Annotated in this window: 48 protein-coding genes, 1 rRNA gene, 1 other RNA gene, 2 pseudogenes and 1 riboswitch (1 of these 53 running past the window's edge); of the genes and pseudogenes, 41 read left to right on the top strand and 11 right to left on the bottom strand. The window is 51.4% G+C overall.

The annotated features are described in order from the left end of the window. From BMX91_RS00235 to BMX91_RS00215, 5 genes are all read left to right on the top strand, one after another. A protein-coding gene (locus tag BMX91_RS00235) for a DEAD/DEAH box helicase (RefSeq protein ID WP_092048619.1) crosses the window boundary here: on the top strand, positions 1–960 show its 3' portion. 1,308 nt of this gene lie to the left of the window's left edge; the window shows 960 of its 2,268 coding nt (coding positions 1,309–2,268); its start codon lies off the left edge, out of view; the stop codon is at positions 958–960. A 6-nt stretch (positions 961–966) separates the two neighbouring features. Next, positions 967–2,214, top strand: coding sequence for a ribonuclease H-like domain-containing protein (locus BMX91_RS00230; RefSeq protein ID WP_092048616.1), 1,248 nt, complete (start codon positions 967–969; stop codon positions 2,212–2,214). Between the two features lie 160 nt (positions 2,215–2,374). Next, on the top strand, positions 2,375–2,674 hold the full coding sequence (gene gpsB, locus BMX91_RS00225) for a cell division regulator GpsB (protein WP_092048614.1): 300 nt from the start codon (positions 2,375–2,377) through the stop codon (positions 2,672–2,674). 92 nt (positions 2,675–2,766) lie between these two features. Further along, positions 2,767–3,147: RNase P RNA component class B (rnpB, locus tag BMX91_RS00220), an RNA gene on the top strand. A gap of 122 nt (positions 3,148–3,269) precedes the next feature. Then, positions 3,270–4,403 carry a THUMP domain-containing class I SAM-dependent RNA methyltransferase gene (locus tag BMX91_RS00215; RefSeq protein ID WP_092048611.1) on the top strand — a complete coding sequence of 378 codons (1,134 nt, stop codon included), beginning with the start codon at positions 3,270–3,272 and terminating at the stop codon, positions 4,401–4,403. A gap of 329 nt (positions 4,404–4,732) precedes the next feature. On the opposite strand, the gene BMX91_RS00210 is transcribed toward BMX91_RS00215, so the two are convergent. Further along, positions 4,733–5,731 carry a nuclease-related domain-containing protein gene (locus BMX91_RS00210; protein ID WP_177168207.1) on the bottom strand — a complete coding sequence of 333 codons (999 nt, stop codon included), beginning with the start codon at positions 5,729–5,731 and terminating at the stop codon, positions 4,733–4,735. A 238-nt stretch (positions 5,732–5,969) separates the two neighbouring features. Between BMX91_RS00210 and BMX91_RS00205 the strand changes: the two genes are divergently transcribed. The 7 genes from BMX91_RS00205 to BMX91_RS00175 all read left to right on the top strand — a co-directional run bounded on the left by BMX91_RS00205 (position 5,970) and on the right by BMX91_RS00175 (position 15,871). After that, positions 5,970–6,488, top strand: a complete 519-nt coding sequence (locus BMX91_RS00205) for a sigma-70 family RNA polymerase sigma factor (protein WP_092048604.1) — start codon at positions 5,970–5,972, stop codon at positions 6,486–6,488. Next, positions 6,481–7,785 carry a DUF4179 domain-containing protein gene (locus BMX91_RS00200; RefSeq protein ID WP_092048601.1) on the top strand — a complete coding sequence of 435 codons (1,305 nt, stop codon included), beginning with the start codon at positions 6,481–6,483 and terminating at the stop codon, positions 7,783–7,785. The genes BMX91_RS00205 and BMX91_RS00200 overlap by 8 nt, the downstream gene beginning before the upstream one ends. A gap of 131 nt (positions 7,786–7,916) precedes the next feature. Next, a complete protein-coding gene (locus BMX91_RS00195; RefSeq protein ID WP_092048599.1) occupies positions 7,917–9,815 on the top strand; it encodes an ATP-dependent DNA helicase in 1,899 nt (632 codons plus the stop codon). A gap of 215 nt (positions 9,816–10,030) precedes the next feature. Continuing rightward, complete coding sequence (locus BMX91_RS00190) at positions 10,031–13,654, top strand: dynamin family protein (protein WP_092048597.1); 3,624 nt, start codon at positions 10,031–10,033, stop codon at positions 13,652–13,654. After that, positions 13,651–14,478 carry a sulfurtransferase gene (locus BMX91_RS00185; RefSeq protein ID WP_092048594.1) on the top strand — a complete coding sequence of 276 codons (828 nt, stop codon included), beginning with the start codon at positions 13,651–13,653 and terminating at the stop codon, positions 14,476–14,478. Before BMX91_RS00190 ends, BMX91_RS00185 begins: the two co-directional genes overlap by 4 nt. A gap of 92 nt (positions 14,479–14,570) precedes the next feature. Next, positions 14,571–15,275 (top strand): DUF421 domain-containing protein, encoded by a 705-nt coding sequence (locus BMX91_RS00180; protein ID WP_092048592.1) that lies wholly within the window; start codon positions 14,571–14,573, stop codon positions 15,273–15,275. After that, positions 15,272–15,871 (top strand): metallophosphoesterase family protein, encoded by a 600-nt coding sequence (locus BMX91_RS00175; RefSeq protein WP_092048590.1) that lies wholly within the window; start codon positions 15,272–15,274, stop codon positions 15,869–15,871. Before BMX91_RS00180 ends, BMX91_RS00175 begins: the two co-directional genes overlap by 4 nt. A 91-nt stretch (positions 15,872–15,962) precedes the next feature. Here the strand turns inward: BMX91_RS00175 and BMX91_RS00170 are convergent, their stop codons facing one another. After that, positions 15,963–16,349 carry a reverse transcriptase-like protein gene (locus BMX91_RS00170; protein ID WP_092048588.1) on the bottom strand — a complete coding sequence of 129 codons (387 nt, stop codon included), beginning with the start codon at positions 16,347–16,349 and terminating at the stop codon, positions 15,963–15,965. Between the two features lie 100 nt (positions 16,350–16,449). On the opposite strand from BMX91_RS00170, the gene BMX91_RS00165 reads away from it, so the two are divergent. Beyond that, on the top strand, positions 16,450–16,638 hold the full coding sequence (locus tag BMX91_RS00165) for a zinc-finger domain-containing protein (RefSeq protein ID WP_092048586.1): 189 nt from the start codon (positions 16,450–16,452) through the stop codon (positions 16,636–16,638). A gap of 39 nt (positions 16,639–16,677) precedes the next feature. Here BMX91_RS00165 and BMX91_RS00160 read toward each other — a convergent pair whose 3' ends face one another. Continuing rightward, entirely contained in the window at positions 16,678–16,887 is a 210-nt protein-coding gene (locus tag BMX91_RS00160) for a cold-shock protein (protein ID WP_092048584.1), read from the bottom strand. Between the two features lie 194 nt (positions 16,888–17,081). On the opposite strand from BMX91_RS00160, the gene BMX91_RS00155 reads away from it, so the two are divergent. From BMX91_RS00155 to BMX91_RS15665, 7 genes are all read left to right on the top strand, one after another. Continuing rightward, positions 17,082–17,804, top strand: coding sequence for a gamma-glutamyl-gamma-aminobutyrate hydrolase family protein (locus BMX91_RS00155; RefSeq protein ID WP_092048582.1), 723 nt, complete (start codon positions 17,082–17,084; stop codon positions 17,802–17,804). Positions 17,805–17,930: 126 nt separating this feature from the next. Next, positions 17,931–18,710: an enoyl-ACP reductase FabI gene (fabI, locus tag BMX91_RS00150; protein WP_092048581.1), complete on the top strand. Its 780-nt coding sequence runs from the start codon at positions 17,931–17,933 to the stop codon at positions 18,708–18,710. A gap of 139 nt (positions 18,711–18,849) precedes the next feature. Beyond that, a riboswitch (FMN riboswitch) is annotated at positions 18,850–18,985 on the top strand. A gap of 604 nt (positions 18,986–19,589) precedes the next feature. Then, positions 19,590–20,234, top strand: coding sequence for a riboflavin synthase (gene ribE / locus BMX91_RS00145; RefSeq protein WP_092048578.1), 645 nt, complete (start codon positions 19,590–19,592; stop codon positions 20,232–20,234). A 17-nt stretch (positions 20,235–20,251) separates the two neighbouring features. Further along, positions 20,252–21,445, top strand: a complete 1,194-nt coding sequence (locus BMX91_RS00140) for a bifunctional 3,4-dihydroxy-2-butanone-4-phosphate synthase/GTP cyclohydrolase II (RefSeq protein ID WP_092048576.1) — start codon at positions 20,252–20,254, stop codon at positions 21,443–21,445. A gap of 13 nt (positions 21,446–21,458) precedes the next feature. Further along, a complete protein-coding gene (ribH, locus tag BMX91_RS00135) occupies positions 21,459–21,929 on the top strand; it encodes a 6,7-dimethyl-8-ribityllumazine synthase (RefSeq protein WP_092048573.1) in 471 nt (156 codons plus the stop codon). 776 nt (positions 21,930–22,705) lie between these two features. Further along, positions 22,706–27,079: a S8 family peptidase gene (locus tag BMX91_RS00130; RefSeq protein WP_281242791.1), complete on the top strand. Its 4,374-nt coding sequence runs from the start codon at positions 22,706–22,708 to the stop codon at positions 27,077–27,079. 449 nt (positions 27,080–27,528) lie between these two features. Continuing rightward, positions 27,529–27,681, top strand: coding sequence for a hypothetical protein (locus tag BMX91_RS15665; RefSeq protein ID WP_177168206.1), 153 nt, complete (start codon positions 27,529–27,531; stop codon positions 27,679–27,681). A gap of 148 nt (positions 27,682–27,829) precedes the next feature. On the opposite strand, the gene BMX91_RS15615 is transcribed toward BMX91_RS15665, so the two are convergent. Both BMX91_RS15615 and BMX91_RS15610 read right to left on the bottom strand, forming a co-directional pair. After that, on the bottom strand, positions 27,830–28,057 hold the full coding sequence (locus BMX91_RS15615; RefSeq protein WP_143059331.1) for a KGG domain-containing protein: 228 nt from the start codon (positions 28,055–28,057) through the stop codon (positions 27,830–27,832). 47 nt (positions 28,058–28,104) lie between these two features. After that, positions 28,105–28,371, bottom strand: a pseudogene (locus tag BMX91_RS15610) (KGG domain-containing protein); the annotation flags it as partial. Positions 28,372–28,698: 327 nt separating this feature from the next. Between BMX91_RS15610 and BMX91_RS00120 the strand changes: the two are divergent. From BMX91_RS00120 to BMX91_RS00095, 6 genes are all read left to right on the top strand, one after another. Beyond that, on the top strand, positions 28,699–29,238 hold the full coding sequence (locus BMX91_RS00120) for a hypothetical protein (protein WP_092048571.1): 540 nt from the start codon (positions 28,699–28,701) through the stop codon (positions 29,236–29,238). A 146-nt stretch (positions 29,239–29,384) separates the two neighbouring features. Next, positions 29,385–31,304, top strand: coding sequence for a 3'-5' exonuclease (locus tag BMX91_RS00115; protein ID WP_092048568.1), 1,920 nt, complete (start codon positions 29,385–29,387; stop codon positions 31,302–31,304). A gap of 146 nt (positions 31,305–31,450) precedes the next feature. Beyond that, positions 31,451–32,656, top strand: a complete 1,206-nt coding sequence (locus BMX91_RS00110) for a YcdB/YcdC domain-containing protein (RefSeq protein ID WP_092048566.1) — start codon at positions 31,451–31,453, stop codon at positions 32,654–32,656. A 95-nt stretch (positions 32,657–32,751) separates the two neighbouring features. Next, positions 32,752–33,690, top strand: a complete 939-nt coding sequence (gene hprK, locus BMX91_RS00105) for an HPr(Ser) kinase/phosphatase (protein ID WP_092048564.1) — start codon at positions 32,752–32,754, stop codon at positions 33,688–33,690. A 145-nt stretch (positions 33,691–33,835) separates the two neighbouring features. Further along, positions 33,836–36,616, top strand: coding sequence for an EAL domain-containing protein (locus tag BMX91_RS00100; protein WP_092048562.1), 2,781 nt, complete (start codon positions 33,836–33,838; stop codon positions 36,614–36,616). Continuing rightward, positions 36,613–38,250, top strand: coding sequence for a thiamine pyrophosphate-binding protein (locus BMX91_RS00095; protein ID WP_092048560.1), 1,638 nt, complete (start codon positions 36,613–36,615; stop codon positions 38,248–38,250). Before BMX91_RS00100 ends, BMX91_RS00095 begins: the two co-directional genes overlap by 4 nt. A 184-nt stretch (positions 38,251–38,434) precedes the next feature. Here the strand turns inward: BMX91_RS00095 and BMX91_RS00090 are convergent, their stop codons facing one another. Then, a complete protein-coding gene (locus BMX91_RS00090; protein ID WP_143059329.1) occupies positions 38,435–39,067 on the bottom strand; it encodes a hypothetical protein in 633 nt (210 codons plus the stop codon). A 73-nt stretch (positions 39,068–39,140) separates the two neighbouring features. Here BMX91_RS00090 and BMX91_RS00085 point away from each other — a divergent pair, with 73 nt between their 5' ends. The 7 genes from BMX91_RS00085 to BMX91_RS00055 all read left to right on the top strand — a co-directional run bounded on the left by BMX91_RS00085 (position 39,141) and on the right by BMX91_RS00055 (position 45,344). After that, positions 39,141–40,265, top strand: coding sequence for a DUF4145 domain-containing protein (locus BMX91_RS00085; protein WP_092048555.1), 1,125 nt, complete (start codon positions 39,141–39,143; stop codon positions 40,263–40,265). A 262-nt stretch (positions 40,266–40,527) separates the two neighbouring features. Beyond that, a complete protein-coding gene (locus tag BMX91_RS00080; protein ID WP_092048552.1) occupies positions 40,528–41,271 on the top strand; it encodes an alpha/beta hydrolase in 744 nt (247 codons plus the stop codon). A gap of 246 nt (positions 41,272–41,517) precedes the next feature. Next, a complete protein-coding gene (locus BMX91_RS00075) occupies positions 41,518–43,065 on the top strand; it encodes a ribonuclease YeeF family protein (RefSeq protein WP_281242790.1) in 1,548 nt (515 codons plus the stop codon). Positions 43,066–43,093: 28 nt separating this feature from the next. Then, positions 43,094–43,402: a DUF4176 domain-containing protein gene (locus BMX91_RS00070; protein ID WP_092048548.1), complete on the top strand. Its 309-nt coding sequence runs from the start codon at positions 43,094–43,096 to the stop codon at positions 43,400–43,402. A gap of 40 nt (positions 43,403–43,442) precedes the next feature. Next, on the top strand, positions 43,443–44,012 hold the full coding sequence (locus BMX91_RS00065) for a hypothetical protein (protein ID WP_092048546.1): 570 nt from the start codon (positions 43,443–43,445) through the stop codon (positions 44,010–44,012). 30 nt (positions 44,013–44,042) lie between these two features. After that, positions 44,043–44,402 (top strand): hypothetical protein, encoded by a 360-nt coding sequence (locus BMX91_RS00060; protein ID WP_092048544.1) that lies wholly within the window; start codon positions 44,043–44,045, stop codon positions 44,400–44,402. A gap of 117 nt (positions 44,403–44,519) precedes the next feature. Then, the gene (locus tag BMX91_RS00055) at positions 44,520–45,344 is read left to right on the top strand and encodes an alpha/beta fold hydrolase (protein WP_092048541.1); all 825 of its coding nucleotides are present in this window, start codon (positions 44,520–44,522) and stop codon (positions 45,342–45,344) included. Positions 45,345–45,421: 77 nt separating this feature from the next. On the opposite strand, the gene BMX91_RS16045 is transcribed toward BMX91_RS00055, so the two are convergent. The 4 genes and pseudogenes from BMX91_RS16045 to BMX91_RS16030 form a co-directional block, all read right to left on the bottom strand. After that, positions 45,422–45,577: an IS3 family transposase gene (locus tag BMX91_RS16045; RefSeq protein WP_456061863.1), complete on the bottom strand. Its 156-nt coding sequence runs from the start codon at positions 45,575–45,577 to the stop codon at positions 45,422–45,424. Next, positions 45,566–45,987, bottom strand: a pseudogene (locus BMX91_RS16080) (DDE-type integrase/transposase/recombinase); the annotation flags it as partial. The gene BMX91_RS16045 and the pseudogene BMX91_RS16080, both read right to left, overlap by 12 nt. After that, the gene (locus BMX91_RS16075; RefSeq protein ID WP_456061862.1) at positions 45,936–46,175 is read right to left on the bottom strand and encodes a hypothetical protein; all 240 of its coding nucleotides are present in this window, start codon (positions 46,173–46,175) and stop codon (positions 45,936–45,938) included. The gene BMX91_RS16075 and the pseudogene BMX91_RS16080, both read right to left, overlap by 52 nt. A 26-nt stretch (positions 46,176–46,201) precedes the next feature. Further along, on the bottom strand, positions 46,202–46,621 hold the full coding sequence (locus BMX91_RS16030) for a helix-turn-helix domain-containing protein (RefSeq protein WP_407640863.1): 420 nt from the start codon (positions 46,619–46,621) through the stop codon (positions 46,202–46,204). Between the two features lie 293 nt (positions 46,622–46,914). Between BMX91_RS16030 and BMX91_RS00045 the strand changes: the two genes are divergently transcribed. From BMX91_RS00045 to BMX91_RS00020, 6 genes are all read left to right on the top strand, one after another. Further along, positions 46,915–47,988 carry an ABC transporter ATP-binding protein gene (locus BMX91_RS00045; RefSeq protein ID WP_092048539.1) on the top strand — a complete coding sequence of 358 codons (1,074 nt, stop codon included), beginning with the start codon at positions 46,915–46,917 and terminating at the stop codon, positions 47,986–47,988. Further along, the gene (locus tag BMX91_RS00040; RefSeq protein ID WP_092048536.1) at positions 47,985–48,875 is read left to right on the top strand and encodes a carbohydrate ABC transporter permease; all 891 of its coding nucleotides are present in this window, start codon (positions 47,985–47,987) and stop codon (positions 48,873–48,875) included. The genes BMX91_RS00045 and BMX91_RS00040 overlap by 4 nt, the downstream gene beginning before the upstream one ends. 18 nt (positions 48,876–48,893) lie before the next feature. Next, positions 48,894–49,790 (top strand): carbohydrate ABC transporter permease, encoded by an 897-nt coding sequence (locus BMX91_RS00035; RefSeq protein WP_092048534.1) that lies wholly within the window; start codon positions 48,894–48,896, stop codon positions 49,788–49,790. A 194-nt stretch (positions 49,791–49,984) separates the two neighbouring features. Then, positions 49,985–51,298, top strand: a complete 1,314-nt coding sequence (locus tag BMX91_RS00030; protein WP_092048531.1) for an ABC transporter substrate-binding protein — start codon at positions 49,985–49,987, stop codon at positions 51,296–51,298. Positions 51,299–51,315: 17 nt separating this feature from the next. Then, a complete protein-coding gene (locus tag BMX91_RS00025; protein ID WP_092048529.1) occupies positions 51,316–52,647 on the top strand; it encodes an MBL fold metallo-hydrolase in 1,332 nt (443 codons plus the stop codon). A gap of 32 nt (positions 52,648–52,679) precedes the next feature. After that, positions 52,680–54,299: a bifunctional metallophosphatase/5'-nucleotidase gene (locus BMX91_RS00020; protein WP_092048527.1), complete on the top strand. Its 1,620-nt coding sequence runs from the start codon at positions 52,680–52,682 to the stop codon at positions 54,297–54,299. A 75-nt stretch (positions 54,300–54,374) separates the two neighbouring features. Here the strand turns inward: BMX91_RS00020 and BMX91_RS00015 are convergent, their stop codons facing one another. After that, positions 54,375–54,803, bottom strand: coding sequence for a hypothetical protein (locus tag BMX91_RS00015; RefSeq protein ID WP_092048526.1), 429 nt, complete (start codon positions 54,801–54,803; stop codon positions 54,375–54,377). 133 nt (positions 54,804–54,936) lie between these two features. Between BMX91_RS00015 and BMX91_RS00010 the strand changes: the two genes are divergently transcribed. After that, positions 54,937–56,877 carry a DUF2075 domain-containing protein gene (locus tag BMX91_RS00010; RefSeq protein ID WP_092048525.1) on the top strand — a complete coding sequence of 647 codons (1,941 nt, stop codon included), beginning with the start codon at positions 54,937–54,939 and terminating at the stop codon, positions 56,875–56,877. 541 nt (positions 56,878–57,418) lie between these two features. Continuing rightward, positions 57,419–57,671 (top strand): 16S ribosomal RNA (locus BMX91_RS00005); the annotation flags it as partial.

Here is a 57,671-nt window from a genome sequence, read left to right as displayed (position 1 = left end):
ATTCTCATGGATCACCTGAAATGCGCGTCGTTCGAGCTGCCGTTTACCATTGATGAGCAGTACGGTGAGTTTGACGTGCAGGAACTGCTTGCCTTCCTGGCGGCAGAGGGAATTCTCGTCCAGGCGGGCGACAAGTGGCACTGGATGAGCGACCGCTTCCCGGCAAGCGAGATCAGCCTGCGTTCTGCCTCTCAGGAGAACGTCATTATCATCGATAAATCGGTCCCGCGCGACACGACGGTCATAGGGGAGATGGACCGCTACAGCGCGATGACGCTCCTCCATGAGGAAGCCATCTATATTCACCAGGGTACCCAGTACCAAGTAGAGGAACTCGACTGGGAGGAAAAGAAGGCGTACGTGCGGGAAGTTGATGTCGACTACTTCACCGACGCCAACCTCGCCGTAGAACTCAAGGTTATCGCAGAAGATGAATTCGAGGAGCAGGGTGACCATACCGAATCATTCGGAGACATTGCTGTACTCGCCATGCCGACAATTTTCAAGAAGATTCGTTTCGACACCCATGACAACATCGGTTCTGGGCCGATAACGCTACCCGCAGAAGAGATGCACACGTCATCCGCTTGGCTGTCGTTTGAGCGGCCGGCGGACTGGACAGAGTCAGATCTGACTGACACGATGACCGGGGCGGCGTATGCGATGCATTCGTTCATTCCGTTGTTTGTCAGCTGTGACCGCTCCGATATTCATGTTGTGCCGCAGGTGAAGGCCGTCCATACAAAGCGGCCGACGTTCTTTGTCTACGACAGCTACCCGGGCGGCATCGGCCTCAGTAAGCGGATCCACGGCATGTGGCCGGACCTGCTTGACCAGACTGCGGGACATGTTGAGTCATGCCCGTGCGACTCCGGCTGCCCTGTCTGCATAGGTGCTCAGGAATCGGGAGGCAGCATCAAGCGCCGTGTCGCCGAGCTTCTCAGAAAGCTTGCGGGGTGAGTTGCGATGTCCTACGAGAACCGCCTGATGCAGATGAAGAAAATGCTGAAAAAGGCACCTGCGGAAAAAATGAAAGAGACTGCTTTTAAAAAGCCGCCTGTCCCTGAATATGCGGAACGATGGGCATCGGCCGGACTGGTGCGCATCGACAACCAATTCGGAACGGTTTTCCTAAAGCGGACACACTACCAGGCAGACACCGTTCATGGCGGTCTGGCTCTGGGCAAGCTCGAGGAAGCGGCATCCGTCTGGTCCGGCTCCGACGGCATCCATCCATTCGCCGAAGGGGACGAGAAAAAGCTGCTGTTTTTCGATACGGAAACTACCGGCCTCAAGGGGACCGGTTCACTCATCTTCATGGCCGGCCTGCTTACGACGGACGGGTATGATTTCACACTTGACCAATATGTCCTGGCAGATCCCGCACACGAGACGGCATTCCTTTTCGAGACGGGTCTCTGGAAACCCGGACGGACAATCGTTACCTACAACGGCAAGAGCTTCGATTGGCCGCAGCTTCATACCCGCTGGACGATGAACCGCGAACATCTTCCCAAGCTTCATGACCCGACGCATATTGACCTGCTCCAGGGTACCCGGCGCATATGGAAGGGTGGTCTCGAGAGTTTCTCACTGAAATCAGTCGAGGAAGAAGTGCTCGGATTTCATCGGGAAGAAGATGTTCCCGGGTTCCTTGCACCGATTATTTATACCGATGCGGTGCGGAGCGGGAACCCGGACCTTCTGCTCCGCGTCCTTCGTCATAATGAGTGGGACCTGCTGTCGCTGGTGACGCTGTTCACCAGACTGACCGGCCTTCTCATGAAAGAAAACGAAGAAGAGACCCCGCTTCCGCATACCAACATCGGCAAATGGTTCGGTGACCTGAAATTATATGAGAAAAGCCGTGAGGTGCTGGAGGAAGTGACGAACGTCTTTTTCGACGAAACTGACGAAGCGTATTATTACCTCGGCTTCCTCCTAAAGAAAGAGCAGCGATACAAGGATGCGGAATCTGCTTTTTTGCAGGCCTACAAGGGTGGCCTTGATGAAGGGAAGACTTTGCAGGCGCTAGAAGAGTTGGCGAAACTGCAGGAACACCGCCTTGGTAAGCTGCCCGAAGCAGAGATGAACTGTCTGCGTGCCGCAGGTCTCCTGAAGAACATGAAGGCGCTGAAACCCGCAAGGAAAGAACGATGGCAGCAACGCTTTGAAAAGCGCCTGGCCCGTGTTCGAAGAAAACAGGGGAAATAAGAATCGAAGCGGGGAAATATTCCTGCGGAGTGTTCCGACTATTTCCCGGGCAAGCGCAGATTCCGACAGTAGCGGCTCTTTCTTTCCGACATGATTAAACACCGGCGGGCAAAATATGCTATAATTCAAGGAAGCAAGCAAAGACGGAAGGACGAGAGTCATGGAGACTAAACTGACTGCCAAGGAAATCCTCGAACATGAGTTCAAAACTGGAGTCCGGGGATACAAGCCGGACGAAGTCGATCATTTTCTCGATGAAATCATCCAAGACTACGAATCATTCAACAAGAAGATTGCCGCACTTACTGAAGAAAACAAGCGGCTTTACGAGGAAATTGAAGAGCTGAAAAGCCGTTCATCCGCACCGGCGCCTCAACAGACAGGCACAACGAATTTCGACATCCTCAAGCGTCTGTCGAATCTCGAGCGCCATGTGTTTGGAAATAAGCTCAACGACTGAATTCAGTCTGCGCTCCGGAGTGGAGAAGATGGAAATCTTATCCTCATTGATTCCGGAGCGCGTTTATGTTATGATAAACGATGCCAAAGTCGTCATTCAGGTAATCGCTGCAACTTCGGGTTGTAGAGGAAAGTCCATGCTCGCACGGTTCTGAGATGACCGTAGTGTTCGTGCCCGGCGAAGTCATAAGCCGGGGCAGATCCATCCGGGTCTGACGGCGGGGATAATGCCTAAGTCCTTCGGGATACGGCAGAGATCTCCTGAAAAGTGCCACAGTGACGTAGCCGCATCGGAAACGGTGCGGGTGGAACGGGTAAACCCCTCGAGCGAGAAACCCAAATTTTGGTAGGGGCGTCCTTCCGAAGGAACTGAACAGAGGAAGGGACAGGCAGCTGCCTGTAGATAGATGATTACCGCCGGAGTACGAGGCGCAAGCCGTCTGAGTACGAAGGAACAAAACATGGCTTATCGAATGGCGACGGTATATTTGCAAACAACGAAACGCTCTCCCATGACAGGAGAGCGTTTCTTTTGTACGATAACGATACATACAGCAGACTCGCCGGGGACGGTCCCGGCGGTGAGGAGTGGTACGATGACAACATTCAAACTGGTGGCGACTGCTGCGATGGGCCTCGAGAAGCCCGTCGCCGACGAAGTCCGCGCACTCGGCTACGAGCCGACCGTCGAAAATGGGAAAATCTATTTTGAAGGTGATGAAACCGCCATCGCACGCGCGAACCTGTGGCTCCGTGTCGCAGATCGTGTGAAAATCGTCGCCGGCGAGTTCAAGGCGATAACCTTTGATGATCTTTTCGAAGGCGTAAAGTCGATTCCTTGGGAAGATTACCTTCCGGCAGATGCAGAATTCCCGGTAAGCGGTAAATCCGTCAAATCCCAACTGGGCAGCGTCCGCGACTGCCAGGCGATCTCGAAAAAAGCGATTGTCGAGCGACTGAACTCGGCGTATGGCCGACGGGGTATCTTGCCCGAGACCGGTGCACTGTTCAAGATCGAGGTATCGGTATTGAAAGACATGGCGACGCTCACGATCGACACAAGCGGACCGGGCCTCCACAAGCGCGGCTACCGGGTGGGACAGGGCGATGCGCCGCTTAAGGAGACGCTCGCCGCAGCACTTGTCCAGCTGACCCGCTGGAGTCCGGATCGTCCATTCCACGACCCGTTCTGTGGCTCCGGAACCCTTGCAATCGAAGCCGCTATGATCGGCCAGAACCTTGCGCCGGGCTATAATCGTGAGTTCGTAAGCGAACAATGGCCGTGGATGAAACCGGAGGTCTGGGAAGAGGTCCGCGCACATGCGGACAGCGTCGCGGACTACGATATCGAACTGGACATCACAGGGACCGACATTGACCACCGCATGATCAAGGTCGCCGAGGCCAACGCTGCCGAAGCCGGATTCGGAGACCTCATACAGTTCAAGCAGATGCAGGCATCCGACTTCACCACGGACAAGCAAAATGGCGTCATGGCCTCCAACCCGCCATACGGCGAACGGATCGGCGAGGTGGAAGAAGTCGAACAAGCCATCCGCGACCTCGGCCGCGCCATGGTGCCTCACCCGACCTGGTCCGTCTACATGCTCTCGTCCATGGAAAACTTCGAAGAACTTTATGGACGGAAAGCCACCAAGAAGCGAAAACTCTTTAACGGCTTCATCCGCACCGACTACTACCAGTTCTGGGGACAAAAGAAAAGAGATTGAATGGGGAAACCGGGCCGACGCCCGGTTTTTTTGTTTGCGTGCGAATTCAAAGAATTCGCGTACGAAAAGAGAGGCGCTCCCAGGGTTTGCGTACGAATCCAAGAAGTTCGCGTACGAAAAGTGCAGCGCTCCCCTGGTTTGCGTACGAACCGAGGAAGTTTGCGTACGAAAAGTGTGCCGCCCTCAGGGTATGCGTACGAATCGAGGAAGTTCGCGTATGAAAAGTGCAGCGCCCCAAGGGTTGCGTACGAATCCGAGAAGTTCGAGTATGAAAAACTAGCGCTTCCGCATAGGTTCACGAACGAAACGCCACCGCGCCGAATTCCCATTCACTTCCTCTCTCCCGGGATCATTAATTTTCCGTCAGGTGATATCTTCATATTTGGACGGTTCAGTTCAAATGAGGTTCGGTTCGTATTGCCACGGCGCTTGAATAAAGGAGATTTCATGATCTTTGCAGTTTTCGAGCGTCCCAGATTGAGGAATTTTGAGCAACTGGCTAGTGTGGCGGTTTTGTTGAAGATGAGAAAATAATCGACCATCGTTTCGGTGTAGGGAATCCATTGCCGATTATTACATTTGAGGCATGTCCCAATACGTTTTGTTGAGGTCTCCAGTCGGCCTAGACATTTTCTGCAAAGGGAGTCTGTAAAGAGATCCACCGGAGCGAGGTCAAAGTGATTGCAGAGTGGAAACTGTTCATAAGGGATTTCTTCGTTTCGGAGCGCCGTGGCGATCCAATCGACTGTGGCCTCGTTAATCAATTTCGGGCGGTTGGTGATTTCGCTGTGCAGAACATCGGGGATTTCTCGAATAAAGTGCACCGGCATCTTTTTTTCAAAATGGGGTTCTGCGTATTTGGAAGCAAGGAATACCGCGCCGATCACCGGAATATCGATGTCTTGTGCGAGCAGCCAAAAGTTAAGCGTGTTGACTGCCGTGTTTAATTGAACGAAAGGAGACTGGAAATAATTAGATTTCCCGTCTCGGGTAGTCCGTTTAAGCAAAGCCGGCTGCTGTACGAGCTCGAGCTTTCCGCTGATGTTTTTGACTTCGAGGATATAGGCAAAGTGCGGAGTAAGCACTAGTGTATCAATCTGGACAGGGTCTTCATCGTATACACGCACAGTCAGGTCATGCAATATCCGGTTGCCTTGTGGCAAACGGGAACGACTGATCTGCTGATCCGAACGGAGCTCTCCCTGGTAACCCAAGCGGGTTGTCGTGAGTTCACGTTTTATTTCACCGTACTTTGGATTCTGATCGTTCAGCCTTGCCAGCAAGCGGTTCGTAGCGTAGAGATACAGAGGATAATTACGCTCCTCCAAAGAATCCACCCCCTTTCCCGTATTAAAGTCAGGAATGAGAGAAAAGGCAAATCGCCATTTTTCAATTTTCCCACCAAAACAAACCCCAATTTCTCATTTTGCGGCCTCTCGATTCCGGAAAAATCCCGCCCCAACACACTTTCTTCAAAAACAAATTCAAATTTCACCAATTTCCCTTGAACTTTTCTCGGTTTCGCCTGTCTAATAAGTACAGAGATATTGGAAGCGGGGGAAGGCCATGGAAGAAAGAGAGCTGGCTGAGCGCTCAATCAGGGGAGATGCAGAGGCGTTCGTCCAGCTGATGGAGCTGCATAAGGTGTCGCTGTATCGTACGGCGTACGCTTTCCTTAAATCAGAGCATGCCGCTGTGGAGGCGGTTCAGGAAGTGACGGTGAGGGCTTTCCGCAATATCAGGCGGCTGAAAGAGCCCTCATATGCGAGAACATGGCTGACGCGGATCATGATCAACTACTGCCAGGATGAATTGAAGAATGCGAGGCGTGAACCGGTAACCGACCGGATGCCGGAAAGTATCGGGCATACCGGTGACGACTTCCTTATCATTGAGGAGGCCCTCCACTCCCTGCCTGGGGCGTCGCGCCGGCTGATCCATCTGAAGTATTTCGAGGACATGAAGATCAAAGAAATCGCGAAGATCGAGAAAATTCCGGAGGGCACTGTTAAGTCCCGCCTACACAAGTCGCTTCGGACTTTGCGGGATTTCATAAACGGGAAGGGAGGGCACACAGATGACTGAGCGTGAAGAAGAGCGGCTTCGGAGCATGAAGGAGCAGATGGATCAGATTCCGATTCCGGAAGAAGCACTGTCTAATGCAATCAGGGCGGGTGTCCGGCAGGCGGAGCAGCAACATACCCGAAAAAAAACAGCCCGGCGCTTAGTGTGGCCGGCAGCAGCCGTTGCTGCCCTGTTGCTGGCTTTTGTAATGACCATCAGGGTCTCGCCGGCATTTGCCCACGCTGTTTCCAGCCTCCCGGGGATGTCGCAGATTGTGGAGATGATTCAGTACGACAAAGGCATGAAGGCGATCATTGCCAACGACTATTATGAAGAAATCCATGCAACCGACTCGGACGGAACCGTCACAGTCACCTTAAACGGAGTCATCGTCGACCAGTCCGGGATGGTCATTTCCTACACGGTTGATTCAACAACCGGTATGAAAAATCCCCAGATCGACAAAATTGAACTTTATTCTGGAAATGTACTGCTCGAACACCAGGGCATCAGCTTCAACTATCCGTCCGAAGACGGCAAAATGAGCAATGAGCAGCTGATCCATTACAACTTTATCGAACCGCTGCCGACGGATAGTCAGGAATTCGAATTAAAACTCAGTATTCGTGATGCGGAAGACCATCAATTCAGCCTTCCGTTCTCCATCAAGAAGCCTGTCGCGGAAGGCAAGGTGTACGAACTGGATCGAAAGGTCACTGTAGATGGGCAAAAACTCACCATCCAATCAATCACGGTCCATCCGCTGAAAGTCGCCGTCAAAATAAAGGAAGATCCGGGAAACGCGATGGACATCCTGCAGTATGAGGATCTCCGGATCGAGGACGGGGACGGGGAAGTATGGAGCCGGATCACAAACGGAATGACTGCAACGCAGGATGAAGACGGCACTGATCTCTACTTCCTGCAGAGCAACTATTTCGAGCAGCCCGATCTGATGGTCTTCCGCATGAATCGGATGCAGGCCCTCGACAAAACCGAGAAGCTCGTCGTCAATACACTTACCGGTGAAGTTCTCGAGACACCGTCAGACGGAAAGCTTGCAGTGACGGAGCTGTCACCGACACTGGTTGAAACGCAGCTCCGGACGGGTCCTGAGTTCGGCTACGGATACCTGGGGAGTGCGGTTGATGCTAATGGGACAACAATCGACCTTTCATCGGGCGGTGCCTGGCATATCGGCGAATACAGTTACAATGACATGAGGTTCACAAACGGAGATTACGTGAATCCGATCACCATCCATTTCTTCGCCTATCCGAATTACATCGAAGGCGACGTGACGATCCGTCTTGAATGAAACGGACAACTGGTGGGAAGCATAGACTTAAATGCTTCCCACTTTTTTCATGGCGTGCTATACTCATAAAATCGTGCATTTTTCCGCCAGATTGGAAAAATGCTTTCATTACGTTTACAGGGGGCTTTCGATTGAAACAGGCGATTCCGTTTGCATTGGACCGGGAGCGGTCGTTTTTTGAGTCACTCGACGACTGGATCGGCGATGTGCTGTACGATGAGCTGACCGAGAAGGGCTTTGACCTGCGAGATGAGCAGGTGTTCATGGCATTCCAGATTGGCCAGGCGCTCAAGGACAAGTCGGTGTTGTTCGCGGAAGCGGGGGTCGGCACGGGCAAGACGATCGCTTATTTGCTGCCCGCTGTCGCATATGCGCGATACACCGGGAAGCCCGCAATCATTGCATGTGCCGACGAGACACTTATCGACCAGCTGGTCAAGGAAACCGGAGATATCGGCAAGCTGGAGCGGGCGCTCGGACTGATAGTTGACGTCCGTCTTGCAAAGTCCCGTGAGCAGTATCTGTGTCTCAAGCGCCTCGATGAATCCAAAGGCGTAACGGACGTTGCTGATGACATCGACGCCAGCCTGCCGGACTTTGTAAGGGGCCACGGTTCGATGATGCGGCTTGACCCGTACGGCGCACGCTCTGATTATCCGGACCTGTCCGACGAGGACTGGAGCTCGGTCAACTACGATCCGCTTTACCAGTGCGGTTCGTGCGAACTCCGTAACCGTTGCGGCCAGACACTCCACCGGAACCACTACCGGGCTTCGACCGATCTGATCATCTGCTCTCAAGACTTCTATATGGAACATCTCTGGACGAAAGAGTCCCGCAGCCGCCAGGGCCAGCTTCCGCTCCTGCCGGAATCCTCCGTTGTCGTATTCGACGAAGGCCATCTTCTGGAATATGCAGCGCAAAAGGCGTTCACGTACCGCGTACAGGAGCGTACCATTGATACGGTATTGTCACGCATTATGGTCGATGGTGTCCGCGAGAAGACGCTGGTCCTCATGGAGGCGCTGATCGACCGTCACGCGGAACTGTTCCGCCTGCTGCATGAATCAGCACAAGGAGAGGGTGACCGCCGCGCGATCGTTCGCTCCAAGGCGATCGGCGATCATGCTGCGACAGTCGTGAAGCTTGCCATCGATATCCTTGAAGAGCTCGTATTCGATTCTGACCTTTATGTCATCCCGGAATACGACTTGAAGATTGCAGAAGAATACCTTGAGCAATATATCCATTCAATGAAGCTTTTCTGCGAGAACGGGGAAGCGGTAGACTGGCTGGAAGATGAAAACGGTGATGAGACACTCGTCATCATGCCGCGTTTAGTGACGGATATGCTGGAGGAACTGTTATTCTCGAAGAAGATGCCAGTCATCTTCTCGTCCGCGACGATGTCGGTGGACGGAGACTTTTCTTTCCTTGCCGGTTCTCTCGGTATCCGTGATCACAAGTCCTTCTCCGTCGAGTCGCCGTTTGAGTACGATGAAGTGATGAAGATCAGGGTGACGGATGCTGCCGACAAAGCTTCTGAAGTTTTACGGCTTACAGAAGATGATGGACAGCAGTCACTCATTCTCTTCCGGTCAAAGGCTACAATGGATGTTTTCCGGAAAGCGACTGGTGGTGACCCTCGCTTCCTGTTCGAAGGAGACCGTGCACTGTCCGCGATGGTCCGTGATTTCCAGGAGGGCAAGGCACAGGTGCTGTGCTCCTGGCATCTATGGGAGGGACTCGATATACCGGGTGAGGCGCTGACCCGCGTCATTATTCACGATCTTCCGTACCCGCCGGACGACCCGCTTTTCGAAGCGAAGCGCCGGTTCGCTGAAGATGCCCACCGCGACATCGATCTGCCTTACATGCTTCTGCGCCTCCGGCAAGGCATAGGCCGTCTGATCCGGACGTCCGAGGACCATGGAGATATTCAATTGCTGCTTGACGAAAATGATCTGAAAGCTGAAGAGGAGATCCTTAAGGTTCTTCCTGTTCAGCCAGACAGCCTGCCTTCCGCATAATGCGGAAGGTTTTTTTGTTGTGCGATTGGCAGGATAGTGGCAGGTAGGGGGCTTCGCGCCGGCATGTCACGGATTAGCGGCGGCAACGCCTTAATCTTAGCTGGAGTCTCCCGGTTCCTAACCGGTGCTGCCCCAATTCCTTCTCCTCTGCCACGCTACAGTGAAAAAATGATATGATAGCACAAGAAAATAGAGACAGAGGAGATTTATGGCCTATGGCGCAAATTGCACAACAACACGAAACTTTAATCCGGCAGGCGGCTCAGCTGGCGGTGCTTTTCCGTGAGAACGGGGACCGTGAGCGCGCCGAAAAAGCGGAGCGTTTTGCTAGGAAACTGATGAAGAACGATTACATTGTCGGATTTGCGGGCCACTTCTCCGCAGGGAAATCAAGCATGATCAACGCCCTTACAGGCGTCGACATCCTGGCGACCGGGCCGATTCCGACAAGTGCCAATATCGTAAATGTACATAAAGCAGATGATGACTTCGCCATAATCCACCGGACGGACGGCGCGCCGATCCGCTTCACGGGTGATGTTGATGTCAGCTATGTAAAGGAATTCTCTAAAGACGGCCAGGCCGTCTCCGAAATCGAGGTAGGCCACAAGGATTCTGCACTCCCGGAAGGCGTGACCGTTATGGACACACCGGGTGTCGACTCGACTGATGATGCACACCGTCTTTCGACAGAGTCATCCCTGCACGTGGCGGACCTGGTGTTCTATGTCATGGACTATAACCACGTCCAGTCAGGGCTCAACTTCACGTTCACAAAGAACCTGATGACCTATAACGAAAATGTGTATCTGATCGTCAACCAGATCGACAAGCACCGCGAGGCAGAGCTGAGCTTCGAAGACTTCAAAAATTCCGTTCGGGAATCGTTTGGTTCATGGGGTGTCCATCCGAAAGGGATCTTTTTCACCTCCCTGCGCGAGCGTAACCTTCCGCATAATGATTTTGAGAAAGTAGAAACTCTGGTCGCGACATCCATTCAAAACCGCGAAGAGTCCCTCCTGGCATCTGGTGAAGGCACTCTGCGAAAGCTTGCCGATGAACACATCCGGTTCCTGGAAGATGAGCGGGAAGAGCGAAAGGCGACTTATGCGGATGTCCTGTCGGAAGAAGAGTGGGGACGCCGTGAGGAAATCAAGGAAGAAGCGGCCGATGCTTCGAGGCGGGTCGAGCTGCTGTCGCCTGAACGCTGGCAGGATGACTTTGAGTCCAAGCGGAAGGATCTCCTTGAAAATGCCGGGCTTATGCCGTTTGAAGTACGCGATCTCATGAAAGATTATCTGGAAGCACAGTCAAAGTCGTTCAAGGTCGGCTTCCTGTTCAGCGGGAAAAAGACCGAGGAGGAAAGGCAGCGCCGGGCGGAAGCAGTTCTTTCCACATACCGGAAAACCACGGATGCTCAGGTGGCGGTCCACCTTCGCGGCCTGATGAAAACTGCAGTCAGGGAAGCAGGCCTCCTGACCGACGAAGAAGCGCTCCGGATCGACAATTTGGATTTCGATCTGCCGCTTTCGGTCATTGAAAGTCAGGTGCCGCAAGGGGCACTTGTTACCGGGGATACGGTATTGAACTTCACGGAATCGGTGCGACAGTCAACCATCCGCTGGTTTATCCGAGAAACCGACGAATGGAAAAACGAACAGACTGCACGGATTGCCGATGCGGCAAACGAACGGACGGATTCCGAGCTTCAGCAGTCTTCCGTGCTCAGCAGGAAAGCGGACGCAATCCGCGCCATTGAAGAGGCTGATAGCGAAATCACAGACTTCCGAAAATCACTTGAATCACCGCCGTCCGGACTAAAGAAGGAAGCAGGGCTGCTCGCCGATAACTGGGAGGCCAAAGAACGGACATTGATGGAGTCGGTGATCGAATTTGACCCATCAATGGCACCCGGCAAGGAAGTGGAGCAGGAAGTGACATCAGAAGAATCCGTGCGTGAGGAAATTGGCCATGTGGATACCGAAGGGGCGATCCGCCAGGCGTCATTGATCGCTGAAAAGGTCCGTCCGATTCCTGGCTTCCAGGAAACTGCGGATTATCTGATGCGTAAAGCGGACCGGCTCGGCAAGCAGGATTTCACAATCGCTCTGTTCGGCGCATTCAGTGCCGGGAAATCATCGTTTTCAAACGCCCTGATCGGGGAATCGGTGCTTCCTGTGTCACCGAACCCGACCACTGCCGCCATTAACCGGATCCGTCCGGCAAGCGCCAAACACGAAAGCGGCACCGCAGACATCCATCTGAAATCTCCGGACGCCATGACGGAAGACGTCACACGCGCATTTGCCCAGCTCGGCATGACCGTCCGCTCGCTCGATGAAGCGTTCCGGCAAGCCGACGATGCAATCGGAAAGGAAGACATCGAAGACGGAAAGCAGCTTCACCGCTCGTTTATCCGGGCATTCCGTGACGGGTATCCGGAACGGGGCATGCTGCTCGGGCAGACAGTCAATGTGGAAGAAGACGAGTTCCGCAAGTATGTCGCCGACGAAAGCCGCAGCTGCTTTGTCGAATCGATCGATTTCTTCTATGACTGCGAGCTGACGCGAAGGGGAATCACCCTCGTTGACACGCCGGGGGCAGACTCGATCAACGCCCGGCATACAGATGTCGCATTTGAGTACATCCGCAACGCGGATGCGATTCTGTTCGTGACGTATTATAACCACGCGTTTGCGGCAGCGGACAGGGAATTCCTCATCCAGCTCGGCCGGGTGAAGGATGCGTTCGAAATGGACAAGATGTTCTTCCTCGTAAACGCTATCGACCTTGCGGCAAATGAAGAGGAAGCGGACATGGTCAAGCAGTACGTCGGAGGCGAACTCCAGCGCTTCGGCATCCGCAACCCTCGGCTCTACGGTATCTCAAGCCTGCTTGCATTAAAGGAAAAGCAGGAGCAGTCGGACCTCGAATCCGGCATGCCGGAGTTTGAAAAAGCGTTCCATCACTTCCTTGGTGACGAACTGAGCGGCCTGGCCGTCCAGGCACTCAATGAGGAAAGCCGCAAGACAGCTGAGCGGCTCGGAGAACTCATCGAGCGGACAGAACGGAACCGGTCCAGAAAAGAGGAGCGGATGGAAGAGCTCCGCCGTTTTGAGCAGGAACTGCGGAAGCGTTACGCACAATCGGCTGCGCCGGTCATCCTGAATGACTCCAAGGCTGAGCTGGACGAGTTGCTGTACTATGTGCTCCAGCGCGTATTCTTCCGGTTCAATGAATTCTTCGGTGAAGCATATAACCCGGCAACATTCGCGGCCAAGCCGTCCAGGGAAGCCCTCTCCATTGCGCTGCGGGAAGCGCTCGATGCAGTAGGATTCGACATTGTCCAGGAAATGAAGGTCACTGACTTCCGGCTCATGAACTTTACCATCCGCAGGCTTGGCATGAGGTTCATCGAAGAGCAGCGGAAACTCCGGGACATGGATGCCATGTTCTCCATGACGCCGTACGAGCCCGAGGACAAGGCAAGCCTCGCATTCCCGGCGGTTTATCCGGATCCGAACAAGCACGCGTCAGTCAACCGTCTGTATAAGAATGACAAAGACTTCTTCGAGGGAGGCGGGCGTGATAAGCTTCGCGATGCACTGGAAGCAGTCGCTAAGAAGGATGCAGAGGCCTATGTGGAGAATGAGAAGAAGCGGATGATTGAAGACTTCACCCAGTGGACCGAACTGGAGTCTGAAGGTCTCCGTCAACATCTGTTGCATGGTGCTCTTGCCCGCATCGCTTCGGAGAGAGAAGTTCTTGAAAAGACAGTGAATCTGCAGGAATGGAAAGAGGTATATGAAGCCATTTGCGAATTGGAGGGATCCAGGTGACGGACGTGTTCAAATCAGTGGATGATTTGTCTGAGGGCTATTACAAGCTGATCGATGCCAGGTTTTCGCTGGGTGACCCGGAAGCAGGCAGGAAAGCATATCAAGAAGGACATATTGCTGGGGCGGTTTACTGGGATCTTGAAAAAGACATGTCAGACATGGCATCGGACCGCGGACGTCACCCGATGCCTTCGCGCGAAAAGCTTACTGAGCTTTTCCGGCGGAGCGGCCTGTCCCTCGACGATCGGATTCTGATTTATGACGGAGGAGGCGAGCCGTTCGCCGCACGTGCTTATTTCCTGCTGCGATATGGCGGATTCACTCAGGCCTTCATCTTGGAAGAAGGGTTCAACGGTATGCGGACAGCTGGCTACCCGGTTGATGCGGAACCGTGCCGGCCGCATGTCTCGGATGTGAAACCGGACTGGCAGGAACACCTTTTGGCGTCAAGGGATGACGTCAAGGTGATTTCGGAAGGCCGTGAAGCGGGTGTCCTGCTCGATGCACGAGCTGCCGAACGCTATGCAGGGAAGCATGAACCGCTGGACCCTGTAGCCGGACACATCCCGGGTGCCCGTAATTTCGACTGGACTCGCCTGAAAAAGGAAGGCCTATTCGATACAGGAGAAACAACGGAACAATCTCTCAGGGGCGTTTTAGCCCCTGATGAAAAAGTCACGGTATACTGCGGAAGCGGCGTGACGGCCGCACCGCTCTTCGCCATGCTGGACCATATCGGACACCAGGATCTGCGTCTCTACGTCGGGAGTTACAGCGACTGGGTATCTGACCCGGACAATCCGGTGGAGAAGGAAAACGACTGATCCGCACTTTGCCAGACAGTGCCAGATTTAAATAAGTAGGAACAGGGTATCTATCGTGATAATGAAAGAATCATTGTCACGGAGGGATTGCCTTGGATTATTTGCTGATTGCCGGGAAACTGGTCATCGGAATTGTGTTCCTGCTCACGATCATACGCATTCTCGGACGGAAGGAACTTGCGGAGATGACACCGTTCGATATTGTCTATCTCCTGATTTTCGGAGGGATTCTCGAAGAATCCGTCTACGATGACAAGGTGTCCATCTGGATGCTGATCTTTGCGCTCATTTTATTTGGGATTATAGTATTCATCATTGAGAAGGTTGCAGAGAAGTCCGATAGGGCGCGGGTGCTTCTCATGGGCACCCCAGACTATATTGTCAAGGACGGAAAGCTGAATACGAATAGGATGGACCGCAATATGATGGAAATGGAGCAGCTCCGTATCATGCTGCGTCAACAGGGGATTTTTTCACTGCGTGAGGTGAAGGACCTGATCATCGAGCCGGGCGGCTCCGTCTCGATCAATACGTATGCCAAGTACAAGCCGGCAACCGTCGGCGACCTGAATATTGAAAAGCCGGAAGAAGACCCGTCTGTCTTGCTCATCGATGGCGGATTTATCAAAGAGGATATGCTTGAACTGGTGGGTAAGAGCAAGCAGTGGCTCCATGACCAGCTCGCTGATTTGGGCTATCACGATAAAGAAAACATCCTCTATTGTGAATGGTCAGAGACAGGGGGTTTTTATATCCGGACCTATGACGATACGACTGATGCTGGGGGTAGAGAATGAGGTATGCGCTTTTGGGAGACATCCATTCATCCGTAGAGGATCTGAAGGATGTGTTGAACGATATTCAAAAACAGGCCCCGGATGCCGAGATGATCGGAACCGGCGACCTGTTTGAATGCATCATCAGCAAGAAGCGGGCGCCTTTCGAGCGATTCGGGAGGCTTAAGGATGTCATGCTGTTTTCTGATGAGCTGATTGACATGCTGACTTTTCCTTCGGTCCGGGGCAACCAGGAAGAGCGGATTGCACAGATCACCGAATCCGACGAGCCACTCCTGTTGAGAATCCGTACGATGGAAGAACGAATCGGAATTGAAAGAACTGCGGACGTGATCCACGGTCACCAATGGGAATGGGGAGGGGAGCCGTGGCTGCCCGTCTTTCCCGAAACAGGACGTAATCTGATCTTTTATGGCCACAGCCATGAATCAGGCCTGACCATTGACAGCCAGGTGGAAGAGGTCGGCTTCGGTGTCCCGTATGATGTGACGAAGGGCCGTACATTTGTCAATGTAGGAGCCGTCGTCGGTGACCGCAATTGGGTTCTTTACGACGCTGATGCAGGAACAGTCGTTTTCATGAAAGTAATGGATTAAAAAAACGGAAGCCGGCAATGCAAACGCCGGCTTCCGTTTTTAAATTCTGCTCCCGGATGAATTCCCCCGTAGTGCCAGGCCATACTAAAAATCACTTCCTCCTGATGGCAGACCTTGCGAGCGCATCCGCAGACCGATTCTGACTGTCGGGGATCCATTTAATGAAAAAGAAATCGAATCCGTCTGCGATTTGAAGCGCCTGATTGAGCATATCCATATGTAAAGGGTTTTTCGCATATCGCTTTTCCACGCCACTGACCACCGCCTTGGAATCAGAACGGACAGAGATCATTCCTGATGATAATTTTGATGCTTCCTCCACGCCCCTCAAAAGAGCCATGAATTCTGCAGTATGATTATCCAGCTCTCCTGCGGGCTCGGAGATGCTCACCTCGTGTCCCTCGCCGCGGATATATATTCCGATGCCCGCTGGCCCCGGGTTGCCTGCGGCCGCACCGTCGATATAGACTTCAAGCATCTTGAAGAACCACCTTTCCTTCCGGCACGCATCCCAGCTGCTTGAAATGAGGACGGGAAGCCGGTACAATGTGGGAATCAGTAAACTGGAGTGAACGCTGTTGAATAAAATGGACCTGATACAGGATATTGATGAACTGCTGGACCGCTATTGCGACGGCTGTTTCCTGAAAAAACAGCTTCGCTCGGAGCAGGGCAAAGCGACTGCGCACCGCTTTTGCATCAAACAGTGCACCGTCGGAGAGCAGCTCCGCTTTCTCGGATCTGAACTGAATAAGCTCGGACAATGAAAATCCCGCTCTGCAATTGCAAAGCGGGGTTTGTTTGTTTCATTGTGCGTCTAATTTCACGACATTTGCGGCTTGGGGACCGCGATTGCCTTCCACCACTTCAAATGAAACGGTTTCGCCTTCATCGAGGGTTTTGAATCCGTCACCGGTGATTCCGGTGTAGTGCACGAAAACGTCCTCGCCGTTATCAAGTTCAATAAATCCGTAGCCCTTTTCATTGCTGAACCATTTCACCTTGCCCTGGTACATGCCCATCCCTCCAAAGCACAAATGTCTTTGTCCAGCATGGCCGGAACTACTCCTCAATATACAGGAATCGACAGTGACCGTCAATGGACGTGCGAATATTCCGAGGAATCAGGGTTTTTTTTCTAGTTTAATGTATGCCTATAAACGGGAACTTCAATATCATCATACACAAACTAAGAAAGTAGTTGATTGATATGAAACCGATTATAGGCATTACCGCACAACAGCAGGAAAATCTGTATGACTATAAATTACAGCCAGTCTATCCGGAAGTCGTCATTCAGGAAGGCGGCATCCCGATCATGCTTCCAATCGTCCCTTCAGATCAGTTGGATGAAGTTCTGGACCTTGTTGACGGGGTGATCATGACCGGCGGATGGGATATCGACCCTGATTTGTACGGAGAAGAGACCATGCCGCAAACCGGCCAGCTTAACTTCGAGATGGACGAATTTGATTCTTGTGTCATCAAAAATGTGCTGGCTCGGGATATGCCATTCTTCGGGACATGCCGGGGCGCACAGATGCTCAATGTCATGACCGGAGGAACATTGTATCAGTGCATCGAGGAACAGCTGGATGACCCGCTTAAACATAAGCAGGAACATGGCAGGGAGCATCCGGTCCATCATGTGGACATTGTCGGAGGCGAGATTTTGCCGCCGCTTTTCCCTGGAGGCCGGACACGGGTCAACTCTTCCCATAGCCAGGGGATCAAAACAATCGGTGAAGGTGTGGAGATTGCAGCGCAGTCCCCGGACGGCCTGACCGAAGCCATCGAATTGACTGACAAGCGGTTCGTCCTGGCCACACAGTGGCATCCGGAAAATTTTGCACTTAAGGGCCACGAGCCATCCAAGGCCATCATTGATAAATTCATCAAGGCTGCGGCGGATTATAAGAACAGTAAATCGTGATTAAGCATGCACCGGGTAACAAGTGCTTTTTTTATTTCTTCTGCACCCCGGTACAGCTTCCTGTGATATACTTTCGTTAGCACCAGATGCTAATGACTGGTATTAATCGTCCGGGAGGTATTCAGAATGGGAGATCTGCTGAAACTGGAAGGGAAAAATATTGTAATCATGGGCGTTGCGAACGAACGCAGCCTTGCCTGGGGTGTCGCCAAGCAATTGCATGAAACAGGGGCCAACCTGATTTTTACGAATCGCCAGGAGCGATCCCGCGCAAAACTCGAGCGCGCACTGGACAAGGAAGGATATGAAGCGCGTCTGGTTGTCCAATGTGACGTGAATGACGACGAAAGCGTCAAAGAAGCCTTCCGCGCAATCGGTGAAGAAGTTGGAACAATCCATGGCATCGTCCACTCGGTAGCTTTTGCAAAAGCCGAAGACCTGAAAGGTGACTTCGTCGAGACGTCCCGCGACGGCTATGCATTCGCACAGGATACGAGCGCGTATTCCCTGATAGCGGTGGCACGTGAAGCGAAGCCTTATATGACTGAAGGCGGAGCGATCGTAACGATGACTTATCTCGGAGCGGAGCGCGTGCTGGACGGCTATAATGTCATGGGCGTCGCGAAGGCGGCCCTTGAAGCATCTGTCCGTTACCTTTCAAACGACCTAGGCAAAGATGGCATTCGGGTAAACGCGGTATCGGCGGGCGCCATCCGCACTCTGGCAGCGAAAGGCGTGCCGTCGTTCAACACGATCTTGCACCAGATCGAAGAAACTGCCCCGCTCAAGCGTAATGTCGACCAGCGGGAAGTCGGCGACATGACAGTTGCACTCCTGTCCAATATGGGAACAGGCGTGACAGGAGAAGTCATCTATGTCGACGGCGGCTATCATATTATGGGGTAAATGCCCATGAGACCGGGAGGCCATTTGCCTTTCGGTTTTTTTTCGCGAATCTTCATTCCATGGTTCAAATGTACTTAAACATAAATATCCTCTTGTACTGCCGATCTTGTTATGAAACAATGACTCCATACTTGAATAGGCAATCCTTCGGGGCGGGGTGAAATTCCCCACCGGCGGTGATGGGCGCATGCCCTCAGTCCGTGACCCGTATTCGTACGGTGGACCTGGTGCAACTCCGGGACCGACAGTTAAAGTCTGGATGGGAGAAGGAGCCGCGTTTGAACACAACAGTGTTCAGCGTTTATTTAGCTATGCTTTCAAGCCCCGTATCTTAAGTTGATACGGGGTTTTCTGTGTGATTGCGGTAGAAACAGGCTGAGTTCAAAGACGAAAGGAGCCAGGAATTTGTATGTTGAACCTTACATGAATACGGTACTTCCACTCGATCATGGCATATCCGTCGAGAAATTTCCTTTTGCGCCGGCCCGCACCGGCGCTGCAGGAAGCATAGGCATTTCAGGGAGTAGTCATTTACTAAAAATGCGAATCCCGCTTATCGTGAAATGCGCCATCATGCATTTTGACTGCTATAGTTGCACTGGAACACGAGGCAACACCCATGGGTCCGCCGCATCAGCCGACGGCAGGACAGAACGCTTTCGCACAAGAAGATTAATCGACGGCATATCAGCCGTATACGTACCTGCCTGACAAGGCCTGCACCACTCCACAATCTCTCTCCTAACCTCCCGTCTGCCCCGCGGAGGAAACGATCCCTTTCAAGTAATACCGGACACGGATCTCCTGATACCGGTCCCTTCAGATATCATATGGAACTTCAGCACTGCGACTATCCGTCGCTGCAGAAAGGATGATCTTATGTTCACTGGAATCATCGAAGAAATTGGTACTGTCCGCTCCGTAACACCAGGTCGGGACGCGGCGACACTGAAAATCGGAGCCTCGGCCGTCCTGGAAGATGTGCGGCTCGGCGACAGCATCGCGGTCAACGGCGTATGTGTGACCGTCACAGGCTTTTCCAGGGAGGCATTTACGGCAGACCTCATGCCGGAGACATTAAAGGCGACGTCTCTTGCGACCGTGAAATCCGGAACACCTGTTAACCTTGAGCGCGCACTCAGAGCCGATAGCCGTTTGGGTGGCCATATCGTTTCGGGTCATATCGACTGCACTGCGATGATCCGATCAAAACGGACGGAAGGCAATGCAATATACCTGGATCTGACGATTCCAAATGAGTTTTCGGCCTACCTGATCCAAAAAGGTTCGGTTGCGTTGGACGGGACTTCGCTTACTGTTTTTGAAGCCAGAGAAGATTCGATCACCGTATCGCTCGTCCCGCACACGCAGGCTGTAACTATCCTCGGATCCAAGAAACCGGGTGACCGGATCAATCTGGAGTGTGACATTCTGGCCAAGTATGCAGAACGGATGCTGCAGCCATTTGCCGGACAGAAAAACGGAGTCACATTCAATACACTGCAGAAAAACGGGTTTGCATGATGAAAGGGGAGAACACAATGTTTTCGACAATTGAAGAAGCACTGCAAGACCTGAAGGCGGGCCGTCCCGTAATTGTAACTGATAATGAGGACCGGGAAAATGAGGGGGACCTGGTGTCCATCGCGGAACTGGCTGATGCGGAAATCGTGAACTTCATGGCAAAGCATGGCCGGGGGCTGATCTGCATGCCCATCACGAAAGATAAGGCGTCTGCCCTTCAGCTGCCTCTGATGGCTGCTGAGAACACCGATTCTTTTGGCACCGCATTCACTGTCAGCATCGACCATGTCACGACGACTACAGGCATCAGTGCCGAGGAACGCGCGGAGACGATCCGCCGTGCAATGGATCCCGCTGCTCCTGCAGATGATTTCCGCAAGCCAGGGCATATCTTTCCGCTCATTGCTAAAGAAGGTGGAGTACTGGAACGCCCCGGACATACAGAAGCGGCCGTAGATCTGGCCCGGCTTGCCGGGCATTCTCCGGGCGGCGTCATCTGCGAGATTATGAATGACGACGGCACAATGGCCCGTCTTCCCGAGCTCACAGTTATGGCAGAGAGGTTCGGGCTCAAGCTGATTACGATCCAACAATTGATCGAGTATCGGAAAACGCAGGAATTCCTGGTCTCCCGGGAAGCAGAAATCAGGCTGCCTACCCATTTTGGAGAATTCCGGTTGATTGGCTATACCGAGCGGCTGACCGGACAGGAGCATCTTGCTTTGATCAAGGGCGAAATCCCTGAAGACGGTCCCGTCCCCGTGCGCATCCATTCTGAGTGTATGACAGGCGATGTTTTCGGCTCCAGCAAATGTGACTGCGGCCCGCAGCTTCATGCAGCTCTCATGCAGATGCAGGAAGAGGGGCAGGGGATCCTGCTTTATATGAGACAGGAAGGCCGCGGCATCGGCCTCATTAATAAACTGAAGGCGTACAGTCTTCAGGAAGAGGGATTGGACACCGTTGAGGCCAACGAACGGCTCGGTTTCCCGGCCGATATGAGGGATTACGCGATTGCGGCACAGATACTGAAGGACTTGGAAGCCGGAAGTATTCGCCTGATGACTAACAACCCAAGAAAAGTGGATGGGCTCACCCATTACGGTATCCGAATTGTAGAGAGGCTGCCGATCGAGACGGAGCCAATACCGGAAAATCACCGATATTTAAATACTAAAATGGAAAAGCTGGGGCATCTGCTCCATGTTTGAGGAGGACAAGGAAATGGTCAATGTGTTGGAAGGGAATTTAGTAGGAACAGGTCTAAAGATCGCGATTGTTGCAGGACGGTTCAATGAATTCATCACAGGAAGACTGGTTGAGGGTGCCCTGGATACTCTACGGCGACACGGTGTTAATGAGGAAGACATTGCCGTCGCAAAAGTGCCGGGAGCCTTTGAAATTCCGCTTGCTGCACAACAACTCGCAGCTTCCGGCAAGTATGATGCTGTCATTACACTTGGCGCGGTAATTCGCGGCGCGACAGCCCACTTCGACTATGTCTGCGCAGAAGCAGCCAAAGGGGTGGCCAAAGCGTCTGCAGACACAGGAGTACCTGTCATGTTTGGTGTGATCACAACGGATACAATCGAGCAGGCAATCGAGCGCGCTGGCACAAAAGCAGGGAATAAGGGGGCGGAATCCGCAACCGCAGCCATCGAAATGGCCAATCTGCTACGTCAACTGAGTAAATGAACAGTGAAGTGATATAAAGGAAAGGTTTGCATCACCGGCTTTTTATATGCAAAGAATAGAGCCTCTTTTGGGGCTCTTTTTCTAATTTCAGCTATTTTAATGCATTCGTATACCTTTAAGTTATGCCACTTTTATGCGCAACCAAAAGAAAACTTGTCCATGGCACAGAGGAGAACATTAATTCTTTGTTACCTAAACATTACAAACAGATTACAACAACCGTCAAAAAGAAACACTCGGAAAATACGAGAGTATAGTCCTGGTTTTTCTGCCGATATTTGCTTGGTTATTTAATATTTTTTAAGCATATGAGTAGATGGGTTCATCAGATTGGAATATATGGGTCTTTCTGCATGGAAGAAATTCTGACCTTAAACGATCTTGAAAATTCCATGGTGTTCCAGCCTACCAAAAGAATCATTTTCCATAATCATGCAGAATATGCATCCTTGCATATCCTAAAGACCCATTCATGACTCCGCGTCCTTCAAGCAAACTTGCCTTTCACCTATTAAACAGGAAGTGTATTATACCGGACTTTTTACCCTGATGGCATCAGTCCCAATGGAGCATTTCCAATTTACACCTATCGACAATTCAAAAATATCAGTTTTTTCGTTGTATAGTAGTGCTAACAACTCAGATGCGGGACGGCAACATGATCAGAACACTTACTTACGGAAAGGAGGAGTGGGACATGGGCCGTCTTTTTTCTTCCCGGGGAATGGGCGGCTCGAACAGGACCGGGCATTACCATTCGAAGGGGAGGAAACGCATTGCCGGGATCAAAGAAGAAATCCACCAAGTTATTGAACATGGCCGCCACAGTGCTGATGGTTTCGTCACTAATCGCACCGGGACTTGTATCCGCGGAAAGCCGGACGAGTGTATCGGCGGTTGATACAGCCAAGGAAGCGCAGGCAAAACTCAGCGACCGGCTGCTCACAGAGTTCAAAAATGATGAAAAAGTCAACTTCCTTATCAAGTTCAAGGACAAGGCTGATACTGCAAAGGCAGCGGCGTCTGCGAGGGAAGCGGCCCAGAAAGCTGATTTGTCCTCACATCAGACTAAGCTTGCTGCACGCTCGGCTGTTGTCTCTGAACTAAAGGCGACCGCACAGACTTCCCAGGCCGACGTCAAAAAGTATCTGACGGTGCTGGAAAAGAGCGGGGAAGCCGAAAATGTCCGTCCTTACCATATCGTCAACGGGATGGCAGTCACCGCAACGAAGGAAGTCGCTGAGAAAATCGCAGGCTTCAGCGAAGTCGAAAAAATTCTGCCGGACGAGAACCGTCAGCTGTTTGTGACGAAGACACCGGAAGCGGAAACTCCGAAGTCTAAAGTCGCAAACGTCGAGTGGAACGTTGAGCGGGTTAAAGCCCCTGAAGCGTGGAACCTCGGCATTGACGGAACCGGCACGGTAGTGGCCAGCATCGATACCGGCGTCCAATGGGACCACCCGGCGCTGAAAGAACAATACCGCGGCTACAATTCGGCGACCGGCGAAGCCAGCCATGATTACAACTGGTTCGATGCGACGGTAGGCAACACAACGCCATACGACGACCAGGGTCACGGTACTCACGTGACAGGTACGATGGTCGGTGCAGAGCCGGACGGCAGCAACCAGGTCGGCGTCGCACCTGGTGCGAAGTGGATCGCCGTCAAGGCATTCACAGCTGCTGGCGGCACGGACAGCGATCTTCTTGCAGCTGCACAGTGGATCCTGGCTCCGACTGACTCCGAAGGCAATGCACGTGTAGACATGGCGCCAGATGTCGTCAACAACTCGTGGGGCGGCGGACCGGGGCTGGACGAGTGGTATCTTGAAGTCGTTCAGAACTGGCGTGCAGCTCAGATCTTCCCTGAGTTTTCCGCCGGCAACACGACACTCTTCAATCCGGGCGGCCCGGGATCTGTGGCTTCACCTGCCAACTATCCTGAGTCATTCGCAACCGGTGCCACTGACATCAACAACAAAGTGGCAGGATTCTCGCTCCGAGGTCCATCTCCATATGACGAGATCAAGCCGGACATTTCTGCTCCGGGTGTAAACATCCGCTCGGCGGTACCGGGAAGCGGATATGAAGGCGGCTGGAACGGCACGTCGATGGCAGGACCTGCAGTGTCGGCTGTAGCTACTATGCTCCGTCAAGTGGATGCCGACATCACAGTCGATGAAATGGAACAAATCCTCATCGATACTGCTGTACCATTGACAGACGAAGAATATCCGACCGTCCCGAACCACGGCTACGGATACGGTCTTGTTGATGCGATGGCTGCCGTATCCTCTCTCATGTCGGGCATCGGCACGATCGAAGGCCAGGTCATGAAGGAAGGCGATGATGAAGAAGCGCCTGAGTTCAGCCACACCGCACCGGCTGAAACCTATGCCGGCATGGACCTGACTCTCGCAGTCGACATTACTGACAATATCTCGGTCAGCTCCGCAGTGATCAACTATACGGATGCTGAGGGCAACGCTCAATCCGAGGAACTCGTCCGCACTGCAGGCAACTTCACAGAAGGTACCTATGCGGTCACTGTGCCTGGTGATCACATTGGAGGCGAGCAGTTCAACTACTCGTTCACGATCAATGACTTCGGCAACAATGCAGTGACATCGGATGAGTATTCCGTAACAGTCAAACCGGGTATTACAACTGGTTACTCGACAGATTTTGAAGCGGATGCGACAGGCTGGCTCTCGTTCGGTAATGAGAACAGCTGGGAGCAGGGCGCACCGACTTCCGGACCGGGCAATGCGGCATCCGGAGAAAACGTCTTTGCTACCAATCTTGCAGGACAGTACGCGAGCAACATGAACGCAACGCTTGTCATGCCTCCAGTTGATCTTCCTGAAGGCAATAGCTACCTGCAGTTCAAGCACTGGCACAACTTTGAGCAATCCACATCCACAGGCCGCGCATGGGATTACGGTCACGTGGTCATTTCCACGGACTACGAGAACTGGACTCAGCTTCTCATGGTCCAGGGCGAGTCTGGCGATTGGACAGATGTCGAAGTTGACCTTTCCGAGTATGCCGGACAGCGCGTTTACATCGGCTTCAACGCTTTCTCGGACGGCAGTGTGACCCGTGACGGATGGTACCTCGATGATGTCGCCCTTTCTGACACATCCGAGTCCACATCCGCAGCGGTCAAAGGCAATAATGGCAAAGCAAAAGGCAAGACAAACGGAAGTGCTAAAGCCGGTAACAACGGCAAGCAGCTCGGCGTGATCAAGAAGGAAAACGAAGCTCTGAAGAAAGGCGATCCGATTGATCCAACGACGATCAAGCCGGTCATGCCGAAAAACGAAGTGAAACCTGTTGAAGACGGCCAGAAGCCGGCACCGATGCTGCTTCCGCTCAATGCGCAGGTAAGCGTCCTTGAAACAGGCAGTTCGGTTTATACGAACCCGGCGGACGGCACGTATTCGATGCGTACGGCAGCGGGCGACTACACGCTTGTCGCAGAAGCATACGGTTTCCGTTCTGATAACCAGAGCGTATCCGTCGGAGCGGACGAAACTGCAACCGCTAACTTCGTCCTCGAGGAAATTCCGATGAACACGGTATCCGGCACCATCACAGATTCCGCAGACGGTTCGGCGGTCGAGGGCGCTACCGTCCTCCTCGTGGAAGATGCGAACATCGCACCGGTCACAACCGATGCCGATGGCCGCTACGAAATCGAAGCCTATGAAGGCGACTACACGCTGAAAATCGTCGCATCCGGCTACCACGGCACAGAAGTGAATGTCACAATCGGCGATGAGCCGGCAGTTCATGACATCACGCTGGAGCCGTTCTACACAGTACCGGGCGGGGAAATCGGCTATGACGACGGCACAGGCGAGAACGCACGTGCATTCTACGATGCGGGCAACGGCTGGGCAGTCAAGATGACTCTTCCTGAAGGGCAAGAGCAGGGGATCGTCTCTGCAGGGGTCTTCAGCTTCTGGGATACTTCCTGGCCGGTACCGGGCGGAACAGACTTTGCAGTTGAAGTCTGGGATGCATCCGGCACTGATGGCGCTCCTGGTGAGAAACTTGCCGGACCATTTGAGGCGACTGCACTCCGGAACGGTGAGTGGACGGTTGTCGACCTGAAAGAACACGGCATCAATGTCGGGAAAGATTTCTACATGGTCTACATCCAGTCCCACGCCAACCCGAACACTCCGGGACTTGCAACGGATGAAAACGGACCAAATGCAAATCGCAGCTATCAGTTTGTAGGCGGTGCGTGGTCCCCGGTTCCTGAAGAAGAAGGTAACTACATGATCCGTGCACAGGTGGATTATGAAGTCGCGACCCCGGTCATCACGAACCCATCCGATGGCCAGCTGACGAATGAAGCAGACATCACGGTTGAGGGTACGGCATCGGCTACAACCGAAATCCGTCTCGACAACAATGGTGAGGAAGTCGGCACAGCGACAGTCGGCGATGATGGCAAGTTCTCGTTCGATCTGACGCTTGCTGAAGGAGAGAACACCTTCACGGCCACTTCGCTTCTGGACGGCCGGGAAACAGGGGTATCCGCTCCGGTCACGGTTACACTCGACACAGCTCTGCCTGAGCTCACGATCGACAGCCCGGCAGACGGCGAAAAGACGAACCGTGAGACTGTAACGGTCCAAGGTTCTGTATCCGACGCCAACTTGGATTGGGTTGAAGTCAACGGCCAAAAGGCTGACGTCCGTGACGGCAAATATTCGAAGCGGATCCTTCTGGACAATGGCGCCAACCTTATTGAAGTGGTTGCGCAGGATGCTGCAGGAAACCAGGCAACCGAGAGTGTAACGATTCAGGCAAACTATGATGCGCCTGCCATCGAAAATCTCATGCCGGAAGAAGACGTTAACCTGAAAACAGGCCAATCCTTCATGTTCGAGTTCGACAGCACACCTGGCCTCAAGGCAAGCTTCGTCATTCATATGCCATTGACGAATCTGCCGTCCACCAACCCGACTGAACTCCCGATGATGGAAACGTCTCCGGGCCACTATGTCGGCTACTGGACAGTACCTGCCGGTATGAAAGCAAACGGTGCGCAGCTTGAAGTGAAGGTTAAAGACGACTTCGGCAACGAAGCCCGCAAAACTGCAAACGGCAAGATCTACATCAATATCAATTGATGTGAAAGCGCCCCGGGACAAGTGTCCCGGGGTATTTTTGTGTCAGTCCAAAAGATAAGTTTACCGGGGTGAATAACAGAATCACTGGTGCGCATAATAAAATCGGACATATTCAAGGTGCGGTTCTGATCTTTCTCGGTCCGGTGGATTGTCCTGAAAATCTCACCTATGGCAGAGCACAGGACAAAACACGAAAAAATGAGATGGACAACGTCCTATTGGGTACAGACTACGAATGGAGCGCTATGAGAAATATTTCACAAACAGGCCTGGTTTTATAAACAATTTAACCAAGATCGAAAGCCCTAAAAAAAGTTTGACAAAATGGTGAATAGGATACAGAATGATATCAAGCCCTAAACCCGGCATTGCCGGGACCATTATGTAAGGAGTGGAAACCGTTCATGCAGTGCTATCGTGTTGCACCGGACAAGGAAGCTTCTCGTTGGATGATTACCATGGGAAATCAGGATTTGGAAGAGATGTTCATTTATAAAGACGAGGCCATCGCCGAGGCGATCATCCTTGCTAAAGCGAACAGCCCGAGCAAGATTGAAATTTGTGATGAAACATATGAAGTGGTCGACAAAAGGAAGTATTAATGATGCCTTTATCAATTTCTTTTATTTATCTTCCGACCGCCTCACTGGAGAGCAGAAACATTCTGCTCTCCGTTTTTTTCTTTGATAGGTAGGCAAACAAAAAACACGGGGAGGAAGTGTCCTCACCCGTGTTTTGCAGGAACGGCGATTAATTGTTATTATTGTTGTTATTATTATTTTTGTTTCGGGCGTTTCCGCCTTTTTCACCAATTTCCTCGTAGAAATCACGATCATGGTTATTTGAAGTGGCTTCTCCGCCTTTTCGTCCGATTTCTTCGTAGAATTCCTGGCCATGATTTTGAGCAGTCGCTTCTCCGCCTTTACGGCCAGCTTCTTCAACTGTCATTTTGCGGTTGTTGTTATTGTTGTTAGCCATGTTGAATTCTCCTTTTTCGGTGTTGAGTGGGGAGCCTTAAATCAGTTGTTGTTATTGTTGTTTCGGGCGTTTCCGCCTTTTTCACCAATTTCCTCGTAGAAGCTGCGGTCATGGTTTTCGGAAGTGGCTTCTCCACCTTTTTGCCCGATCTCCGAGTAGAAATCACTGTCGTGGTTTTCGGCGGTCGCTTCTCCGCCCTTACGCCCGATTTCTTCATAGAAGTCCTGGTCGTGATTGTTGGAAGTGGCTTCTCCGCCCATACGGCCTGCTTCTTCTCGGGACATTTTGCTGTTCTTGTTTCTGTTGTCTGCCATGTTGCATTCCTCCTCAATTTTATTATTGGAAAGAAGCTATGTGCAGCTTCAACCATTGTATTGCCGCTTATAGAACTTCTAAACCACTGAAGAAGAATCGTAATAATTGTAAAATTTTTTACTGAAGATAGATAACCATAAAAGTAATATTTCTTAAGGGTTTGACTGATTTTTTACATCTTGACACAATGCTATTTCTCACAAGTAACAATTTTAATACACTACTAAATATTAAGCTCTTTTTACAGATGAACACAAAGGAAGACTTTATAGTAAGATAATGTTAAAATACAAAATATAAAAATCTAAAAATGGGGAAATGAGATCGTGAACCGACATCAAATAGAGAAAATCATCCATGAGACGATGAACCATGTCGGGGTTATTCGTGAAGTCCGTCTAGAGAGGAACGGCATCAACATGACGTACCACTTTATCCATGACTATGTCACGTATGATCCCGACCGGATTCAAGAAGCAGTCAGCGAGCAGGAACGCCCGGTATCTCTGGAAACATATGTGGCTGCGATCACCATGCACGAACTTGGGCATGCGCTCGATCGCCGGGCACTCCTTGCCGGGCTCTCGCTTTCGAGGGAAGTCTATCAGATGAAGAAAACGACGCCGCCAAAGGTTTTGGAACGAAATCCGGAATATATGGCAAAAATCATAGCTGAGGAAGAGCGAAATCTCCACGCGGAAAAGACAGCCTGGTACAATGCCGCAGAGCTCAACCGCAAACATAGTCTGATCAGCGAGTTGGATTTCGCAGCAATCAAGCGGCAGTCCCTTTCATCCTATGAGCGCCGTCTTGCCGGAAAAGTAAAAGTGTACCGCATGGCAGCCGGCGAGGATGTCGGCGACTGATTCGGGTTTGATTACCCTCCATCAAAGCACTGTCCCTTATTTTTGGGATGGTGCTTTTTCATGTCTCTACAAATAGTTCCGTATATTGCCAAAGATTGTCGGACAACGTACTATTAATGCAGATTAACCATACAGGAGGGGTCTCCTTGGCCTATATGATCCCGGAAACCATCCGGTCGTCCGCGACTGCAGGCGAGCGGCTGCTTTTCCGCACAATGAAGCAAGTCCTGCCAGATGATGTGATTGTCTATTATGAACCTGAAATTCATGGCCGCAGGCCGGACTTTGTGTTGATTGGACCTGATTTCGGCATGGTGGTTCTTGAAGTGAAAGACTATACACGCAATACCCTTTATCAATTGAACAGAGATGAGTGGACACTGCTGACTTCGGCCGGTACACATGCAACTGTGAAAAGTCCGATGCTTCAGGCCAAAGAATACATGTTCCACATTAAAAATGTGCTGGAAAAAGATAAGGCGCTTGTCCACCTCGAAGGGAAGTATCAGTTTAAGTTAAAGTTCCCGTGTGGCTTCGGCACCGTGTTCACGAGGCTACATGAACAAGACATGGTCAAGGATCATCTTTATTCCGTCCTTGATCCGGAACGGACATTCACCCGGGACGCAATAGATCCCGATCAGGAAGGTTTCTCCGGGGAGGAGTTTATCGAAAAGATTCATGCACTGTCTTCGATGACGTTCCCGCTGCGTGAGCCATTGGGGCGGCAAGAAATCGATTCCATCCGGTACCACTTGTTCCCTGAAGTGCGAATCAGCGCAGAATTTCGCGAGCCGGTTCCTTATAAAGACCAATTGCTGCTATCTCTGCGTGACCTGAAAGCGATGGATCTTCATCAGGAGAATCTTGCCAAGCAGCTGGGCGACAAAAACCGACTTATCCGCGGAGTTGCAGGAAGCGGCAAGACGCTCGTTCTGGCGAGCCGCGCCAAACTCTTGGCAAGAGAGCATTCCGAATGGAAGATTCTCATCCTCTGCTACAATATCTCCTTGTCCCGATCCATTGAGTCACTGGTCAGGCGCATGATGAATGAACCGGACAGCTTGTTCGACTTTGATTTGGCTGACGGTCAAAAAAGAAAAGTCATTCCCGGTACGGGGAATATCCTTGTCCGCAATTTTCATGCGTGGCTCCGGAATGACCTCAAGATTAGTGAAAAGCAGATTCCATATTACCTAAGCAAACTCGATCATGGTGAGGCTGTCCTTCCATCCTACGATGCTATTCTGATCGACGAGGGCCAGGATTTTGAACCGGAGTGGTTCAGATTGGTCAGCAGTCTGCTTAACCCGGAAACCAAATCGCTTCTCCTCGTGGAAGACCGCGCGCAGTCAATCTACAAGCGAAAGCGTTCCTATGTACAAGACACAGGGCTTGATTTCCGCGGCCGGTCAAAGGTGCTCAATATTAACTACCGAAATACCGCTCAGATCGTTTCTTTTGCATGGGATTTTTACCGTGAGCATTCAACTTTGAAAAACAAAGTGGTCACTAAAGAGTTCGAAGGGGAGATCATCGCACCACAGAGCACCAAGCGGAACGGGTATGAACCAGGAATCATCAGGAGAAAGGATTTCTTAGAGGAGGCGGCATTTGTCGCAAGACAGATCCGGCTGCTTCACGAACAGCGCCATATTCCCCTTTCCGGCATGCTGATACTTTATCGGGTCCGCAAATGGGGAGGCCATGACTATGTAGATGCTCTGCAGAAAGCACTCGAAAAGGAAAATCTCCCTTCTTACTGGCTGACCGAAACCCCGGAGTCCAAAAGGAATTATGACCGCAATGCAGAAGCTGTCACAATCAGTACAATCGACAGCAGCAAGGGACTGGATTTCAGGGCAGTCTTTATCGTGCATATTGACCTATTGCCGCTCCCTTTGGAAAAGGACGAGGAGCGGGAAGCATCTCTTCTTTACATTGCAATGACGCGGGCCCAAGAATATCTGTGCCTTACCTATTCAGGAGAATCGGCGTATACCCGCTATTTTGCAGCCATTGCAGAAGAACGAAAACAGCATCTCGTCCGTGGCAGGATGAGCTGACAGAAGAGGTTTTAAAAAACAAACCGGATCATCGTCCCGGCATGCAACTTTTGCATGACCGGGGCGTTTCTTTATTAAGATTGCTCATTGGCCGGGGAAATTGGGTAATACCATATAGAAGTATGGTTTTAATGGAGGGTCGGTCGATGGACAGCATCATGATTTGGTTTGAAAAGCTCCTTCCTTATCTGGATGGAGTGAAAATAGAGGATATTGAGACCGGAAAAACGGACTGTTCAAAAGGGCTCTGGACGCTGCAAAGAAAAGACGGAGGAGAACCGGTTGGCGAACTCCATCTGGACAGTAAAGGAGGAATACGCTACTTCATTAATCACCAAGCGGAAGGACGCACTCCGGTCGTGTCACTGTCGCCGGTTGCCATTCGGGATCGCGCCGGTCAATTTATTGCCGATGTCTTCGGGATGGAGGCGGCAGAGTTACAGTTTTCTTCCGTTGTTGATCTGGAACATGTCTATACTGTCGATTTTGTCAGGGCGGATGAAGACGGTCTGGAGCTACCGAATTCCGGTCTGAGTATCGCCTTCCAAAAAGATGGGGTACTGTCCGAAGTGGTCAGCTATCTCGGGCCGCTTGTATTGATTGACGAAGAAAAATCGATCAGTTCAGAGGCTGCACTTGATCTGTACATGGCCAATCTTACAGCGGAGCTGAAAATCAGCAAATATGACTCTGACCTTTACGTGGATGGCGATGATCAGTTTCATCTGATCTACGATTTCCTGACTGGTTCTCCTGATGAGGTCAAGATGGACGGGACGGTCATCTCTCTGGCGGAAGATCTAGGAATTTATCCGCCGGACCACGAGCCGCTTGGCAAAGAGACCCTTAAGGCGGAAAGCCGTCCTGATACTTCTTATCGAATTGCGCTGGATTCAGCAATCAAGATGTTATTCAGGAAGTTTCCCGGTGCTGAGCAGCGGTTTCTCCTCAGAAAAGAGCAGAGCGAATCCCAGGCAGAAGAGAGAAACGTCTTCACCTTCATTTTCGACCGCCACCAGTACGGAGTTCAGGTGGAGGATGAAGGCGTTGAAATAGACGTGGACCGTAAGACCGGCACAGTAGTCCGGTTTGATATGAGCGAGGCGGCCGCCATTGATTTCAGCCCGCTTTTGCGAGAGCGTCCTTTTAGTCTGCGCACAGTGAAGGCGCTGTTCGTCTCCGATATCACGATGCGTCCGGTCAGGACTAGAAATGAAGCTGCGGGTGGCGTGCCGGTGTACGAGCTTGTCTACATTCCGGACTTCCCGGAACCGGGCGGCCATGTTCATGCCATTGATGCCCATTCACTCGAGAAATGGACGGTGGACACCGGTTCACTCCTGGAAGGATAGGTTAGTTTACGCTTACAATCGGATTTCAACATTGTATAATGGATAAGGAATTATGGATGACGAATTATATTATAGGAAGTCGGGAAGCAGAGAGAATGATGGAAAACAAGCATGTAACAGTGAGGCAAGCTGCAGAAAATTTTTCGCTCGAAGTATTAATCGGCAAGGATGAACTGGACCGGGAGATTACCAAAGCACAGGTGAGGCGTCCGGGACTTGAATTTTTGAATCACTTCGGTTTTATAGCAAAAGGCCATGTCCAGATTCTGGGACGCAACGAAATCAGTTATCTCAGGACATTGGATGCGGATGAAGCCCGGCACCGGATCGGGAATATGGTGACGTACGACCCGCCGTGCATCATCATCACATCCAACCAGGAGGAACCTGTTGGACTATTGCTGCATTGCGGCGAAGCGCATATTCCGGTGCTTAGGACATCAGACTCGATGACTGATCTGGTCCAGAAACTGAACCGTTTCCTGCTGAACCAACTGGCTGAAGAAATCGCGGTTCACGGTGTCTGTGTGAATGTATCCGGCATCGGCGTCCTTCTCCGGGGGAAATCGGGAGTCGGGAAAAGCGAGACGGCCCACACGCTCATCGGCCGTGGGCACCGTCTCGTAAGCGATGACATCGTGGTACTGCGAAAGCTAAGCCCTCAGACACTCCTTGGTACTCATGACGGAAGCAACAAGGAGTTCTTGGCCCTCCGGAGCGTCGGTCTGCTGAATGTCGTCCGAATGTATGGCCGCACCTCCTTCCAGGAAGAGACACGCATTGCGCTTGATATTGAACTGATCGAATGGGAAAAAGACGCGCTTAACAATGAACTTGAAGTCGACATGAAGTTCAAAGAATATATGGGCGTGAAGATCCCCCATATCCAGATTCAGCTGCAGCCGGGACGTGATGTCGCAGGACTGATCGAAGCAGCGGCAAACAACTGGTATCTGCGTATGCAGGGATATAGTGCTGCCGAAGAATTCAGGCACCGTCTTGAAGAAGCATTCCATGATGAGGAAGATGAATAAGTAGTCCGGGCCCCGTGCCCGTCTGGCGGTTTTGTTTCTGCTTCCAACAAGGATGCAGGGGGGAAGCCGCCTTCTTATGTTGGGAAGATATTTGAGAATAGGGTAGTATATTGATAGGAATATGATTCCTTGAGGAGGTGCGGCTGTGAACGATCAATCCAGGTACAGGCAACTTGCCAACCTAACCCGAATCATCAATACGAAACTTGACCTGAAAGAGATGCTGCAGGCGGTGACGGACGCTATTTCTCAGGAAGTTTTCCAGTGTGACTCGGTCGGCATTTACCTGCCGCAGGAAGACGGCACATTCAGGGGGTTCACCGGAAAACCGGAAGTCCTGAACGGCATGACGCTTGATATGCATGTGATCAGCCCGGAAGATGACGCCCTGGTCAGGGAAGTCACAAAAACAAATCGGGCTGTATACATACCGGATACCAGATCCGATGGCCGGCCGAGCGACTGGGCGGTCGACTCGTTTCTGATCCGCTCGCTGCTCGCAATGCCCATTGCTTTTGGAGATGACCTTTACGGACTCGTCTTCCTGTTCAACTACGGGCAGCCGATGAACATCACCGGGGAACAGCGTGAGACTGTGGAAGCGTTTGTCAACATGGCAGCAGTCGCCATCCGCAATGCCAATGATCTCTTGCGTAAAGAGAACCTGATCCAGGACAAGCAGCTTCTCCTCGATGCCAACAGTGAACTATCGAGGGCGGAAACGATGGACCAGGCGATCCAGACCTGCTTCCGCCATGTAGGCCAACTGCTTGAAAGCGACGATCCCGCCGTTCATCTGCTGGATCCGGTCGCCGGTAAAAAGATCAAACCCGCTCATCTGGCAAAGAGCAGTGACATGAGTGAGGATGAATGGCTGCGAATGCACAGGGCACAGCTTAATGACCTGCTTGAAGACAGGATGTACCAGGATTCAATACGGACGAGGAAACCGGTATATATCCCTGACGTGACCAAGGACGAACGTCCGAACAAGGATATCTGCCGGACGTTCGGGATCAGGGGAATGGCCATCTTCCCGATGATTGCGATGAACGAGATTCTCGGATTCATCGCTGTCCCGAATCGTTCCGGGAAGATTGTCGAGTATCCCCAGACCACGATTGACCTGGCACAGTCCATTGTGGACATGACTGCTTCCACACTTTCAAACCTCCTCTTTATCGAGAAGCAGGAAATGATCATTAATCAGCGGACCAAGGAAGTAACGGTTAAAAACGAAGAGCTGCAGCGGGTAATCACAGAGCTGGAATCGCTCTCCAGGGAAAAGGAACTGATCCTAAAATCTGCAGGCGAAGGGATTTTTGGAATCGGATTGGACGGCAAGATTACATTCAGTAATCCGGCGGCACTGAAAATGCTCGGTTATTCCCGTCCCGAAGAACTTGAAGGCCAGTCTTCAGCGAATATATTTCGTGGAGGGGACAGCGGAGAGCTACCGCAGCTAAATGATGAATCAGACGTTTTCCACAGGAAGGACGGAACCGTGTTCCCTGTGGAATATGACATCTCCTTTATTCAGGAAGACGATCAGATCTTCGGTCAAGTGGTCATTTTTAAGGACATTACAGAGCGTCGCTATCTTGAGGAAGAGATTAAGTATTACGCATACTATGACAGCCTGACCGATTTGCCGAACCGGCTGCAGATGAAAGAACGACTGGATGAAGCGTTGGAAAATGCCAAGAGAGATGATGAGCAAGTGGCGGTGATGTTCCTGGATCTGGACCGCTTTAAACTTGTCAATGACACTCTCGGACACAGTTTCGGCGATCTTCTTCTGAAAGAAGTGGCGAAACGGTTGAGTGAAGCCGTACCTATTAACGGTATCGTGTCCAGGCAGGGCGGTGACGAATTCATGATCATCCTGCTTGACGTCAAAAACCGGGAGGAAGTCCTTCGTGCCGTCAGCAAGATCAATAAATCTTTTGCAAAGCCGATCACCATTGACGATCACGAAATATTTATTAAAAACTCAATTGGCATCAGCATGTTTCCCGCAGACGGCGATAATGCCGAGATGCTCATCAAAAATGCCGACACGGCGATGTATCACTCCAAGGAAGTGGCCGGCGGCAGCTATTATTTCTACGACGAGAAGATCGGCAAACGGACCATCGAAAGCGTCAAATATGAAAACGCACTATACCGGGCGTTGGAGCGGGACGAATTCACTCTGTATTATCAGCCGCAGGTCGACTTATGCAAGCACCGGATGGTCGGTGTGGAAGCGCTGATCCGATGGAATCACCCGGAGGAAGGCCTGGTATCCCCGGATATATTTATCCCGCTTGCCGAACAGACCGGCCTGATCGTACCGATCGGTGAATGGGTGCTTCGCGAGGCGGTTTCGCAGCTTAAAAAGTGGCATGACAAAGGCTTCGATGATCTTTGCATGGCCGTCAATCTGTCAGCCGCACAGTTCGAACAGGGCAGCCTTCACCGTATCGTCAAGCAGGTGCTGGCCGAAACTGGCATCCGTCCCGAACTGCTTCATCTTGAACTGACAGAGAATCAGATCATGCGCAATACGGATCTTGCCATCTCTACGATGAACAAGCTGAAGGAACTCGGTGTACACCTGGATATCGATGACTTCGGTACGGGTTATTCGTCACTTGGCTATCTTCAGAGATTCCCGCTGACAACCCTCAAGATCGACAGGACATTCATCCGTGATATCCTGCTTGATGAGGATGACCGCGCGCTGACCGATACGATCATCACAATGGCAAAGAATATGGGCCTTGAAGTGATCGCGGAAGGCGTAGAAACAGAAGAACAGGCCGACTATCTTGCCTCCCGCGAGTGCACGATGATGCAGGGCTACTTCTTTAGCCCGCCGGTACCGGCCAGAAAGCTTGAGAAGGACTTTTTGACCAACGACCAAGGGGGATGGAGCCGTTGAAAGCAGGGATAGCGGTACTTGAGTTCTTCAGGAACATAGGAATCGACCGGATATTCGGGATACCGGCGGGCAGCGTCAATGTACTTTTCGACGGGATGAACGACTATGAAGACATCTTGCCGATCATCACAAAGCATGAAGGGGCAGCCGGGTATATGGCGGCGGGGTTCGCCAAGTATTCCGGAGGTCCTGCAGTCGCGATCGGCTCAAGCGGACCGGGTGCGATGAACCTGGTCACGCCTGCTGCAAATGCCATGCGGGAACAGCTGCCGGTCCTGTTTCTGACGGGATCCGTGCCGACGTCAACAGTAGGGATGAATGCCTCGCAGGAACTGGAGGCCGCATCTGTGTTTGCGCCAGTCACAAAATACTCCAAGCTGGTCGGCCGTGGAGATGAGCTGGTAAAGGAAATCGCAAAGGCCCTTGAGATCGCCATGAGCGGGGTGCCGGGACCTGTACATATCGCAATGCCGCTTGACGTGCAGATGACTGATATCGATCCGTCCATCATCCCGGTTGCAGTCTGTCCGGCAAGGATAAAGGCGGATACTGCGGCTGCCGGCCAAGCTGCAAGGGAGCTGAAGAGCCGCAACGCCGGCCTGATTTTCTGCGGGCAAGGTGCCCGGGGAATGGTGTCGGAAGTCATGCGCCTTTCTGAATTGCTGGGCTGGCCGGTCGTTTCCACGCCTGTGGCCAAAGGCTTGTTTAAAGATGCACACCCGAACTTTGCAGGAGTCTATGGCTTTGCCGGGAACGAGTCAACAGGCCGGCTTATCCAAGATGGGGACTTCGATACACTGCTCGTCATCGGCTCGAGCTTGGGTGAGACCGCTACGAGCAACTACAGTACCGCTCTCGCAAAGGACCGGTTTGTTATCCAGTTTGATCGGGACGAAACGGTGTTTGGCAGGAAGTACCCCGCAGATCTTCCCGTTTTAGGCGATCTGACAGATACGCTTCCGGTTGTCCTGAGGGAGCTTAAGATGCTCGGAACAAGAGAAAAACCGGTCAGCGTCCCATACAATCCGGAGAGGCTATCGCCAGGAGCCGCATATACGACGAAAAACGTCGTTCTAAAGCTTCAGCAACTGTTGCCGGAAAATACCAGATACGCAGTCGACATTACGGAAACCGAAGCTTATGTGATACATGACCTGAGCGTCCTTTCGCCGGATGCCTTTGATATCAATGTGCACTTCGGTGCAATGGGAAGCGGTTTATCAGTTGGAATGGCCGCTAAAATGGCGGACCCTGAACGACCGACGGTGATCATCACCGGTGATGGCTGCTTCCACATGCACGGCATGGAGATATTGACAGCGAAAGAATACGGCGTGCCTGTTTTGTTCATCGTCATGAACAATGCCCGGCTTGGCCTGGTCTATCACGGACACAGTCTGCAGTTCAAGCGCGCGCACAAAACGTTCTCCACACAGCCGATGAACTTCACGAAGATGGCGGAAGCCCTTGAAATTCCGGCGGCGCGTGTGGAATCGATGGAGGATCTTAACGGGGAAACGATCAGTAAGCTGATGTCCACAGACGGCCCGGCCCTTCTCGAGATCGTCCTTACCGACGACAATCCGCCGCCGATGGGTGACCGTGTCAAATTCCTTGCAGGATTTGCAGAGTGAAAACGAATTGATGCGGGACGTTGCCATATTGGGGTGTAACGTTAACATACTGGAGTGAAACGCTAACATACTGGAGTGAGACGTTAACATACTGGATGAAAACGTTGATGATGCCCAACGCGCATGCCCCTACACAAAACAGCCCGGATCCGCAGAGGATCCGGGCTGTTCATATGCACATGGGTCAATGTTGGGGATGTTCTTCAAAATACTCGGTGATCGTCCGGATCGTCAGCGTCTTAAAGTCGTCGGATACGGGCTCGCCTTCGGGGTTTGCATAGAAAGCGTGTCCGTCGCGGTTTTGATAACCGATGTTGATCAGACGCTTAAGAAGATCTTCCGGGAGAAATTCATTGCCGTTGACGGTCATGAATTCTTCGGTAGGGGTAACAAGAACCTCCAGGTCTTCGTGTCCGCCTGTAATCATGACAAGATCTCCGCGATGGCGTTTTACCCAGTTGTCCTTGGATCGGATCGAAATCGGTGCTTTCTCAATGGAGACAATTCCTTTGAGATTTGTGCCAAACAGATAAAGCAGGAGCGGACAGAGATGCTCCACTGTCAGCGCGGGAAGTTTCTGCAGTTCCTCAGAAAGAATCTCCCTGTTTGTCAGCCCTTCACGTTTGCCGCGCAAAACCGGCACATAATCATAGTCAAAACCGAACAATTCAAGCACGATTTCATGAACCGCGTCAGCAGGGTCCCTGCCGGCGATCGATGAAAGCCGTTTTTCCATTTGGCCGAGCCGGTTTAGCTTTTCTTCCGTCACTTCAAACACCGCCCTGAACGACCTCTCTTTTGTATTATTATGCCACACTTTATCACGCTTTGTAGTCCGCTAATAAGAAATGATAGAATAAGTAGATTGTAAAAGAGAAGGAGTCAGCGTTGTGAACGAAAATGGCGAATACTATTATGCGTTTCTGGAACACCGGCATCTCGCCTTGGTTGCAGGGGAACTGGAGCAGTCTGTCTATACGAGTCCGAGGACGATGCTGACGCATGCACGTGTACTGATCGATTCGGTCCTTCAACTGGTCATGCAAGAAGAAGGGATTCCGGATGTTCAGCATAAATCATTAAAAGACCGGCTAGACGAAGCAGGTCGCCAGGGTTTGCTGACCGATGAAGTCCGGGATGCGCTGCATGACATCCGAATGGCAGGAAACCGGGCAGCCCATCAGCCAAGAGCCTTCCGCGTAACAGAGTCTCTTGCTGCCTGGGAACAGCTGTATATCGTAATGAAGTGGTATGTGGAAGTTTACGGGAATCCGGATTTCACATTCCCGGAATACCGGGATCCGGCTCCTCCGAAGGAACAGACATTCGAGTTGCCGGAGCTGGAATCCCGCCTTGGCCGCCTGGAAGAACTTCTCAGAAAAACATTGAGCAATGAAAGGGAAGAAACTCTCCCTGCTGAATCTATAGCTGTCAGCACACCGAAGACACACCAATCTGAACAGCCTGGCTATACAACTGTCCGCCAGATTCGCCACGGAGACAGAACACTGGATATTCCTTATTTCCTGCGCGATGCATTTCTGCTGCCGCAGAGATTCGAGAAGTCGGTCCGTTTTCTCGTCAAGCTACACGGAGCAGAAGAGGCGCGGATCATGAGCGAACTTCCGGCTGACCTCACAGGACTTCATCAGGCGGTTACTCGCTACACCGAGAAAAATGATGAACAATTTTTCGAGGAGCTGGCGGAATTTGTTGATGAGGAAAGGGCCCGCCGGCGAATCCGCATTGAGCGGCCGGGCGAACTGTTCCTGTTCCATAAAGGCGATTCCATCATTGTGACGGAGACCCTCGCCAAGGCTGAACTGACCAAAGAGAACTTTCCTTCGCTGACACCTGGATTTATCCGGCAGTTGGAGGAATCGGGCATCCGGCGGGCTGGCCAGTTGCCACAGGAGCTCGTCATCCTCGCCAAATACAAAAACGTAGGAGCGGGGACGATCGAGAAACTGTTTGAAGACCTGAAAAACACCCAAAAAGAAGCCGAAACGGTATAACGATGAAGCGCCCGCTATCTGGTGGGTGCTTCATTCTTTTAAGATGAAAATAGTCTTGAAATCTCTACCCGTGCAGATGGGCTGGGTGATTGCCGGAATACAGTTGTAAAGGTATAAGTAATATTATTATGTATACCAGAATACTTTAATGACATGAAAATGTACTTCCAGCACCGTTTGTTTTATAAGAAAGGGAAACTTGTAGAACATGTCGAATGGGGAAAATAGTCAGATCGATATTTCATACTCGGAGGGGATTACGATGAAAGAGCATTACCCGGTACTCAAAGGCGCCGAACCATTCTATGCGGAAGGCGGGAAAGAAGGGATTCTGATCTCGCATGGCTTCACGGGTTCCACGCAAAGCATGCGCCCACTTGCAGAAGCGCTTGCCGGAGCGGGCTATACAGTATGCCTGCCGAGGCTGAAGGGACATGGCACCCACTATGAAGACATGGAACGGTCAAGCCGACAAGACTGGACCGGCTCGGTTGAAGAGGGATACAACTGGCTGAAGGATCGGTGTGACAAGATCTACATGGCCGGTCTGTCGATGGGCGGGACGCTGACACTCCACATGGCGCAGAAGCACCCGGATATCAAGGCAATCGCGCTGATCAATGCAGCCATTGACATGCCTGCACTCAAGGAAGTCGGAGAATCTGATGAGATCAGGTTTCTCGATGCGATCGGATCGGACATCAAAAAATCGGGCGTTACTGAACTGGCTTATGAAAAGACTCCGGTCAAGTCAGTTAAAGAAATCCTTTCCCTAATGGAAGAAGTTCGCGCGAATCTCGGCGATATTACCTGTCCGGGCCTGATCCTTGTCTCAGATGAGGATCATGTCGTTCCGCCGGGGAACTCGGATATCATTGCTGAAGGGATCTCGTCGGGAGTGATCGAAAAAGTCCGGCTCGAAGAAAGCTATCATGTCGCCACACTGGACAATGACCAGGAGAAAATCACCGAAAATGTGCTTCGCTTCTTCAAGGAGCATGCTTAGGAATCAAATTAAACCAATAGGATATTGGTACCAGACACAAAACGGTGCATAAGTACGAAAAACAGCCTCTTTTGATATGTTACGATACTTACGAGAATTAGAAATGGACCAGGCACTGCAGGTTCTGCCTGGGACACGCCTAAAATACTAAACAGCCCGCCCGGAACCGGAAATTCCGGCGGGCTGTTTGCATGTCTGCCGGGTTACGGAAACCATTTTTGAAAAGGTGGCGACGGCATAAAAGTATTGGACGTAACCTTATTTCGCGAAGGTATGCAGCGGAATGTAGAGACGCTGATGCGCCTGGAAGAAGAAATGCAGATGATCAGGGCCGCGACAGAAGAACTCGTCGCTCTTCAGGAATCACTAAAAGGAGAGGGAGGCGATGCGATCCGGGCTTTTTACCGGGATTGCCATCTGCCGCTCCTGCAGTACTTTGGAATGTTCAAATCCCAGTTCCAAGGCATTCTACAGCAGATGGATTCTGCGCTGAATGCCCTGGAACCGGCAACCGACGGGCATATCCGGGAAAGCTTCCTCGAGAGCGAGATCGAGAGCGGCCTTTCCGAAATCTCCACTATTGCCGGAAGCTTGACCGATGAAGCCAATGCCATCATGGACAGTGTGTCCGATATCGTCGGCCTCCCGCACCTGGATGATAGCGAGGTGCAGCAGGGCGTACAGGATGCCAAGAAAAAGCGGGATCAGACAGTGACGGATCTTCATCAATTCGATGCTTCTCAGACCGGAGCCCTTACATCAGTCGATGATGGCATCAGGAAGATGGAAATGTGGATCGCGGATCTGGAAAGCATGTTTAATGAAGGGCTGACCGATGTCGGTTATAAAGCTGACCAATGGTCCTTCATGACAAGGATGAGTCCGCTCAAGGCCGATCTGGCCGCGGGTAATGCATCCCTTGGCGGCGTTTCGGGATTATCCGGTTTTAATGCACCGCTTACTTCCTTCCTATGGACACCAGGCGGGGGGATGAATCCGGCCACTGCGAATGGTTTCCCGGCAGGTCCGGGAATGCTTGCAGGCTACGCGCCATACGCTTCACCGACTCTGATGACCGCACTCGCCAATCGTCAGAACGGACTGCTTTTTCCTACATATGCAGCTGCCGGCACCACATCGGGAACCTCGAAGAAAGAAGAGCCGAACTTTGTTATCGGCGGGGACTCCGTTGCGCTCGGGAAATACGGCACAGTAACCGCAGGCTCCGGCAAGTTGGAGAATGAGTGGTCCGGCCTCAATGATGATGATCCGTTGTTGGGCGGCAGCGCTGACTTCAAGCTGATTCACGGGGAGATGGAAGCGGACACGGACTATGTGGATGCACGGGGCACGTTAAACATGCTTCAGGCAGGCGCAGATGCCAAGATTGAAGAAGCTTCTGTGCTTGGAGTCGACATTCCCCTTCCGCTCGTCAATGCGGAAGCAAAAGGGCTGGAGTATGATGCAAAAGTGGAATTGGACCGCAACATGCCATACCTTGGCGATGTTGTCGGCGGCACGGGCATCGGAGCCAACTATACCGTTGGGGATGCAAAAGCTTACGCGGGCTACGACGACGGTTACGTCGGGCTTGCCGCAAAAGCTTCATTGTGGGAAGGTGAGCTGAACCCGACAATCGGGATTCCGTTTACCGACTATAATGTCAAGGTAACGTTTGGTGCTTCTGCGGGAAGTGTCGGAGGAGAAGCGAGAGTGGGCAGAGAGTTCCTGATCGACCTCCGTTTCCTCGTGGGCGGCAGATTTGGTGTCGGCGTCGAAAAAGGCACCGAATAATTTCTTGGACGAAAGGAGTGCCACCGGAATGACAGTCAGGTTTAATGCAACGGCTTTACATATTGGGGAAAACCTTCTTCCGATCGGATCGGTCGTCAGGATGGAAGGCGTGGAACCGAACATTATGATTTATGGCAGAAAACAAAGCGGGGTCGGCGGAGGAGACAGAGTTTGGGATTATGTCGGATGCCCTTATCCCCAAGGCCATCTGTCCCCGGATACCAATCTGTTCTTTGATCACGAACACATCCGGGAGCTTATTTTTAAAGGTCTTGAAACCGCAGGTGAAATCGAGTTCAGAAAAGAGCTTCAGCGCCTGACGGCAGAAAAAAACTAATGACCGGTTAAACATCCGGTTTTTCGGGAGTGCATGCATCATGAAACGAACAGCGATGTTTTTGACTTTAGGCGTCCTGCTGGCCGGATGCGGCGATCAGGCAGACAGCAACGAACCGGAAGTGAAGGAGGAACAGGAAGCTGTGACACAGGAAAAAGAGATGGAACCCGTTGAAATCCAAGTGCTTAAAGCGGATGAAGAAAACGGTGTGACACTCGAAAATGAGATGTATCAGCAGTTATCGGCCTTCCTCGAAAGCAACCCTGAAGTCGGGGTTCCGGGTGACTTTGGTGTCCACCCGCTGACTTTGGCCAATCAGACGGAAGGCGGCCAGGCGATGTTCTTCCTGGGTGTCAATCGTCTTGAGCAGCCGATAAAGAACATCGCACTCGACTATACACTCGGTGTCGATACGGGTGACGGAGTCGAATACGTTTTGGAAAAGGAACGGGTTGAGCTTCTCGAGCCATTTGCCGGCACCATCCAGCCGGGCCATGCCATCCCGTTCACTGTACCGGTCACGCCTGAGGGCGCAGAGATTCTCCAGTCGATTACGGAAGAAAATAAAGTCGTCAAGCTGGAAAATGCGGACTTCGAACTGGAAAACTGACGGACCAGGCAAGGCGACGGAGGAAGAGAATTGGATTTTTTCATAAAACGAAACTGGGCCATCACGAAAGAGATCGCCTCGGAGATTAAACGGAATTGGAACAAGTTCCGGAGCTTGACGACCCGTGGTGACAAAATCAAAATGTTTACATTCCTCTATATGAGCGCTGTTTTTCTGATGGCGTTCTTGGCAAGCTGGTATGTCAGTGCCCTGTTTGTCATATTGGGGATTGTGATGGGATTGTACCTCGGAATCACGGATCACCCAGGATTTTTTGCGTTGCTGTTGCTTCCGCTGGTCGGAATCATCACACTGAAGCTTACACAGCTCTACTGGACCCGGTTTTATCCGGAGTACCGCAAGGAATTCTTTAATAAGATGAACCTTTAAACTGCATCTGTACGGCAAAAGGCACCCGAGGGGTGTCTTTTTATATGGTTTTACGATTCTATTGATATACTGGATTCAGAACAGTCAGTCTGATTTGTGATAAAAGGGGGAAATGAAATGGCATTTTTCAAAACAAGTGACGGTGTGAATCTTTTCTATGAGGAAAAGGGGGAGGGGCGCCCAATCGTCCTCGTCCACGGGTGGTCGGGTGACCATACAACCTTCGCAGAACCGATCGAATCCTTGAGCAACGAATTCCGGGTGGTGGCCTATGACCTGAGGGGCCACGGTCAATCGGACAGGACCGGCCAAGGGCTGACGCTCCGACGCTTCGCGCAGGATCTGGATGAACTCATGGAACACCTGGGCCTTGATGAAGTGACGCTTGCGGGCCACTCGATGGGCGCGTCAACTGGTTTTGAATATATCCGGAACTACAGCACGGACAGGCTCAGCTCTTTTACGATCTTCGATATGACACCGAAACTTGTCAATGAAGATGGCTGGAACCTCGGCCTGTGGCACGGGGAATATACCCGTCCGGATGCTGACCGTGATCTGACACAGATGTATGAAGAATTTGAAGGTTTCTCAAGACCCTTCATGAAGAAGACTGTCCCATACCTGACTGAAGAAGAGATTGAAGAAATGCTGAAGCTGTCCGCCGGCAATTCGCCGCATGTGCTGGCTGCCATGTGGCATGCCATGGTGACGGCCGACTACCGGGACATGCTTGCTGGCATTAAGGTGCCGGCGCAGATTGTCTATGGTGACAAGAGCACGCTCTATTCAAAAGAGACCGCTGAATTCCTCAACGAACAGATTCCGCATTCCACGGTGATCCCGTTTGAGAATTGCACACATATGCTGACTGCCGAAAACCCGGGCCGGATAGCGGAAGTGATCCGGCAGGCGGCAGGAAACCCCTCGTCCCAGGCTTGAATAACTAATTTTAATTTCGACCGCAGACAACCGTGAACCGAACCCCATAAAGCGGACAGTTTAATTAAAACCCCTGCCTAGGCGGCGATGAGATGACTCCGGTATTGTGCCGGAGTCATCTTTTTTAGATTCCATTGATATCGGTGGTAGTTGTACTCATAAATGTACTCATCCACCAGCTGCTTGAGCTCATCGAAGGTTTGGCATTGCCTGTAGTCAATTTCATCTTTCATATGACCGAAGAAGGATTCCATCGACGCGTTGTCCAAACAGTTTCCCTTTCGGGACATCGATTATCTGATTTTCATGTCCTTGAGATATTTCTGGTACTCGGGATGGGTGTAGTGGAATCCTTGGTCTGAATGAAGGACGATTTCCGGGTGTAGATTCTCTCCAAGAGCTTCTTCAAGCTTGTCCAGCGTCCGGTACACGATTGGCATGGAAAGGCTGGTCGTCAGTTCATAAGCGAGGATTTCCTTGGTCGCCACGTCCTTCACAACCGATAGGTAGGCAGGTTGTGAAGGACGTGATACAGATAGGTAATATCAGTCAGGAGGACCTTACCCGGCTCATCCTGCTGGAACTCACGATTCAGGTGATTAGACACCGTACGGTGTTCCTGTGTCGCCTTCGCCATCTTCCTTTCCCTTTCTTCCGTTTCTGGATCTCTTTAAGGAGAAGGGCATCTTCATAATCCACTTCCGCACGGAGGTCGCGCAATTCATGGCGGATCAGCCATTCATAGTAACCCTGACGGCGGACTCCCGCGACCCTGCATAGATAGGCGACAGCTCTCTTGAGCCCATACGTTCGGATCACTTCTTCAATCAATGCATATTTTTCTCCCGGTGTGAGCCTTACTTCCTCAGCCTCCTCTCGGCTGCCTCTAACTTTTTTAACAATTCCAGTTCGGCCTCTAGATACTTGATCTTAGCCTGTGCCTTTTTCAGTTGTTCTTCCGCAGACAGATCCCGTGTTACAGGGCGACCGACGCTTCCGCGGCCCCGACGCTCAGATAACAGACCTTCTTCGCCAAGGGCGTCATACGATTTCCTCCATCGCTTTAGCGATTGTTTCGGTGTATCTGTTCCGATCTGTTTGGGATCCAGCCCCGCCTCCAGGAAAATCTCATAGGGTGTCTTACCTTCCTGATAGGCCTTCACGGCATTCAATTTGAATTCAGGAGCGTATTGTATGGTCTTACCCGTCACATGAAGGACATTGGGATTGTCCTCGAGAAGTCGGCGAATGGATTCATTAATCGGTTGGCGGCTCATCAAAATCTCCTCCGTTCAACTTTGTGTCCAGTATAGCGGAGTTTTTGACCATGCAAAAACCCCGAACCGGGACTTTTTTAAAGTGTCCGTAGTTCGGGGGTCAGTTCACCGATGTCTGCGGTCTTTTATTTTGGTCGCTTGTAAATATTTCGTAAAGCTAAAAAGCCGTCTTTAGCATTTCTTAACAACTGCTTCATACGGCAACAAAAGTCGGAACCCTATAATGGACGGGCACCAGAAGAATTGCCGGATATGGCAGACACCCGGACAGAAGATACATAGAGGTGAACGCGTTGCAGGTCAGATTTGAAGACGTCACCATGTCGTATGGAGACAAAAAGGTGCTCGAGCACATTGATTTCACATTTCCGGCGCATTCCCTGGTCTCGATTCTGGGACCGAGCGGATGCGGTAAATCGACGACACTCATGTTGATTTCGGGATTGATGTTCCCGACGGAAGGGAGGATCTTCTTCGGGGAACGTGAAGTCACCAAGCTGGATGCGGTAAAGCGGAAGGTCGGTATGGTTTTCCAGAACTATGCGCTGTATCCGCATTTGTCGGTTCTGGACAATATCATGTTCCCGCTCAAAATGGCTAAAATGCCGAAGAACGAACGCAGGGAACGGGCGATGGAACTGGTGAAGCTGGTCCGGATTGAAGAGCATATCGACAAAAAGCCCAGACAGCTTTCAGGCGGCCAGCAGCAGCGCGTGGCGATTGCACGGGCGCTTGCCAAAGAGCCATCCATCCTGCTGATGGACGAACCGCTCTCAAATCTGGATGCCAGACTCAGGCTGGAGATGCGGGAAGAAATCCGCCGTATCCAGCAGAAGACGAACATCACGACGGTGTTTGTCACCCATGATCAGGAAGAAGCGCTCAGTCTCTCGGATCATGTGATGGTACTAGATAAAGGCGCAATCCAACAGATGAGCACACCGACAGTTTTGTATGAACGCCCGGAAAACCTGTTCGTGGCCGAATTTCTCGGCAAGCCGGCAATTAATACGTTGCCGTTTGACCCGAATGGGAGAATCAGAAGACTGATGAACATTCCGCAGCCGTATGCAGGAGAAATCCAATCGGTCGGCATCCGTCCAGAGAGTCTTGCAGTGACCGATCGGACGGAGGAGACCCTGTTCCAAGGGGAAATCACACATCTCGAAAGGGTCGGAAGGGATGTGACCGCAAAAATCCTTCACGGAGAAACAGAACTGGTGGCAACAGGCTTGCCGGCAGTGCTGGAGGAGGGGCAGACGGTCAATCTTACAACTGAGACAAGCGACCTTCTGTACTTCGACCAATCGGGCCGAGCCGTGTATTGGCCTGCAAGTAAAGTTTCCGGCGGAAGTGCCGGAGCATGATACAAAATCCGACCCTGAAAAGCACCATGAAGGCATGGCTCTACATCCTGCCGATGATGCTTATCATCTTCACATTCAACCTTTACCCGATCGTAAAGTCGTTTGCGATGAGCTTCTATACGGATTACAACTTCTATGATGACGTTGTCCTTGCCTATGGACTCGGCAACTTCACGACGATCCTGCAGGATTCTGATTTCTATCTGGCGATTAAAAACACATTCATCTTTGTTCTTGGTGTCGTTCCCATTTCGATCGCTCTGTCGCTTGGAATCGCATTGCTGCTGAATCAGATCAAATTCCTTTCCGGCTTTTTCAGGACTGTCTATTTCCTGCCGTTTGTCACGAGCACAGTCGCCATTTCGCTTGTCTGGAACTGGCTGTACCACCGTAATTATGGGCTGATGAACTATTTTCTCGGCTGGTTCGGCATCGAACCGATCCACTGGATCACCGATCCCGACTATTCAATGCTGGCCCTGGTCATCATGGCAGTCTGGAAAGGGCTCGGCTTCAACATCATTCTGTTTCTCGTCGGGCTGAACAACATCGACGAGACGTACTACAAGGCGGCAAAGGTCGACGGGGCAACAGGTTTTAACCGATTCTGGAATATCACGCTGCCGCTCCTCGGTCCGACACTCTTTCTCGTATCTGTTCTCGGCGTGATCAACAGCTTCAAGGTGTTTGATGAAGTGTATGCGCTGTTCCAGGCAAAGCCCGGCCCGGCCAAGTCGACACTGACGATCGTGTATTACCTTTACGAGAAGTTCTACACAGAGTATCAGTACGGCATCGCAGCCGCGGCAGGTGTCGTCCTGTTCGTCATTATCCTGGCCGTTACACTGATCCAGTTCGCATACAACAAGAAGTTTGTCCATTACTGAGAAAGGAGGCGACAAGGCATGAAACAAGTGCTGGAGACCCCGGCCGGACTGCCGCCGGCTAAACGGGCAAGCTGGCTGATGGCAGATGCGGGAATGGCGGATGTGCTGAAAAAAGGGCTCATTTATGCCGCTCTGTCGATCGGGGCGATCACGATGCTGATCCCGTTCTACTGGATGGTCATCACATCACTGAAAACTCCGGCAGAAGCGGTCGCGATGCCGCCAGTCTGGATGCCGGATGTCCTACAGTTCGGAAACTACGGAACAGCGCTTGAGGCTGCTCCGTTCGGGCAGTACTTTCTGAACAGTGTGCTCGTGACCGTGGTTTCGACGGTCGGTGAACTGCTCACGACGATCCTCGCGGCGTTCGCCTTTGCGAAGATGAAGTTCTACGGAAAAAGCTTATTGTTCACGGTCCTGATCGCGACGATGATGGTTCCCGGGGAACTCCTGATCATCCCGAACTTCGTGACGCTTTCGAACTTGGGATTGATCAATACGTACGCGGCGCTGATCATCCCGTATCTGGCAAGTGTGCTTTCCGTGTTTATCCTGCACCAGAACTTCACGTCGGTTCCGGATGAGCTGTACTATGCGGCCAAGGTGGACGGATGCAGTGACTTCCGATTTCTCTGGTCGGTCATGGTGCCGCTGTCCAAATCAGCCATCGTGGCGATCACGATCCTGAAGGTGATCGGAAGCTGGAACTCCTTCATGTGGCCGCTGATCGTGACGAACGACCGGATGCTCCGAACGCTGCCGGTCGGCCTGCAGGCGTTCACGACCGAGGCAGGGACGAAGTATGAGCTGCTGATGGCCGCCTCGACACTTGTCGTCCTGCCGATGATCATCCTGTACCTGTTCCTGCAGAAGTACATCATCATGGGGATTTCGCGGAGCGGGTTAAAAGGGTGAGGGGATTACAGAGTGCATGGTTGATTTCCGTTCCGGGCGGACGCTTTCCGCGGGGAAGGCATCAAGCCTTCTGCGAAGTCTCTCCGCACTTCCTTTCCCGCTGGAGTCGCCGCCCTCCACTGCAATAAATAGATAAATTAGTCACCATCTATCAGTCAATGTCCATATAAGAAATTATTAGGGGAGAGAATAAGATGAAGAATCGTAAATTTACACTTGGGGCGGGGATTTTCCTTTCTGCCAGCCTGTTATTGGCCGCATGCGGCGGGGATGCAAGCAGCAGTGATGAGGCTGATGCGGCGGTAAAAGATAATAGTGAAACTGTTGAGGTGACATTCTGGCATGCGATGAACGGCCCTCACCAGGATGCCATCACCGAGCTGACGGACAAGTTCAACGAATCCCAGGATGAAATTGTTGTGAAGGAAATGAACCAGGGAGACTACAGTTCTCTCCAGCAGTCCATCATGGCGGCGGGCGTATCCAAAGACCTGCCGACAATGTCCCAGCTGACACCGGGGCAAGTGCCGGACCTTGCTGAAAACAATCTGCTTCAGCCGCTGGATGATCTGATCGTCAGCGACACCGCGTTTTCCCAGGAAGAGCTTGACGAGATCTATGAAGGATTCCTGGAAGGTGTGAAATATGACGGCAAGATGTACTCCATGCCATTCTCCAAGTCGACCCGGATCATGTTCTACAACCAGGAAATCCTCGATGAATACGGCGTGGATGTACCGGCAAGCTGGGATGAAGTCGTCGAGCTTGGCGAGAAAATGACAGAAGCCGGTGACGAACGTGTGGCCATGGGACTTGAAAACAGCTTTGAAATGGAATTCGAAACGATGGCCCGTCAGAACGGATCGGCATTCATCGACCAAGAGACACTCCAAGTTGACATTGATTCCCCTGAAAGCGTCGAAGCGCTGCAGTTCCTCGTGGATGCAGTTGATAACGGCCATGCACGAACTGCTGGGGAAGACGGATACTTCTCCGGTCCGTTTAGCCGCGGAGAATCCGCACTCTATATCGGTTCCAGCGCAGGCGTCGCTCACGTCCAGCCGTCCGCTGATGAAAATGGACTGGATTGGGGCACTGCGGAAATACCGACATTCAACGACGAGAAGCTGACACTCCTTGCCGGAAACGACCTCGGCGTCTATGCATCTGCCACGGAAGAAGAAAAGGAAGCAGCAGTATCGTTCATCCACTTCCTTCTCCAGCCTGAAAATACGGCGTTCTGGGCGATGGAAACCGGCTATGTGCCGATTACCCGCGCAGCACAGGATGTTCCGGAATATCAGGCCTTCCTCGAGGAGAACCCGACGGCTGAAGCGGCGAACAAGGAACTTGAATACGCAGCAAACTCCGCCATGTTCAAAGGTCATGGTGAATACCGGAACGCGTTTATCGAAACGCTGGATGATGTGATGATCAACGGTACAGACGTACAGGAAGCCCTGACCGGACTGGACCAGCAGACGGAAAGCATCACCGAAAACAATTGATTAAGGAGGAATGCCCGATGACACGCTACCGTTTTTGGGGTGGTCTCGACACCATCGGCGGCAACATCGTGGAGATCCTCACTGAACAGGCCAGAGTCATATGTGACTTTGGCTTGTCGTTTACCGGGGATCCTTCAGAAAACACAGAGGAAAGATCACTTACCGAACAGCTGATCATTGACGGGAGCCTCCCTGCCATACCGGGACTTTATGATACGGAAGGATTCCTTTCCGGTGCAACCGGTTCAGAGACAGATGAATTTCCGGAATCCGCGATTTTTATATCTCATCTGCATCTGGATCATATGGGCGGGCTACCGCATCTGCCCGAAGGGACGAACGTTTATTTGTCCAGGGAAGCTTTCCGGCTCTATAACATGCTTGTTGAACTGGGCGAAGAACAACCGGCTAAGGTATCGCTCCACCCGGTCGATGACGGAGAGACAATCGAAATCGGAGATATCCGCGTAACCTTTAAACCGTCGGATCACGATACGCCGGGCTCTTCAGCCCTTTTCATCGAGACGGACGACTTGAGAATGATTCATTCAGGTGATCTCCGCCTGACGGGCAGCGAGCCCGGGAAAGTGATCTGCTGGGTTAAGGAAGCAGAAGAATGGCAACCGGATGTGCTTCTGCTTGAAGGAACCAGCTTCAGCTCTGGTCGGTCAGGCAATCCTTCTGCCTCTCCTGCTACTGAAGAGGCGCTGATCGAGTCATTGGAAAACCTTCTTCAGAGTGAATCGGAGGACATTATCATCATTAATCCGTACATCCGCAACATTGAGCGGATGAAGGAAGTGGCGGAAGCAGTTGAACGGAACGGCAGAACGATGGTATTTGAAGAAACCTATGCTAAAGTCCTGGCATCGTTCCATCTTGATCTTCAGCTGACAGTATTGGAAGAAACGGTCGGTGAAGGAGAGCCGGCCGGCAAGACAGTTACGTTGAATGAGGTTTCCAAAAAGCCAGGCCGTTATGTACTCCAGAGCAGCTACCCAAACATCCGGTTCCTGGAGGCGTTTGACAAAGGAATCTACTGCCACAGCAATGGCGAACCGCTCGGAAGTTACGATTCACGCTTTGCGGACATGATGCAACATCTTGACCAACACAGGTTCAGCTTCATGGATCTGGGCACAAGCGGACATGCCAGCCAGGCGGACCTGCTTGCCATCGCAGAAGTGATCGGGGCAGGCGTGACCGTTCCCTGGCATACCCTTCGGCCGGAGGTGTTCCACCAAGAACTTCAACTGATCGGTGTTCCGCCCATCTTGCCTGAAGCACAGATCTGGTACGGCAAGGAAAAGGCCGAAGAGGGGGCGGAGCTTCCGGTACATACGTATTAAGCGGCAAACAGAAGAGAACGGAGGCGGACGCGTTGGACAAGCTGACACTGACGATTCTGGAAACAAGTGATGTGCACGGATATCTATTTCCCGGTGATGGGAAAACCAAAGAGCAGGACCTTGGCTTTGGCCTGTTTAAAGCGGCAACAGTCATCCGTGAGGAACGGTGCAAAGCGAACGGACCGGTTCTTGTCATCGACAACGGTGATTTTCTCCAGGGCTCGCCGCTCAGCTCCTATATGGAAAGAGAGCTGGGAACAGGGGCACCGCTTGTTGAAGCATTGAACAAGTTGGAAGTTGATGCCGGTGTTCCCGGCAACCATGAGTTCAACCATGGCCTGTTTTATATGATGGAATCTGTCCGGGCAGCACATTTCCCCGTGCTTGCGGCCAATATTCTGGATGAGACCGGGGAGCCGGTTACCGGGAAGGCTTACGAGATTTTCGAGAAGGAGGGCGTCCGCATTGCAGTGCTCGGTCTGGTGACCCGCTATATTCCGCATTGGGAACACCCCGACCACTGCGCAGGCCTTACATTCCGATCGGCGGTCGACAGCGCAAACGAGTATGTTCCGATGCTCCGGGAAATCGCAGACGTTGTTGTGGTCAGCTATCACGGTGGCCTGGAATGTGACTTGGAGACGGGGGAGCCGACAGAGATGCTGACGGGGGAAAATGAAGGCTACGCGCTTCTTACAGAGGTGCCGGGAATCGATGTGCTGCTGACCGGCCATCAGCACAGGAAGATCGCGACTGTAAAAAACGGCATACCGGTACTTCAGCCAGGCTACCGGGGAGAAGCGGTCGGCAAAGCGACAATGGAGCTGGAGCGGCAGGGTGACAGCTGGCACATTACGGGTTGCGCGGCTGAGCTGATGGACGTCAACGACAAAGAAGCGGACCGTCCACTAATGAAGCAGTTCGGTGCCATGGAAGACAAGCTGGAAGAATGGCTCGATATGCCGGTCGGTGCGGTAGTTGGCGACATGTCCATTTCGGACTCACATGATACGAGAATTCGGGGACATGCGTACATCGACTTCATTAATCGGGTCCAGATGCATCACAGCGGGTGCTCCATTTCCGCTACGTCCCTGTTCAGCCAGGAAGCGAAGGGGTTACCGCCAAGTGTCACAATGAGGGATATTGTCACCAACTACCCTTATCCGAATACGCTGGCTGTCTGCCGGGTGACCGGGAGTGACCTGAAAGAAGCACTCGAACTTTCCGCTACGTATTTTGAGATCAGCCAGGATGGCGAAATCGGCATCAACCCGGAGTACATCCATCCGAAGCCGCAACATTACAATTACGACATGTATGCAGGAATCGAATACACAATCGATCTCACACGGCCCCCTGGCGACCGCATCACGGTCCTGATCCATGACGGGCGTCTCATCAAACCCGACGAAACGCTTGAAATTGTACTCAACCAGTACAGGGCGGTCGGCGGAGGAGGATATTACATGTTCGGACCTTCCAAAATAACGAGGGAAATCCGTGTCCCGATGACAGAGCTGATCGCTGGTTACTTCAAAGAACATCCAGTCGTCACGGCGACTCAGACCCGTAACTTTGAAGTCATCCGGTCCGGATTCGGCAAGGAAGAAGATGAGGTGCTGGATCTGCAGTTGGAGAACAGGGCCTAACAATTGAAAAAGACGCTCCAAGCGGAACGTCCATGATTGCAGGCAAGCGGGCCACCCGTTTGCCTGTTATTTAATTTATTCCCCGAGCGGGGCAGTCGTGGAAGGTGTATCCGTATCCGTAGCGGCCGGCTTCCTGACAAACAATCCTGCAAAGTGGTTTCTATAATGGTAGAGGAGCAAACCATGCAACAAGACAACAATCACTGCAAGCGCCAGCATCGACGGGTCCACGAACAGATGGAGCAGGAAGATGTTTGCGACGATCGGACTCAGGATAGCGATTGCCATCGGCACAAACTGATTGGTGAGCAGGAGAATCCCGCAGATGATCTCAAGGGACTTCTCAACAAACAGCAGGTAATCAAATATAAACAGCGCCATAGCCTCGGGACTCGTTGCAATAAACGGCTCAAATCCGAAAAAGACCATATACCCGTTAATGCCGGCACCTAGAAAGATGATTCCTAGCAGCAATCTTAAAAACTGAATAACTCTAAGGTTCATGCTTTCGTCACTCCTTATAATGTTTTCGATTCATTCTTCCTAAGAGGAGTACAGCTGAAGGAACACTCTACATGTTAAAATATAGAGTATTTGGTATTGTATTAGAAGGTTAATAAAAAATGAGGTGTAAACAATGATTGTTTACGAAGCGACTAAACAAGATTTTCTACAAGATGTCTTTACAGATGAACTGGTCAACAGTATCTGCTCTAGTTTCAATGAAAAAATCGGAAAAGTAAATGAAGCTGAAATTCGCTCTTGGGATAATTCGATGCAGTATATGTATCGGGTGCTTCATGATGACTCAATTCCAGACGATTCTGGTGTTGCGATTGAATTTCGAATTCCCTATACTTCCAAAAGAGTAGACTTCCTGATTTCAGGGAGAAACGATTCTCAGGATTCGGTAGTAATTGTCGAACTGAAACAATGGGGAGAGGTAGAAAAGGTTGAGGGTAAAGAAGCGATTGTCAAGACACTGATTAATCGCGGAATACGCGAAACAGCTCATCCTTCGTATCAGGCTTGGTCCTATGCCGCTTTGATTGAGGATTACAATCAGGTCGTGCAAGATCGAAATATACAATTAAGACCATGTGCTTATGCCCACAATTATATTCGACAAGAAAAAAATGATCAGTTAACGGATCCAATTTACCAATACTATTTGGATAAGGCTCCTGTCTTTTCAAAAGGGGATGCACCAAAGCTCCGTGAATTTATAAAGAAGTACATCAAGTATGGTGATAACAAAGAACTCCTCTACGACATTGAGCGGGGGAGAATCCGTCCTTCAAAATCCCTGCAGGATTCACTTGGGCAAATGTTAAAGGGCAACCAAGAATTCATCATGATTGATGAGCAAAAAGTGGTTTATGAAGAAGCGATTACTCTTGCAAAAAAAGCTGCGGCAACGGGGCGCAAGCAAGTTCTGGTTGTAAATGGCGGACCCGGGACAGGAAAGTCTGTATTAGCGATCAACTTGCTTGTTGAAATGACACGCATGGGATTAGTAGCCCAGTACGTTACCAAAAATTCTGCGCCTCGGAATGTATATGCAACCAAATTAAAAGGTGATTTCAGGAAAACGCGAATTGATAATCTTTTTAAAGGTTCGGGAAGTTATACTCAATCTAAAACAGATGAAATCGATGCTTTGATTGTGGACGAGGCACATCGTTTAAATGAGAAGTCTGGTCTGTTTCAGAATCTGGGAGAAAATCAGATCAAGGAGATTATAAATGCATCTAAATTCTCGATCTTTTTCATAGATGAAAATCAGCGTGTCACGTTGAAAGATGTAGGGTCAATCAATCTGATCAATTATTTTTCCAATAGCCTAGAAGCAGAAGTTACACAAATGGAACTGACTTCGCAATTTAGATGCGATGGTTCGGATGCTTACCTAGCTTGGCTGGATGATGTACTCGAGATTAGGGAGACCGCAAACTCCCATTTCTACGGTTTGGATTATGATTTTCGGATTTACGATGATCCGAATACCCTTTTCGAAGAAATCGTCCGACTCAATCATCGCAGCAATAAGTCTCGTCTGGTTTCAGGGTATTGTTGGAATTGGGAAAACAAAAATGACTCGGAGCACAAGGACATTACGATTCCTGAACATAAATTCGGCATCAGTTGGAACCTTGGAAATACTGAAACATGGGCGATCGATGAACAATCAGTACAACAGGCAGGCTGCATCCACACATGTCAGGGTCTTGAGTTTGACTATGTCGGTGTCATTATTGGTGACGATTTAACATTCAGTAATGGACAAGTCATGACCGACTATACAAAACGGGCAAAGACAGATCAATCCCTCCGTGGAATCAAAAAGATGATGAAGACGGAGCCAGACCGAGCATTTCGAGTAGCTGATGAAATTATCCGTAATACTTATAGAACATTGATGACAAGAGGACAAAAGGGATGTTTCATTTATTGCACTGATTCGTCATTAGCTTCTTACTTTAAAGAAAGGCTAGAGAGGACCCGAGTGTATTCAAACAGTATGAAAACAGAGATGTTGAGAATTGCTGAAAATCCGACTCATTATAACAAATGGTGATAGTGTATCGATTTGAGCTGCACTCTTTAGATGCACAAAAATAAAACACTGACATACAAAGTTTATCTTCTTCTCACTGTTTATCGAGAATGCTTTAGATCTTTTTCAGCAAGCCAGATCATTACGGACCTTTAAATTAGGAGATATAAAGTATATCTGCCCTGCTTGATTAAGAAGAAAACCCCGATGGCCTGGTTGAATATTAAATAGAAGGAATTAGGTTGTGGCAGCTAATGTGAATTGCATTATGAAATTAAAGATTCCGACTATGTAATTTGGACTTGCGCGGATTTGAATCCCGTTGTATAGTTATCAACGTTGCGCTTCTGAGTAACGCAGCACACGAAAGAAATAAAAAAGTTGTTGACTTGATCTTCGCAGCATGTTATATTGGTTGAGTCGCTGAAAACACAACGACAACAAATGAACCTTGAAAACTGAACAGCAAAACGCTGATGAACGAAGTTCCTGGAACCCGACCCCGTCGGGTGAACGGAACGAATGAAATGCCAGTTTTAAAGTATGAGCTTACTCATACTCTCTTATGGAGAGTTTGATCCTGGCTCAGGACGAACGCTGGCGGCGTGCCTAATACATGCAAGTCGAGCGGATGAAGGAGAGCTTGCTCTCCGGATTCAGCGGCGGACGGGTGAGTAACACGTGGGCAACCTGCCTGTAAGATCGGGATAACTCCGGGAAACCGGGGCTAATACCGGATGGTTCCTTCCTCCGCATGGAGGAAGGCGGAAAGACGGTTTCGGCTGTCACTTACAGATGGGCCCGCGGCGCATTAG

It is taken from the genome of Bhargavaea ginsengi, from assembly GCF_900109165.1.
Lineage (GTDB): Bacteria > Bacillota > Bacilli > Bacillales_A > Planococcaceae > Bhargavaea > Bhargavaea ginsengi.
Note: the sequence above shows the minus strand (reverse complement) of the source record. Positions and strands in the feature narration are given on the sequence as shown.

What these genes read in the sequence shown, in the direction of transcription:
- BMX91_RS00230 (WP_092048616.1), top strand. Translation starts at nt 967, where the DNA reads ATGTCCTACGAGAACCGCCTGATGCAGATGAAGAAAATGCTGAAAAAG.
- gpsB (WP_092048614.1), top strand. Translation starts at nt 2,375, where the DNA reads ATGGAGACTAAACTGACTGCCAAGGAAATCCTCGAACATGAGTTCAAA.
- BMX91_RS00215 (WP_092048611.1), top strand. Translation starts at nt 3,270, where the DNA reads ATGACAACATTCAAACTGGTGGCGACTGCTGCGATGGGCCTCGAGAAG.
- BMX91_RS00205 (WP_092048604.1), top strand. Translation starts at nt 5,970, where the DNA reads ATGGAAGAAAGAGAGCTGGCTGAGCGCTCAATCAGGGGAGATGCAGAG.
- BMX91_RS00200 (WP_092048601.1), top strand. Translation starts at nt 6,481, where the DNA reads ATGACTGAGCGTGAAGAAGAGCGGCTTCGGAGCATGAAGGAGCAGATG.
- BMX91_RS00190 (WP_092048597.1), top strand. Translation starts at nt 10,031, where the DNA reads ATGGCGCAAATTGCACAACAACACGAAACTTTAATCCGGCAGGCGGCT.
- BMX91_RS00175 (WP_092048590.1), top strand. Translation starts at nt 15,272, where the DNA reads ATGAGGTATGCGCTTTTGGGAGACATCCATTCATCCGTAGAGGATCTG.
- BMX91_RS00170 (WP_092048588.1), bottom strand. Translation starts at nt 16,349, where the DNA reads ATGCTTGAAGTCTATATCGACGGTGCGGCCGCAGGCAACCCGGGGCCA.
- BMX91_RS00160 (WP_092048584.1), bottom strand. Translation starts at nt 16,887, where the DNA reads ATGTACCAGGGCAAGGTGAAATGGTTCAGCAATGAAAAGGGCTACGGA.
- BMX91_RS00155 (WP_092048582.1), top strand. Translation starts at nt 17,082, where the DNA reads ATGAAACCGATTATAGGCATTACCGCACAACAGCAGGAAAATCTGTAT.
- fabI (WP_092048581.1), top strand. Translation starts at nt 17,931, where the DNA reads ATGGGAGATCTGCTGAAACTGGAAGGGAAAAATATTGTAATCATGGGC.
- ribE (WP_092048578.1), top strand. Translation starts at nt 19,590, where the DNA reads ATGTTCACTGGAATCATCGAAGAAATTGGTACTGTCCGCTCCGTAACA.
- BMX91_RS00140 (WP_092048576.1), top strand. Translation starts at nt 20,252, where the DNA reads ATGTTTTCGACAATTGAAGAAGCACTGCAAGACCTGAAGGCGGGCCGT.
- ribH (WP_092048573.1), top strand. Translation starts at nt 21,459, where the DNA reads ATGGTCAATGTGTTGGAAGGGAATTTAGTAGGAACAGGTCTAAAGATC.
- BMX91_RS15665 (WP_177168206.1), top strand. Translation starts at nt 27,529, where the DNA reads ATGATTACCATGGGAAATCAGGATTTGGAAGAGATGTTCATTTATAAA.
- BMX91_RS15615 (WP_143059331.1), bottom strand. Translation starts at nt 28,057, where the DNA reads ATGGCTAACAACAATAACAACAACCGCAAAATGACAGTTGAAGAAGCT.
- BMX91_RS00110 (WP_092048566.1), top strand. Translation starts at nt 31,451, where the DNA reads ATGGACAGCATCATGATTTGGTTTGAAAAGCTCCTTCCTTATCTGGAT.
- hprK (WP_092048564.1), top strand. Translation starts at nt 32,752, where the DNA reads ATGATGGAAAACAAGCATGTAACAGTGAGGCAAGCTGCAGAAAATTTT.
- BMX91_RS00080 (WP_092048552.1), top strand. Translation starts at nt 40,528, where the DNA reads ATGAAAGAGCATTACCCGGTACTCAAAGGCGCCGAACCATTCTATGCG.
- BMX91_RS00070 (WP_092048548.1), top strand. Translation starts at nt 43,094, where the DNA reads ATGACAGTCAGGTTTAATGCAACGGCTTTACATATTGGGGAAAACCTT.
- BMX91_RS00065 (WP_092048546.1), top strand. Translation starts at nt 43,443, where the DNA reads ATGAAACGAACAGCGATGTTTTTGACTTTAGGCGTCCTGCTGGCCGGA.
- BMX91_RS00055 (WP_092048541.1), top strand. Translation starts at nt 44,520, where the DNA reads ATGGCATTTTTCAAAACAAGTGACGGTGTGAATCTTTTCTATGAGGAA.
- BMX91_RS16045 (WP_456061863.1), bottom strand. Translation starts at nt 45,577, where the DNA reads ATGAAAGATGAAATTGACTACAGGCAATGCCAAACCTTCGATGAGCTC.
- BMX91_RS16030 (WP_407640863.1), bottom strand. Translation starts at nt 46,621, where the DNA reads ATGAGCCGCCAACCGATTAATGAATCCATTCGCCGACTTCTCGAGGAC.
- BMX91_RS00040 (WP_092048536.1), top strand. Translation starts at nt 47,985, where the DNA reads ATGATACAAAATCCGACCCTGAAAAGCACCATGAAGGCATGGCTCTAC.
- BMX91_RS00035 (WP_092048534.1), top strand. Translation starts at nt 48,894, where the DNA reads ATGAAACAAGTGCTGGAGACCCCGGCCGGACTGCCGCCGGCTAAACGG.
- BMX91_RS00030 (WP_092048531.1), top strand. Translation starts at nt 49,985, where the DNA reads ATGAAGAATCGTAAATTTACACTTGGGGCGGGGATTTTCCTTTCTGCC.
- BMX91_RS00025 (WP_092048529.1), top strand. Translation starts at nt 51,316, where the DNA reads ATGACACGCTACCGTTTTTGGGGTGGTCTCGACACCATCGGCGGCAAC.
- BMX91_RS00015 (WP_092048526.1), bottom strand. Translation starts at nt 54,803, where the DNA reads ATGAACCTTAGAGTTATTCAGTTTTTAAGATTGCTGCTAGGAATCATC.
- BMX91_RS00010 (WP_092048525.1), top strand. Translation starts at nt 54,937, where the DNA reads ATGATTGTTTACGAAGCGACTAAACAAGATTTTCTACAAGATGTCTTT.